Origin of the sequence: Brevibacillus parabrevis (assembly GCF_003710905.1) — a bacterium.
Lineage (GTDB): Bacteria > Bacillota > Bacilli > Brevibacillales > Brevibacillaceae > Brevibacillus > Brevibacillus parabrevis.
Genome location: NZ_RHHV01000026.1, coordinates 1 through 42106, shown reverse-complemented (window position 1 = coordinate 42106; position 42106 = coordinate 1). Strand labels below are relative to the sequence as shown.

Below are 42106 nucleotides of genomic sequence, written 5' to 3'. Positions count from 1 at the left end.
ATTCAGTTTTGAAGGAACAAGAAGAAAAGCTGTATTCCCGATTACTTTTGCGAGTAATGGAGAATGCAGCTTTTTGTATGAGAAAACCGTGTAGGTAATCTACACGGTTTTTTTGTTGTTTCTTTTTTTGTCCCAGTTCTCTCCTTTACGCTTGTAGCAGGATTGAGAGGAGGGAGAAAATGTCTGTGCATCCACTGCGGTTATTGGCTCTGTTACTGTTGGCATCATGCATGGGGATCGGTGCCTACACGATTTTGAAACCGCATGAAATAACCTTTATACAGTTGCGATCAACCGTAGAAAAAGAGAGTGGACAACTGCTGGAAGCAAAAGATGTGGAGCCGCTCACCTTGACATTGGGCGGACTTTTTCAAAAAACTTCTGATCCCATACCAGGGTTGATTCCATGGACAGAGGGCCAGCGGCTGATCGGTTTACCCTTTTCGCGCTCGGTAAAGGGCGGCCGTCCTTTGCTGCTGGGTGATTTGGAGCTGGTTGATCAGACAGGAAAGGAGGCTTCGCCGAAAGATGTAAGAACAGGGATGAGCATTCCTGTTGATAATGTGGCAGGTGTCTCGCCACACATTTCGACAGGAGAAAGAGTGCATGTCTATGCTTCTTTCGAAGACGAAGCAGGGGCGCACTCCGGTATTCTCCTGCAAAATATGCCTATTTTAGCTGTTCAGCGTGAAATGGAGGGAGATCAACCGAAGCTGCAAGCGGTCACCCTGTCTCTTGGAAGAGAGGAAGCCATTTTATTAACACACGCATTGCATTACGGCAAGATCAGGTTGGGACTGGCTGGAATCATGGACGATCAGCAGTCAGGAATAGGAGATGCAGGATTTGCAGCTGAGCTCATGCGAACAAAAAAACGATGGGCGTTGGAAAAGGGGGAACGTGAGTGAAAAGACGATTGCTGATTGTAGACGATGATCGCGAAGCAACTCGCTCTTTAATCAGTCAGCTTGCGTGCAGTCATCTGATCGAAGTATGCGGCGAAGCGTCCAGCGCAGAGGAAGCATGGGCAAAACTTCACGCGACCCGGCCAGAGCTTGTTCTACTGGGCGGAATCAAAGATACGGAAAGAGGCATATTGAGCCAACAGTTTCGTCTCGCCTTCCCGCATTTGTCTTTTATCGCGGCGTGCACAGCAAGTGAGCTGATGTGGGAACCGTTTTTTCGCAATCTCGGTATTTGGGTGATTGCAAAACCGATACAACTGGGACAAGTAGAAGCTCTAGCGATGATGGCTCAGGGCCAGATCGCAGCAACTGCCGATTCCAGGCAGCCACAACTGCAACACAATATTTTATCAGAGCATCACGATAACGTACGCGATCTGCCTGACTCCGAGCGACACTGGAAAGGTTTGGCAGGATCCGAGCAAAATCCTCGCGTAAAGCCGAAGCATCTTATTACCGTGTACGGCCCAAAAGGTGGAGTGGGAAAAACGTTTATTTCCCGCGAATTGGCTATCTTCTTTTCCACACAAAAAAGGGAAGGCCAGCCTTTGAAAGTGTTGGCAGTTGATTTCAATCTCGATCTAGGGACATTTGCGACTACACTAAACCTCCCACGAACACCGAACTTGTATACGTGGGTACAAGACCTTGACCGCCAGCTTCATGCATACGCAGAGAGCAAAGGGCTCGACACATATTCCATCAAACCAGAGGAATGGCAAGAACTTGCCTCATCATTGCCGCTATTACCACAACAGATTGAACGGTATACCGTCGTTCATTCGGAGTCTGGCCTTGATGTGCTCACTTCCCCCAGAGATATACGCCAGAGCTTTGAAATCCGCGACTATCATTTGTATCTCATTTTGGAGACACTCAAGCGCAGCAACTACGATGTCATCTTGATTGATACCGCTCCTGATACGACTGATGCTACCATTCAGGCGCTGTTTTTTGCCGAGCATGTCGTGATGGTGGGAAATCCGGTGGTAGACTCTATTGAAAATATTCAGCGCTTGTTAAAACTTCTCAGAGAAGCAGAGTATCCCGAAGAGCGCATTCAAGTGTGCATGAATCGTCTCCAGCGAAAAGAAATGTTTACGTTGGAAGAAATCAGAGCTTACTTTCAACTTCACCCAAGCAAAAAAATCTTTTCGATCCCTGACGACAGCGAAGTCAAAAAGTCCATTAACACAGGAGTGCCAGTCATGCTGCAAACAGGGCGAAGTGCAGCCAGGAATGCGATTGAAACGTTGGGGAAAGCATTGTTTCCAGTTGATGAAGTAGCCAAAACACCTGCTGCAAAAGAGAAAAAGAATGAAAAAGCGTCACTTTTTCGCTGGCTGTGGGGATAGGAGGGCGAAATGTTCGATAAACGACAGTTGCTTGGCATATCCAATCACGTACAAAAAAGCCAAGAGTCGCGGCCGATGGGGCGTGATCATTCCAGTTCATCCGCTGCCTTTTTTGAAAAGCAATTAGAAAGTCCAGCTTCCCTAGAACGTTCACAAGAGCGTTGGATTGGCAGCGAGGCAGAGACATTTATTCGTACTCAAATCGTGGAGAAACACGGCAGGCGTCTATGGGAGGACAAACATTCGTCTACCTTCAAAGAAGAGCTGACAGCTGACATCAGAATGCTGTTAGAGTCGCAAATGCCGCTGTCGTCCATTCAGTTGGAGACGGAGGTCAAACGTTTGCTGCATTCCTTGACGGGGTGGGGAGCACTTGATGAACTATTAGAGGACCAAGATATTACGGAGATTATGTTCCATCGCCATAATTACCTGGTAGTTGAGCGGAAAAGTACGGGACGATTGGAAAAAAACGAGGCAATCCTGTTTCGAAGCGAAGAAGAAATGCTGCACTTGCTGGAGCAAATGGCTGCGACAATGGGGCGCGAGTTCAATGAAACAAAAGCAGAGCTGCATACACAGCTTCCTGACGGCTCGCGGGTGGCTGCCACGCACCGATCGATTACGCCCGATGGACACACGCTGACCATTCGCAAACATCGCGAGCTGCTGAGCGAAAGCGACTATTTGCGGTACGGATCGATTTGTGAGCCGATGCTGTTGTTTTTGCAAAGAGCTGTCGGCCTGTCCAGAGCATCCGGGATTGTCAGCGGCGGAACCGGCTCAGGCAAAACGCATATGTTGAACCTTATTTCTCAGTACGTTCCTGCTCATTTAAGCATCATCACGATCGAGGATGTTTTGGAGATGAGACTCCAGCATCCGTTTGTGAGAAGGTTGCTGGCAAAGCCGGCTAACTACGAAGGAAAAGGAGGATTCTCTATCAAGGATTGTGTTCGCTTGTCATTGCGCAAACGGCCGGACGTCATTATGGTAGGCGAGACGCGTGGCGGAGAAATTGTCGACATGCTATGGGCGATGAACACCGATCACCCTGGGAGCTGGAGCACAGCTCATGCAAATTCACCACGTGCCTTGGTTGATTCTACATTGCCGATTTTGTTTGGCAAGGCTGATGAAATGTACAGTGCCCAAGAACGCAATCTGATGATTGGCTCGGCACTGGACTTGATTGTTCAGGTAAAGCGGTTTGAAGAAGATGGGAGTCGCAAAGTGGTTGCGATAACAGAAGTTGTCGGAACAGGCCAATCCCATGAAGAGTGGATCAAAAAGGTTTGCAACGTAAAACAGGTTTTGCCGGACAGAGTGTATTTGCAAGATATTTTTGTATACGAGCCGATGGGTGTACATGACGGAAAAGTCAAAGGACACTTCAAATGGACAGGTTATCGGCCGGAACGGATGATCAAGCGGTGGCTGGAAAAGGGGATGTCACGCGAAGAGATCGAGCAGGTATTTTTTACAACGCCAATATCCGTCTAGGAGGGACTGACGTTGGGAGACATCAGCCTGCCTGTCGCTACGGGAATCGGTGTAGCGATATTGTTGCTCATGATTCCGCCGAAGCTTTACACGCGGGGAAGATCGGGCAAGCATGCGATTGTGGGCGTACTTCAACAAGACAGAAAAACGGTATGGAATCGCTTAGAGGAGCGCCTGGCGAAATCACACTCGGGTTTGGGAGTGAACCAGTATGTGACCCTGTGCTTTTTCTTCGGGGCTGTGTCTTTTGTTTTTAGCAGCCAAATCTTGCAATCATGGTGGCTGGCCGCGCCTGCGTTGTTTGCTGGTATTTTGTTTACAGAGCGAGTGGTTAGTGTTGGGGGAGCAAAGCGTCGAGACAAATTTGAAGCAGGGAATATAAAAGCCATTCGCTTGATGGCAAGCTCCTTGCGGACGTCGCCATCGTATTTGCACGCTTTTGAGCAGGTGGTTGCAAGTCCTTTTTTGGAAGGGAGCATTACAACAGAGTACAAGAGAATTGTGGAGCTGCTTCGCGCACAGGTGCCGCTTGAGCATGTCATGAATGACTTTTCCCAGCGAACAGGCTCGGCTGATGTCAACTATTTGGCTACTATCGTACAAATTCAGCGAGAAATGGGGGGAGACATGGCGAAGACACTTGATTTGGCGGCTTCGGCCATCTTGCGCCGCAGACAGTCATTTCGTCGGCAAAAAGCAGCCATGGCGCAAATTGTAGCGCAAGTGAACCTTTTGAGTGTAATGCCCTTTGTCTTTATCGTGGCACTTTTTGCAAACAATCCGCATCATTTTGATTCGCTGACAGCGACACTTGGCGGCCGTTTGCTCATGTGGGTGTGCCTGGCGAGTATTTTGTTGGGGGGAGAAGCCATTCGCCACATCGCGCACAAAAGCATACACAGAGGGGGATGAAGAAGTGTGCTTCTGATTGGGCTATTGCTTGGATTGGCAGTGTTCCTCTACGGACTCCCTGCTTGCGTAAGCAAGGGAGACTCCTTTTTTTCCACCTTGTTCAGTCGAATTGAAATTGAGCAACAGGCGGAGCTTGATCAAGCTTTTGAACGGCGACAAGCTCGCTGGGCTTTGGTACGCATGCTAGAGCGAAACGTCCCACTTTTGCATCGATTATGCAGCTGGACAGGCATACAGCCTGTAAAAACGGAAGAAATCTTATTGAGGCTCCACATGCAAATGAGTTTGGCGGAGTTGGTAATCATGAGGCTGATCGGCGTATGCCTGGTCGCCTCTTCGCTTTTCAGCCTGCTATTGAAGCTGGCAGGAGGAGAGATGCTCGGAGTAAAAACGGGGTATCCATTGATCCTTAGCTTAGGGCTTTATTTGCTGCCTACATTGGCTCTTGATTGGGCAGACAAACGGGCCAAAGCCGAAATACGCGAGCAAGTGCCGATCTTTTTTGGCATTGTCCAATCGTTGGTTGAGGCAGGCATGCCATTGCAAATCGCGGTAAAACAGACAGCACGTCGTTTCAATGCCAGGCTTGGCAAGGAGCTTTCCTGGCTTGAGGTCGCAGAAAAGCGGCACGGATCGTGGAGAAAGGCGTTGGAAGAGCTGGCGTTTCGCTGGGAGGTCGATTCCTTGAGTACGATCGCTTTGGAGATGAACGAAGCAATAAGCAAAGGAGTCAGCATCTCGCACATGTTGTCTGTGCAAATTGAAGAACAGGTAAGGCAGCAGGAAGATGAGGCTGCCGCTCGCATGAATCGCTTGAATGTTCGCCTTCTCCCGCTTGTGATTGTGTTCATGGGCGTTCCTTTGCTATTTCTGGTAATCGGCCCGGCGCTTATGGGCATCGGAGAGCGTTTGTAAATATTTTTGCACCCCTGCACTGTCTTTTGGCAAAGTGAAAATACGATCTGAAAAAGGAGGGAAAGAGATGTCATTTGTCTCTGACTATTTGCGGCGCTTTTGGCGCGAGGAAGACGGTGTAACGATTGTGGAAATGGTCATCATCGTGGCGGTAATTCTCATCTTGATCATCCCGACGCTGGCTTCATTGGGGGAAGCGGAGGACGCCAAACTGAAGGAACTGCAAGAAAAGATCAGCAAATGATCCATGTGATTTTAACAGGTTTGCTGGTTACGTCGGCTTGGTATGACTGGAAGTATCGACGGATTCCTAATGCAGTCACGTTATCGGCAGTTTTGCTGGGGCTATGCTACCAGTGGCACATCGGCTCGCTATGGACAGCAACGATGGGCGTACTGGGAGCATTCGTGTTGACGGTTTTCCCTGTTGCTGCAAAGGGCATGGGGATGGGCGATCAAAAGCTGTTGATGGCTTTGGGTGCATGGACAAGCTGGATGGATGTGTACACGCTTTTTCTGCAATCGATGGGTATATGTCTGTTGAGTGTTTTATTTTTCCCGCGCAGTTGGTCCCGTCTTGCAAGGAACCTCCATGTGATGGCAGCGGGATGGAAGGCGCATCGGCAGCTCTGGCTTCCTGAAGTGGGGAGTTCAGGATTTTCGTTCCCGTATGCAGTGTTTTTGTTGTGCGCATTTTTGCTCCGCCAAGCCATGCGTATGCTGGGAGAAAGCTGATGAGAAACAAGTGCAAACAATGGTTGCGCGACGAACAAGGCAGTCAGTTGATTGAGTTTGTCTTGATCTTCCCTTTGGTTTGGTTATTGATCGTTTTTTCTTTCGATCAATTCACGATTTTGTACAATCGGCAAAAGGCTTTGGCAGCCGCGTACGAAGCAGGAAGAATCGCAGCCGTGCAACCGAATTTCGGCTTGGCCAAATACCACGCCAGAGAACGGGGAACAGCCGAGCTTGATCAAGGGATGGAGGTTGCGGACAAAGAGGTTGTGCTTGAACTGGATGAAGGCGGCTGGAAAAAAGGGAACCATTTCAAATCAGAGGCGAAAATTACTTTTCGTCTGCTTGCTACTGGAGCTTTGTATGAGTTGTCCGAAAGCTATCACATGATGATAGAAAACGCGGAGGACAAAAAATGAACGGCTTGTGGCGGCGCATTGTGACAATCACAAGAGAAGAGAACGGAGCGACAATGATCACGATGCTCTTTTTTCTTTTTTGCTTGGGCGGTTTGTTGGCTCTGCTGTTGCTCTCGGAGCAGGCTGACTATTTGGAAATGAAAGTTCAACATACTGCTGATCTGATAACAAAAGGAGCACGAGCAGCAGGGATGTGGGAGTACGCCAATTCTGACGGCGCACCAGAAAAAAGATTATATGCAACCACAGAGGAAGCCGAACAGGAAAATGCCGAGGTAATAAGGGGCGCGCGTGAAGAGGCAGCTATTTTATGGAGAATGAACCAATCAGCATTGGCAAGCAGAGCAGAAGAGATTTCAGTTGTTCATCAAAAGGGAGAGCGCTCCCACTTGTACCGCCAAGGCATTTACCATCTGAAAATGGAGGTAGACCAGAGGATTCCTGCGTTTTGGGAGCAGCTCGATGTAAAAATAGAACGAGTGTCGCAGTCGGGAGTATATGACTAAAGGCGCGTTTTATGGCGACATCCCTGTTATTTTTGTCCCAATCACCCGTGGTAATTTAGGAGTATATTCCAAAAATGGGGATTGGAGTGAGGGGACAGTGCCGTCAAAAATCGTCGATCGGTACAAACGCATTCTTAACGGAGAGCAGAAACGTTTTTCCCCGTATGAATTTGAAGATGCGCAGTACCGCAAGCAGAAGGTCCAGTTAATCGTCCGTTACGCCATAGAAAATGTGAAGAAATGGACGCCAGAACAAGCTAGACGTGAGTTGAGCCTGGAAGATATCAAACAATTGAAGCTGCATTTGATACGAGAGTATATTGAGCCGCCGATCGAAGCCAAAGCGGAGGATGTGTATTATTTTGTCGAATTTGCCTATCCTTACTTGCCGCGGCTAACCGAAAAGCAACGTGCGCTTTGGGTCTATCAGGAGGTGCTATCAGGTATCCGGCGTCATTTTCCCCCGGCGTATTTTCAAAGTGTGAAAGGCGAGGAGCGGGCCAAAATATGCGTCGATTACATGTGCCAACATCTGTTGCAGCTTTCAGATTTGCGTGAACTCCCCAGGTTGTTTAGCAAGACAGAGCGGGCTTATTCGCTCTTGAAGCAATACAAATTGAAAATTCTCGTCGATACCTTGTACTTTTCTCCGTTTGATATGGTGACAGAGATGTATCCCGAGCTAAGTCATCCCTCCTACTGGGAAGAAGAGTAAAAATATTTGCAAACGCCCTCTGTCTTTTTTTACCGTAGAGATAGTTTCATTGGCTTATAAGCACATGAAACGGCCGTACTCTACAGGTGAGAGAAGGAGGCGTTGCGCATGGCAACAGTAGAGGCTCACCACAAGTGCTCTGCATCCGTAGAGCAGCTTCTGGGGCGACAGGTACGCTATCAGAAGCACAAGCCCGGCAGGCATCTTTCACTGGAAAGACTCTCGCTGGGAAGTTTCCGAATCGAGACGGTACATCGATTTGGGGACAGAGTTGTACTCAATGACGGGCTGATTGTGATGGAGAATGCTCCGGCCGTCATGGAGCGAGGAGGTAGAATCGCACTTCTTTTCGCTACAGGTGAAGAGCTTTATCTGAACGCAGAATAGTGCGGGATATCGCCTTGCACGGTTGCGTGCAGGGCGATCCAAATATTCACAATACTGTTACAAAATGTGACAAAAAAGATTTGACGAGTGACGAGAGATATTACAAAATGTCTATTATTATAATAATTTGTAAAAAAATAGGGGGGTATTTTAACGTGATGGCAAAGAGTGCAATCGAATTGGTCAACCGCTGCTATCAGGAGACAAACGGACTGAGTTTGGTGTCATTGGAAGAACTGAAAGAAGCTTTTATTAAGTATGTCTTTGGGGATTATCAGGAAGAGTTTACGGTTCACTACGATCTCGAAGAGTTTTATGAGCATTTGAATCAACTGCAATTGACCAACTGCCGCAGAGACTTTGATAAGGCGGTAGAGGAATGGTATATCGTCGAATACGGTAGCGGTTATAGCAACGCTAACTATCACGACATTTTGTTCACCTTGGTAAAAGAAGCGGTGGTTCAGTATCAATCACAAAATCGGACAGCACTCATTCGGGACGTAACCAAGCTTTTGACCATGCCAAGCGGATTTGTCGTCAGATGGAGGAGCGGGTTGCTGAAGGAGCGCTCATTGTCTCACTACTTTAAATACTTGATGAAGCTTGGGGTTCGAACTCAAGAAGACATCGAGACATTGGTAGATATGTGGCTGCTAGAATACCCGAATGCCTTTGACAAAAAACAGCAGGAGTTGTTTGCCAATCCTCCACGCAGAGGCAGGCCCAATAACGTAGAATTGGCACTGCTTATCGAGCTGGCTGCCAAAGTTAAGCCGGAAATGACTCAGCAAGAACGTGAGCGTTTGCGAAAAATTTACTACTACCATCGCAAGTCACTCACTGTCAGGGAAATGGTAGAGAAATTCGAGAAATACATCAGGGGAAAAAATAAATCAAACGATTCCCAGGTGGGATAGTCATGTTTCACCAAGTGAGCCGTTTCGTCTCCAGGTTCCGTGATTTGGAACAGCAGGATTTTACGAATACGACTGAGGAAGAACGGCAATGGAGGCTGCTCAAAGAAAAACTGACTTTACCCGATGTACCAGAACCATTAGAGACGGTCACTCGGAAATGTATTGCGGTAACAAGTTTATATCCGCAGGCAGGCGCCAGTTTTATCGCTGGCAACGTCGCTTACGCCTGGGCCGCAAAAGGAATACCCGTTACACTCTGCGAACTGCCCAACCATACTTCTTACTTTTACTTCGCTCTTGATTACGAACGCAGGGTTCGATCATTCAAGAATTTATCTCCGACATCATTGATCCTTATGCAAAATAATCAACTTCGCATCCAGATCGAAACTCCTTCTCATGTTCATCCAGAATCTTCTCAAATCGATATAGCCAGTTGGATACTCCGACTGAACAAAGAAAGCTCGATTGTATTCATAGATGTATCTTCTAATTGGAATAAAAACGAGGCAAAACAGATTTTTGAGCTGGCCGATGAAATTTGGGTTGTTTTAGACGCGGATATTGCTCGTCTCACTCGGTTATTTTTGATCGAATCAGTTCCAGGCTGGTGGCTATCTGGAAAAAACAAAGTGAAAATCATCGCCAACAAATGGAACGCGCAACTCGCCCGGACCACTGTGTTGAAAAAAGTAGAGGGTACTCTGTCCCTCTGGGGTACAAGTTCTTCGCAAGTAGACTATCAAGTTCCGCTCATTGATCAGGAAAAGGCTGCTGCGGCACATGTAAAAGCCAATTTTTTACTAGAGCTTTTCCCGGAGGAGGAAAGTGAGTTTCAATCCCTGATGCATGTTCATAAAGGAAGGATGCTATGAAAAAGCAAACCATGATTGTGATATGCCTGATTTCATTACTCCTGGCAGGCTCGTCATTTTATGCAGCGACACAGTATATTGACGCGCTGGCGACAGAAAAACTGTTTGCGCCAGTTGTTAAAGTAGCTGCGGGAAAAGAAATTGCCCCTTTTGAGCCGATTACGGAGAATGACGTGGTGCTCGTACAAGAAGAAGTCGATGAAATTTTACCTGAATCTGCGCGTGCGTTGAGTGATGTGATTGGAAAAAAGAGCACGCAAACCATTTATCAAGGTGAACAATTGCTAACGAACAAATTGACTGATTCACAGCTTTTGCCCGGGAAAGGTGAAGCCCGTTATGAGTTTCCGCTGCTTTCTATCCAACCTCTTACAGAACTGCGTAAGGGGGACCGTGTGAAAATCTGGGTCAAATACAAGAATTTCGCCGAATTACAGGATTACCCTGAACCGGCCCAATTCAAAAAGACCAATGATACTGCAGACCTCCTTTTCGAAAGCCAATTAGCCAGCGTGAGGGATAGCAATGGTTCCGAAATCTATACTTTGAAGCCGAACTTGCTTCCCTCTCCGGATCAGATGGACGCCGTATTTCATGGAGCGGGGAAAAAGACTCAGCCTGCCAATGAAAAAAGATACTACGACTATCGCGTACAGCCTACATCACTGCCTGCTTTTCTAGGATTTAATTTGACGGATCAAGAGTACGTGATCCTGAATGAAGCAATGACATACGGCATGCTTCAGGTTGGACATATTATGGTTTCAAAGGAGCAAGCATCATGAAAATATTAGTTTGTTATCCAATGAAGTCGTTAGCCAAAACGTACATGCCAACATCAAGCGAGTTATTGGTGGCTGAATCAGCAGAGGAATTTCCTCGCCTTGTTCGTCTTTATCAGCCAGATGCAACAGTGGTTTTTTCCGAAATGTTTACGAGTCCATCCTGGGAATGGCTTCCATCCGTGAGAACCATGCTTCCTGACGATTCCCTGCTAATCATCGTTCCGTTGTACCGGGATGAAGCAATCATTGCCAAAGTCTCGGAGGAGCTTGGACTTGAAAGGGTGTATCTCCTTTCTGCTCAGCTTTCACAGGAAGAGATTCGGGATAATATCAGCATGATTTTAGGTTTTATGAATGAAAGGCAGAAAAATGAGGATCAGGCAAGGTCAGGGCAAGTATTCGCTTTAATGAGTTTTGGGGCTTCTGGGATCACTACGTTTTGCATCAATTATCCGATTTTGCTAGCCAGACAAAACCCGACGAAAAGCATTGCTGTTCTGGACATGAATACCGAGAAGCCGGACTTAACCCGCTTTTTCAAGCTTCAACAGCATCAGCTGTCCTTGTTTCGACCAGACTTAATGGATCTGCAGACAGCGAAAAGGCGTAACTGGCGCACGGCTTGCAAGCAAAGCGTTCATTTGCCCAACTTGTACTACGCTCATGCCGCCAGCAGATGGAGGAGTGCTGAGGTAAGCAACATGATTGCGGCGTTTCGTGTGCAATTCGACTACATTTACGTTGATTGGGGCTATTGCTTTCCAGAGTCGGAAGCCATGCAGCGGCTGCTTTATACGGCTGATCGGAATCTGTTATTTGTACGCGCAGACCCTTTCAGTATTGAGAACGCCAAAGAGTGGCTGAAACAATGGCGAGAAAAAGAAGTGCATTGCGAGGTTTTGTTAAGTCATCAAGAGCCTGGTCAGCCATTTCGAATCGGGGAGGATATCCCGGTCTACGGCGTAGTTCCTCACATATCTTCAAGCAGGCTGATGCAATCCCAGCGGAGCCGCAGCGTGCTCATTGAAGAGCTGTTTCCTCCGAAATCGTACGTAAGCAGCCTCAAAGAACTGGCAAAGGCTGACCACATTGAAAAAAGTGCGGTGTACAACTGATGAGCGCGATCGAATTAAACAGGGGGACGCAGAGTCTGCACAGCATAGAGGATATTAAGCAAGCAGCCCGGGATTACTTAAATCATTTTGGCAAAACTCGTGAAGAGAAGCTGGAAATGCAGCATATTCTTTCTCTGGCCGAACAAGGAGATCGTGATAGCCATAACCATATTATTTTACGATTGCAGCATTATTTTGAAGAAGTAGTCAAACGGCCGATTGTTGAAGAAATTTTGCCGCATGTCAATGGATACGAAGGTCTTGTATTTGCAACTTACGGCTGGGGAATCTTGGATGCCGTTCTGCATCTGTCTCCGTGGGTCGAAGAGGTGCGAATATCTGCCAATCGAAAAGTCGCATATCTGGAGCAGGGGATCAAAAAATTTCTTTCCTACACGCCTACCTGGAAAGAAGTTGAGATGCTCCAACAAAAATTGACGAATGCCGCGGGGCTGTCATTTAACGAGAAAAAACCTCGTTTAAGCGGGTATCTCCAAGCTTTGCAAGCACGCCTGACCATGTTTACTTTTCCTTACTCCAGAGTGCCTACCATTCTTGTAAGACGCTTTACAACTCCTTCCTTCTCACTTGAGCAGCTACGCTTGCAGTCTCAACCCACCTTTGATGAACCTGTGCAATGGCTGCTCGAACAGCAAGTACGGGGGAGGGCAAACGTTCTCGTTATTGGTCCGATGGCTGCTGGAAAAACGACCTTGATGATGTGCATGTTGAAGCTGAAAGATCCGTCTACAGAGTACATCACTATTTTCGAAAGTGAGCATGAGATGCGGTTCGCTGATATATGGCCAGGAGAAGTAATTGAACTGCAAAACGTCGAGGAGATCGGCATTGATTTGGGTAGCTGCTTTAAAGACATGTATCGGTCCACAGCCAACACGATTTTAATTGGAGAAATACGAGAGCCGATAGAAGCCTACCACTTTGTTAATGCGGGAATTAGGGGCACAGATGCGACGATTGCAGCGATGCATGAACGTTTTCCTCATAAAGCTTTGCATGACTTGACTGACCTGGTGTATCAATACGGTGGTCGCAGTATCGAGTTGACGCAAGAGCGGATTAGCAGAGCCGTTAATTTTGTAAATTCACTGACCTACCGAAATAACGGCCATCGCTTCATTGATGCTATTCACGCCACTGATTGGAACGACACTTTCAATCGTGTAGAATCAATCCCTTTGGTCAGCCGCAATGTACATACGGGTGTCTACGAATGGACAGGAAGACAACTGAACCCTCATTTGGTCGAGTACATGTGCTGCGTAGGAAAAGCGGATTTGGGAGTATTGAAGGAACTACGTCTGACAGATATGGGCAGGATGCTATGACATATTTGCTGCTTGTGCCGATGGTCGTCTGCCTGTTTGTTGGATTTATGTTTATGGGCAACTATTTTTATCACACTTGGACTACTCCCCGGGTTTTATTCCCGCGTACGGTTGCAGTCTGGAGAGAAAAATTTATGCAACACGCAACCAGGCGGTTGTTGTATGAGCGGTATGACCGCTGGTGTCAAATCGGTGGGGGAACGCCAGAGGCTCATCTTGTACTTTCCTTGATTGGCAGTGTTGCAGGCTTTATGTCGGGTATTTTGTTGGGCAATCTGATTGTCTCTTTATCTTTGTTTCTCTTGTTTCTGTTGATGCCTACGCTGTTGCTGTACGCTCGCTATACAGTGCGAATCAATAAGAAAATAAAATCCTTTTGCCGATTTGTCGAGCTTTTTGCCCGCTATTACAACAGCCGTAAAAATATTGTTCTGACATTCCGGGAGATGATCGAAGAATGCCCCAAAGAACTGTTGCCGGAGTTACTCCTGCTGAATAACAATCTCGCAGATGGGGGCGATCCCATCTTGGCGATAGAACGTTTTGCACAAAGACTGAGTCATCCGTGGGCATTTGATTTTGCTATGTATATATCCAGTGGATTAGAAGGAGAGACAGAGGATATACAAATTCCGCTCAATCGATTGACGAATGAAATGTTCGTTCAACAGGACGAGAAGCACGAGCGGGACAGTGAAATTTACTCCATATGGATTAGTTTGATCATCGTTATTGCCATTTGTATCTGCCTGATTCCATACAACCAAAGCTTGCTGAAAGATTCGTACAGGCTCTATTTTTACACGCTTGATGGACAATCTATTTTAGCGCTTGCGGTAACAGTTTGGTCGTTCTCGATCCTGCTAGCATTCATATGGGGGAGGCGATACCGATAATGCAGTTGCTTGTCATGTACACATGGTTGGGGTCAGGCTCCATTTTTATGTTCCTTGCAGCGTTTTTCGTTGGAAAGTATTTGGTGCAAGGCACAAAACCAGCGCTATTCATCTCTGCAAAGTGGTGGCGAAGGTGGGAGAGTACGGTAGCGTCCAAGGAAGACGATGACTGGGAGCAACTGTTGAATCGCGCGGGCAGGCCATTTGGCTGGGGAAAAGCAGAGTGGTTGTTTGCACAATTAGTATGCGGGAGCGCTGTCTGCATGATGGTGCTTGTATGGGTCATTGTCTGCCGCGTAGAGTCATTCCCCTTTTTATCGATTTGTATTGCTTCAGGTTGTGGCTACTTGTTCCCATATCTGGCGTTGAAAATGTGGGCGGGGAATCGCGAGGATATGCTGAGTACCGATATTGCACGATTCATCAACCGTTATGTGACGTTGCTGGAGAATCAGGTGCCTATCTACAATGCCATGGTGAAAGCCGCAAGACCTACCCGGAAGTTGAAAGAGTATATACCGACATTGTCCGAGTGGAATAAAGACCCTGATGAAGCGCTGGAAAACTTCAAACGCCGATTAGGGGTCGACGATGGAATTATACTCGTCTCAAGCATGCGCACTATTGAGCAACTAAGCGCCGGACAAGTCAGTGTGACGATGCAGCGAATGGAGTGGGCTGTTGATCAGCGCAGAATGTTTCGCCATCGCAAAAAAATCAAATCGCTCGGTATCGGCTACAGTGTTATCGTCTATCCGGCTTTTTACATGGGGCTGTTAGTCGCGATGTTTCCCTGGTACAAGCTGCTTACGGAAATTTTAAGCAAGTATTTGCTCTAGAGGGAGGCTAAATGTTTGACCAAGCTGCTGTCCATTATCATGTGCATCGTATTCACTTTGGGAATCATTGTGTCGAGCCTCTCGCAGATTAATTCAGCGGTCGTTCAAGACGGCGGATTGCGCGATCGAGCTGTCCAGTGGATCGATAAAGCGATACCTTGATCATTTCATTTCTAGAAGAGAAAAGGAGAGTGCAATTATGTCAAAAATGTTTTTTATCTTTCTTGCATGCGTGATGGTTTTGGGGATTGGCGTCAGCTCTTACGGAAACGAATTGTCGCCCGCTGCCAATGATTCTGCCGAAAGCATCAACCGTTCCATTACCTCGCTTAATTACGACACGCGAAATGAAAACATCAACTTCAAGATGCAAAACGGCACGGCATATACGTCCAACTGATGCTGCACCATCATGTCTTTCTCGTCATTATTGTCATGGTAGGGAGTCTGTGCGCGTTCATCTGGAATCTGCATCCAGAAGAGCAGCTACATGAGACACAACAGGAAAGGGTGTATCGAGCTACGACGTTTATCTTTCATTAAAAGAAAACGGTCGCCTCGGAAGAGATGGTCAAAACTAAAGTATTTCTCGTATGTATGATAACGCTGCTTTTCGTGATTTCCGGCGTGGGAGCGTATCATTTGTACGCAATGGAGAGAGCCATTGCGCGCAGTATTTATGCAGATGTGCTTGACGATATGCAGGATATCGGCTACCTCAATCAAGCGTTGGCCGACTATTATACCAATAAAATGGCCGGACTTGGCTGGGACGTTTCTACCGATGTGTTTGCGGGCAGTTGGCCGCGAGGGGAAGGAGAGCGGGCACGCAAAGAGAGAAAAGAGTCTGTCACACTCGCTATGAAAGTTACTCCGTCAAACGTGGCAAAGTGGTTGAATGCATTTGTAGAAGGAGATACAGCTTTTTCGTTTACAGGAAGCAGTCCCTCCGAATATTTTGACCCGGGGTGGTAGTCGCATGAACAAAATGATCAGTATGTTGGTGTTGCTTGTTCTCGTCTTGCCTTTGACGGTTGGGGTGCTTTTTACAGGGCCAGGCAATATCATGTCTGCTTGCCAACAGTTTTTCGGTGATCTGCTTGTGCAAGTGACGAGGTTTGGTGCGACCTGATGGGACAGTTTGTTGCGGTTATTCTCAATATCATGCTGTTATTGTTGGTGACGATTGGATTGTTACAGGCTCATGTTGTCGTGCAGACGGAAAATGAATTGATGGAAGTCAGTGCTGCGGCGGTGAAGTACATTAGCAATCATGGAGGAAGCAATGAAGGAGCGCTTCAGGAAGAAGTGCGATCGATTATATCACGGGAGCTTGCGGAAAAGCGGTTCTCCTTGTCGGAACAGGAGATGTCTGTTCGTGTCACGCGCACTCATTCGGCCGATCCTGTCTTATGGAGCCATGCAGACGAGTTTTCGCTGGTCTTGACCATTCCATATCCTGGTTTTACGTCATGGATTCCCGTGCCTACCGATACTTTACAGGTCACGCGTCAAGGGACGATTAACGTCATGGATTACGATTTGTAACGGGCTACGGCACGTAGTCCAAGTGATAATCATCCACACAAAAAAAGCTAAAGAAGTTAATGAAAAAAGAAAATAACAACGTAGGAGGATAATTGTACGGGCATCAATCTTTTATCTATATCAGCCATCCTGCTTTTTTTGCTGATGGGTACATATGTTGTCGATGCGGATTTGGCCATGCAGAAAAAAACAGAGGTCAAAATGCTTTTGGAGTTGGCGAATCACCACGCAACGTTTGCCGTTGACCCGGTACTCAAGACAGAGGGCGTAATCGATCTTGTCGAAGAAGAGGCAATGCAGCGGTTTGATCGCAGGATGAGCGAAAATGGCGGTTATGCGCGGCAGCAAAAAACATATGTTCCAGGGGAGCAAGGCGTGACGAACGCTCCGATTCATTTTGTGCGTCATTACGTTGATTTTCGTAACTGGCGGCAGGACTTGCATCTGTTGCTGCAATACAACGGAGAAAGCCTCGTGCCAGTGAGTGCAACTCCCGGGGCTGTCCGGCAGGGTGGCGGGCAACTGCTGATCACGGTCGTGACCGAACGCGGAGATCGTTTGCAAATGGCTCCGAAAACGATGATTGGACCGTCGCATATCATGGTGGCTTATGTGGATGAAAAGCCATTCTTGCCAATTCTTCCAGGGCATGCTTTTCCCGTCGTTTCTGTCGAAGAAGTGAAGTTTTAGCAAAATTAAAGTTTTATTAAACCTGAAAAATAACCTCCGATTTTCAGTCTGCGTGCATTATACGAACATATCCACCAAACAAACGAAAGATTAGTCAGACTTATTTACAAATTGCGAATTTGTCTGGTACTATGTAAGAAAGTGCTTAGCCAGCTTGCGATTGTAAGGAGGTAGCACTCCAAACGTCCCGCATGGCCGGCCCGTTAAGCATAGTAAAAGCGGGGTTTTCCACTTGTTTGATAAGGATACCATTTATATCGTAGGTGACGCGCAATCTTCGTCCAACAATCCGATTACGCAGCAGTTCAGCGCCTTCTTTATTGGGCTTGTCGTTGACACTACCAACGACAAAATCGTAGATGCGGCTTGTTCGTCTACGGTGCAGCTGACGTCTGATTTTGCCCGATCCATTTTTATCGGTCATTCCATCTTTGCGTCGGAGGCGATTGGGGAAGAAATTCGCTATCGATATTTTGGATCTTCGCAAAAGACATTGATTGCTGCCTTCAAGGATGCACAGAAGAAGTACAAACAGGCTGTTTCCACGAGAAGTAAAGCAGAAGTCACCAAGTGAATTGAATACACACAAGCTGCTTTATTTATTCGTATGCACGGCATACACGTAAGTAAAACCCAGCAAATGCCATGATAATCGCGCATTTGCTGGGTTTTTTGCTTATACGGAAAGGAAAGACATTTTCCAACCGGGATGCGAACGACAGCTTTTTGCCCATCAACCTTTTTGCCGGATTTTGATTAAAGGAGGAGATTCCTTGCTATCTTTTGTCTTCCGCAGATTCATCTCCATGATCGTTACGTTGTGGCTCATTATTACCGTTACTTTTTTTCTGATGCATGCTGTGCCCGGATCTCCTTTTGAAAAAGAGGGAAAAGCGCTGAACGAGACCGTGGCGCAAAATCTCAACGCTTACTACAACCTGGATAAGCCGCTCTTTGTCCAATACGGTCTGTATTTGCAAAAGCTGGTGCAATTTGATTTGGGGCCATCCACTGCGAACAGTGCGGATACCGTCAACAAAATGATTGCTCGCGGTTTTCCGGTTTCGTTTCAACTCGGACTGATTGCTGTTCTCTTTGCGATTATTTCAGGAGTAGGGCTGGGCGTGATTGCCGCATTGCGCCACAACCGTTTGATCGATTACGCAGCGATGATCATTGCGGTTCTCGGGATATCCATACCGAGCTTCGTAGTTGCGCCTTTGCTGATCAAGTATTTGGCGGTGGAGTGGAAGCTTCTCCCGACAGCGACCTGGGGCAGCTGGCAGCACGTAGTTATGCCGGCACTGGCGCTGGCGTTTGGCCCGATTGCGATTATTGCCCGCCTGACGCGTACGAACATGCTGGAGGTATTGACGCAGGAGTATATCGAGACGGCCAAAGCAAAAGGATTAAAGCCTGCGACAATCGTGATCAAGCATGCATTGCGCAACGCCATTTTGCCTGTCGTCACCTTGCTGGGGGCGCTGATCGCCAATGTTTTGACGGGGAGCTTTGTCATTGAAAAAATCTTTGCCATTCCCGGCATGGGCAAGTATTTCGTGGCGGGCATCATCAACCGCGACTATTCCGTGATCATGGGAACTACTGTGTTCTACAGCGCCCTCTTGATTTTCTTGATGTTCGTCGTCGATGTTTTGTACGGCATTATTGATCCGCGAATCAAGCTGCATCGAAAGGAGAGCGAAGGATGATCGTTTCTGACGACTTGTTTATTCCAATGCGCAAAGACAACCTCAATTCGGAAGCGATTGTGCGACCTCAATTGACATTTTGGCAGGGAGCCTGGCAGAGACTGAAAGGGAACAAGCTTGCGTTGATGGGACTCGTCATCATTATTGTTCTCGGGGTTATGGCAACGATCGGTCCGATGATTTCAGGACATGAATACTCCAAGCAATCAATAATCATGAAAAATAAAGCGCCGTCTGGGACGTACTGGTTTGGTACGGACGATTTCGGGCGCGATGTGTTCACCCGCGTATGGTACGGGGCGCGCATTTCCTTGTTCGTTGGTTTCATGGCAGCACTGATCGACTTTTTTATCGGTGTCTTGTATGGCGGTATCGCTGGGTATATGGGAGGCCGGGTCGATAACATCATGATGCGCTTCGTCGATATCCTGTATGGATTGCCCTATTTGTTGGTCGTTATTTTGCTGATGGTCGTTATGGGACCTGGGCTTGGCACGATTATCATCGCTTTGAGCGCGACTGGCTGGATCGGGATGGCCCGTACCGTGCGCGGTCAGGTGCTTCAGATGAAAAACTCGGAGTATGTGCTGGCGGCAAAAACGATGGGAGCGAAGCCTTTTTACATCATTCGCAAACACCTTTTGCCGAATACAATAGGCATCATTATTGTCTATGTCACTTTGTCTGTCCCATCCGCGATCTTTGGGGAAGCGTTCCTCAGCTTTCTCGGCTTGGGCGTGCAGGCTCCGATGGCGAGTTGGGGCGTGATGGCCAATGACGGACTCTCGACGATTTTGTCAGGGCATTGGTGGAGACTCTTTTTCCCGGCTTTCTTCATTTCATTGACGATGCTTGCGTTCAACGTGCTCGGTGATGGATTGCGCGATGCGTTCGATCCTAAGGCAAGGAGGTAGACGGCATGGACAAAACGGAAAAATTGCTGGAGGTAAGCGGTCTGCGTGTCACGTTCAAGACGCACGGCGGGGAAGTGAATGCGGTTCGTGATGTGAGCTTTTCCATGAACAAAGGGGAGACGCTTGCCATCGTCGGAGAGTCTGGCTGTGGCAAAAGCGTTACGGCCAAGAGCATCATGCGGCTGATACCGGAGCATATCGGAAAAATTGCTGGTGGCAGCGTCATGTTCAAAGGCAAAGATTTGGCAAAGCTGCCAGAAAAAGAAATGCGCGAGATACGCGGAAAAGAAATCTCCATGATCTTTCAGGATGCGATGACCTCGCTCAACCCGACCATTTCCATCGGCGAGCAGATCATGGAAGGAATCATTCGCCATCAAAAAGTCGGCAAGAGCGAAGCGCGGCGGCAAGCTGTCGAGATTTTGACGCTGGTGGGGATCGCCAACCCGGAAAGCCGTCTGAAGCAGTACCTGCATCAATTCAGCGGCGGGATGCGCCAGCGGATCATGATTGCCATAGCGCTTGTCTGTAGACCTTCTATTCTCATTGCGGATGAGCCTACGACCGCGCTCGACGTGACCATCCAGGCGCAAATCATTGACCTGTTCAAAAGCATTCAGCAAAAAACAGGTGTATCTATCATCATCATTACGCATGATCTGGGCGTAGTCGCCAAAATCGCGGATCGGGTCAACGTCATGTACGCGGGAAAAGTGGTCGAGTCTGGACCTGTGCAAGATATTTTCTACAATCCACAGCATCCGTACACAAAAGGACTGCTTGCTTCCATGCCGCGGCTGGACGCGGATCGCTCCATACCGCTCAGCCCAATTCCAGGAACGCCGCCCGATTTGTTTGCGCCGCCGCTCGGTTGTGCGTTTGCTGCTCGTTGCGACTATGCGCTGGAAGTTTGCCGGAATTATCAGCCAGCCGAGTCGAATGTCCACGGCAAGCACTCGGTATCCTGTTGGCTGCAAGATCCGCGAGCGAAAAAAATGCTGGCCGCCATGCAGGCTCCTACAGGAACCTAGCGGGCAAGGCTACAGGCATGGGTGCATGGGCAAAAGAGTTGGTCATCTGGTGTAAAAGAGGGTGTCGTCTATCGGCGCTATCCTTTTACGACATATAAAAAAATCATAAGGGGGAAGAAACAGTGAAAAAACTATCGACTATTTTGCTTTCCGCTTCGCTTGCTGTTTCCATGTTCGTAACCGGGTGTAGTTCGGGTCAAGCGCCAGCGAACAATGAATCGGCACCACCGGCGACCAACAACCAGCAGACTCCTGCACCGGGAGATCAGGCAGCCAAGCTTTTGCTTTTGAACAACATCAAGGAGCCTACCTCGCTCGACCCGCCAGTCGGCTTTGACGAGCCATCCTACAACATTTTGAACAACTTGATGGAAGGTTTGACGCGACTGGATGAGAACCAGAAGCCTCAGCCTGCGGCAGCTTCCGAGTGGAAAGTTTCCGAGGATGGCAAGACGTATACGTTCACCTTGCGCGATAACAAATGGAGCAACGGCGAGCCGGTAAAGGCGCAAGACTTTGAATACGCCTGGAAACGCATGCTCGACCCGGCGCTGGCATCTCCAGCTGCCTTCCTCGCTTTCATTATCGAAGGGGCCGAAGCGTACAACAGCGGAAAAGGTCCTGTAGACGGTGTGAAAGTAAAAGCGTTGGATGACAAGACACTGGAAGTTGTTTTGGCACAGCCAGCTTCCTGGACATTGCTTCTCGCTTCTAACCCGGCGTTCTTCCCGGTTCACAAGGCGACGGTGGAAAAAGATCCGAAATGGGCTGCCGAAGCGAGCACTTTTGTGGGCAACGGGCCGTTCAAGCTGACCGAGTGGAAGCATGACAGCGAATTGAAAATGATGAAAAGCGAGAACTACTGGGATGCGGCAAACGTAACGTTGCCGGGCGCTGTCTGGAAAATGATCGATGATGAAAATACCGAGTACCAAATGTTCACGAATGAAGAGCTGCACAGAACCACGACCGTTCCGGCGGATATGGCTGACCAGTTGTTCAAAGATGGCAAAGTATACGTAAAAGATGGCGCAGGCACAGAGTTCTACCGTTTCAACGTGACGAAAGAGCCGTTTGACAACGTCAACATTCGCAAAGCGTTCAGCCTGGCAATTGACCGTCAAACATTGGTAGACCTCGTGTTGATGCGCCAGCAAAAACCGGGAACCGGATTCGTTTCCTTCGGCTTGCCAGACGCCAACGGTTCGGGCGATTTCCGTCAAGTGGGCGGAGACTTGGTGAAGTTCGATGCCGCTGAAGCGAAAAAGCTGCTGGAGCAAGGCATGAAGGAAAAAGGCTATACTCAGCTGCCAGAAGTAACGCTCACTTACCGCAGCGGAACAGCCAACGAAAAAACAGCTCAAGCAGCGCAAGAAATGTGGAAGCAAAATCTGGGCGTAGATGTGAAGCTGCAAAAAGTAGAAGGAAAAGTTTTGACCGATATGCAAAAACAGCTGCAATATCAAATTGCCCGTTCCTCCTGGTTGCCTGACTTTGGAGATGCGATCAACTTCCTGGACATCTTCCAGTCGAAGAACGGCAGCAACCGCACTGGATGGGGCAATCCTGAATACGACAAGCTGATTGAAGGCGCGTACAAAGAGCCAGACGATGCCAAACGTTTGCAAATGCTGCACGACGCCGAGAAAATCTTGCTGAACGAAGCGCCAGTAGCGCCGCTGTACTTCTACAACACATCGCTGCTCACCAGCGACAAAGTCAGCGGAATCCAAAGCTCGTCGCTCAGCTATACCGATTTGCGAAAAGCAGTCGTGAAGTAAAACATGCTTGCCGGGAGAAGTCATTTCAGGCGGATGAAATGACTCTCCCCCTTTTTTGCCGAATGTTTTAATAGTGCTATAATTTAGTTTGATTCAACGAAAAAATAGATAAAGCAAGCATGCGTGCTAGAAAAGATGGAGGAAAACATGATTATTCAAGCCATCGAAGTGAAGAGAATCTCTGTACCTTTGAAAAAGCCTTTTAAAACAGCTTTGCGCACGGTGAACAGTCTGGAATCTGTCTTGGTGAAAATCACTTGCGACAACGGAATGGTAGGGTGGGGAGAGGCTTCTGCTACTGTCGTCATTACCGGCGACAGCATCGAAAGCATCGAATCTGCCATCATGAACACGATGAAGCCGCAATTGATCGGCCTGAATTTGCTTGCTTACGAACGAGTATTTCAAACTTTGCATCAATCGATGGTAGGGAATACAAGCGCGAAGGCAGCAGTTGATATTGCGCTGTACGATTTGATTTCCCAACGGGCGGGAATGCCGCTGTACCAGTTTCTCGGAGGCTATCGCGACCAGCTGGAAACGGACTATACTGTCAGCGTCAATTCGCCAAAAGAGATGGGCGAAGATGCGGCTGCTTATTTGAACCAAGGCTTTAACGTTTTGAAAATCAAGGTGGGCAAGGACAACATCGAGGATGATATTTTGCGTATCCAGGAGATTCGCAAATCCGTGGGCAATCAGGTGAAAATTCGTCTTGATGCCAACCAGGGATGGAATGTGAAAGAAGCGGTTCAATCCATTCGCAAAATGGAGGACATGGGGCTTGGCATCGAACTGATTGAACAGCCTGTAAAAGCTCACGATCTGGAAGGCTTGAAGCGGGTTACGGATTCGGTGGATACGCCGATCATGGCTGACGAAAGTGTATTTTCGCCGGCGCAGGCGTTGCAAGTTTTGCAAAACCGGGCAGCTGACATGATTAACATCAAGCTGATGAAGGCGGGCGGCATTTTCAAAGCGCAATTGATCAACCAATTGGCCGAAGAACACGGTATTCCATGCATGGTTGGCAGCATGATCGAATCGCGGTTGGCTGTTTCGGCGGCAGCGCATTTTGCAGCCAGCAAGAAAAATATTACCCGCTTTGACTTCGACGCACCGCTCATGCTTCTGCATGATGGCATCGATGGTGCTGTGACTTACGATGGCCGTGTGATGACGATGCCGGATGCGCCGGGGCTGGGCATTCGTTCGATCCGTTTGTGGGAAGGGGAAGAGTGAAAATGAAACCAGCAATCGTCTCCGTGTCCGTCGCAACTGTATGGACGAAGCCCGAATCTCCCCGTGACATCGACCAGGCGGCTCTCGCTGTTCCGGTTGATGCGCGCGGTTGGCTTGATTCGCTGACCGTTGAGGAAAAGCTCGGCTTTTATGACAACAACGCGATCCAGACGCAAGTTTTGTTCGGCACTCGCGTAGAAGTAGTGGAAGAGCAGGGCGATTGGGCGCACATTTTGATTCCTGACCAGACGACCAGCAAAAACGAAACGGGCTATCCCGGTTGGGTGCCGTCGCGCCAGCTTAGTCCGTGGTCTGCCGCCTTTGCTGTGCAGGATGGACAAAATTTGGCGATGGTTACAGCGGCGTTTACCCATTTGCATTCCACAGAGCAGGAGCCGGGGATCGAGCTTGCTTTCTTGACGAAGCTGCCGCTCGTAGAAGACGGTTCCGAGTGGGTGAAAGTAGCAGTGCCGAACGGCGAAGCTCTTTTGCCAAAAGCGGATGTCGCCATTGTGCGGGCAAACGAGCCGATCGAACTGACCGGAAATCGCGGCGAGGCCATTGTGGAGTCGGGCAAGCGCTTCCTCGATCTGCATTATTTGTGGGGCGGCATGTCGTCATATGGATATGACTGCTCCGGCTTTGCCTACAATATGCACCGCTCTGTCGGCATTCAAATTCCGCGCGATGCTTCTGATCAGGCCAGAGCCGGGGAATTGATTGAAAAAGCCGATTTGCTCCCGGGTGACCTGCTGTTTTTTGCCTATGAAGAAGGAAGAGGCAGAGTCCATCACGTCGGCATTTATATCGGCAACGGGGAAATGATCCATTCACCGGATTCGCGAAGCGCCATCGAGATCGTCAAGCTCGACAGCTACAAGCTGAAAAAGGAACATGCGATCTCCAGACGATACTGGTAAAAGGATAACGGGGAGGAGTAGCCAGATGGAAAGAAAAAAGCTGGTCCAGGTAAGAAACCTGACAAAAACCTTTGCGCTTGGCAAAGGGCTCTCACTGAAGGCGGCTGACGACGTCTCCTTTGACATTTACGAAGGGGAGACGTTTGGACTGGTAGGCGAATCTGGCTGCGGAAAATCAACGACTGGCCGTACGATTATCGGCTTGTATCAACCGACCTCCGGCGAGGTGCTGTTTGACGGGCTGAACGTACACAAAGCTTCTGCTGCCGATCGAGGCAAGATTACGAAAAACATTCAGATGATTTTTCAGGACCCGTACGCGTCGCTGAATCCGCGGATGAATATCGCCGAAATCATCGGAGAAGGTCTGCAATTGAACGGGCTTTACAAGGGGAAAGAGCGGATGAAGCGGGTAGTCGAGCTGCTGGAGATGGTGGGCCTGCAAAAGGAGCATGCGAACCGTTTTCCGCATGAGTTCAGCGGCGGGCAGCGCCAGCGGATCGGGATTGCCCGCGCACTTGCCGTCAATCCGAAGTTCGTTATCGCAGATGAGCCGATTTCGGCCCTCGATGTATCGGTTCAGGCACAGGTTGTGAATTTGATGAAAAATTTGCAGCGGGAGCAAAACTTGACGTATTTGTTTATCGCCCACGATCTTGCCATGGTTAAACATATCAGCGACAGGATCGGTGTGATGTACCTGGGCAACATGGTAGAAATGAGTACGAGCGAAAAGTTGTATGAGTCTCCCAAGCATCCGTATACGCAGGCGTTGCTGTCGGCTATTCCTGTTCCCGATCCAGACCTGGAGAAAAACCGCGAGCGGAAGATTATCGAAGGCGACGTGCCCAGTCCGATCAATCCGCCCAGCGGCTGTGTGTTCCGTACGCGTTGCCCTGTCGCGACAGAGGTTTGCGCCCAGAAAAAGCCTGTGTGGCAAGAAGTGGACACCAACCATTTTGCTGCCTGTCATCTTTATCAGTAAAGCACAGACTCCTTTTACACTATTCGACATGTTTCTTCAGCCGTCCCGCATTCAGGGATGGCTTTTTTGTCGACCAGGCTCGCCTCTATATTAAGGAAGGTTTACAAACAACGCATAAAGGGGAGAACTGTTAATATTCTGTAAACTGGCAGGAATCAAACAAGTTTTGTCGAAATACGGTTACAGTAAACAACTTCGTAAACTCGCCTAACTTCATCGTGAACTCCCATTCCAGAGAAGTGAGGGTTGCATATGACTTTGAGTACCTCCTCATTCCATTCCACTCCCAGTCGTTGGCGGGAAGTAGAAACACAGCTGGGGATCGTGGTGCCCAGATCGCTTCGGTCTGACACGTCCGCCTTGCTGTTTTTGGAAAGCGTCGCTGCAACACCCATGTTGGACAAAGAAGAAGAGTTGGCTTGCCTGGTTCGCTATCAGAAGCATGGCGACATGGAGGCACGTGAAACGATTGTTCGCGCCTATTTGCGCTACGTTGTCAGTACAGCCTTGCGCCATTTGAGAAGAGGCATGCCGTTCCTGGACCTGATTCAGGAAGGTACGATTGGTTTGTTTACCGCCATAGACAAATTTGATGTGGGACGCGGCGTACGTCTCTATCATTACTCGCACTGGTGGATTTCCCAGGCGATCACCCGCGCAATCAATGACAAAGGTGCGTTGATTCGCATTCCTGTCCACATGCATGAGCAAATTCGCCAGTATCAAAAGCAAGTGTTGCATCTGATTCACGCGTTGAACCGGACGCCGGATCGACACGAAATTGCCGGACTGCTCGACATTCCACTGGAAAAGGTCGATGCAATCGAGCAGGCGTTGATGATGAAAATGGAGTCGATTGATGCCGAACTGGACAGCGAAAAATGGCTGGCGGAGCATGAGGACGAGTGTCTGAGCTACGCTGAAATCATGGACGATGGACTGTCCTCGCTGGATGACTGGATTGAAAAGGTGGACTTGCGCTCCCAGATGCATGCAGCGCTGGAGCGGCTTAGCCCGCGGGCACAAGAGATTATCTCCATGCGCTACGGTCTGTATGATGACCATGTGTACACGCTGGAGGAAGTAGGCAAAATGTTTGGCCTGACCCGCGAACGAATCCGCCAGATTGAAGCGACGACGATTGACCGATTGCGAACGCAAAAAGCGTCGAAAGTTCTGAAAGACTATCTGACTTGATGTCATTACCGACCCCTTCTACTACTGGAAGGGGTTTTGCTTTTGCGATCGTCTGCAAGTGTTCGTTTAGTCAGTGGAAAGCGCGTACGTCTGGCTTCTTGTGGTAAACTGATAAAGACCATTTGAACATTGGATGCAAGAAGGAGGATCGCCAGATGAGCGATTATTTGATAAGAGCAACCGGATTTGACGGACACGTACGTGCTTTTGCTGCACGGACGACAGATATTGTGGAAGAAGTGCGCCGCCGCCACGATATGTGGAACACGGCAACGGCAGCGACAGGACGTACTTTGACCGTCTCTCTGATGATGGGAGCCATGTTAAAAGGAAACGAGAGCCTCTCTGTCAAAATAAAAGGGGGAGGTCCGATTGGGCAGATCGTCGCTGAGGCCAATGCCGATGGCGAAGGGATTGCCTACGCTACCAACCCGCAAGTGCACTTCGAGCTGAATGAAAAAGGCAAGCTGGATGTAGCGCGTGCCGTTGGAACGGAAGGCTTTGTGTACGTGACAAAAGATTTGGGACTGAAAGAGCCTTATCAAGGCAGCTCGCCGATTGTCTCAGGTGAAATCGGGGAAGATCTCACTTACTATTTTGTCGTGTCCGAGCAAACGCCGTCAGCGGTAGGCGTAGGTGTGCTGGTAAACCCGGATGACCGCTCCGTCTTGGCGGCTGGCGGCTTTATTCTTCAGCTTTTGCCGAACACGCCTGAAGAGGTCGTGGCAAAAATCGAAGAACGCTTGGGACAGCTGCCGCAAGTTTCCCGCATGATTGGCGAGGGCTTGTCGCCGGAGGAAATTTTGGCGCGCGTATTGGATGAGCCTAAGTATCTGAGCCGCACAGACATTGTATTCCACTGCAAGTGCAACGAGGACAAGGTGGTTCAGGCTCTGATCAGCATGGGACGCGAAGAGATGGAGAGTCTTCTTGAAGAGCAGGGCGAAGCGGAAGTTCACTGTCATTTTTGCAATGAACGTTATCACTATGACAGAGCCGCGTTAGAGAACATCATGAAAGACATGTAAGGACAATCGCGCGGCGTCAACTAAGGGAGAGGATGGCATGACCAATGTAAAAGGGTTGTGGGCATTCATTGGGGCGCTCGTGTTGCTGTTGCTTGCCGTGACCTGGGCCTGGTTCCAGTCGTCAGGCAAGCTGCAGCCTGCGGCTATCGTCGGAGAGGTGAAAATCAGTGAAGCCGAGTATGTATCGGCGCTCAAACAGAAGTTCGGGGAGCAGGTTCTGAACGATCTCATCAATCGGGAGGTCGTTTTTCAGGAGGCGAAGCGCTTGGGTGTCAGCGCCGATCCGAAACAGGTTGAGCAGGAACTGGAACAAATTCGCGACAGCTATGGCAGCCGTACGGACAGCGAGTTTCAGCAAGCGCTGCAAAAGCAGGCTGGAACGAGCCTTGATGCGGTGAAGCGGGAGATTACTTATCAAATTTTGCTGCAAACATTGGCTACCAAAGATATCTCGGTTAGTGACGACGAAGTGATGAAAGTATATGAAAGCCGGGCAGATCGGTATACGCGCCCGATGCAGGTGCGACTGTATCAAATTGCCGTTGCATCCCAAAAAGAAGCAGAGCAGGTAGCGGCCGAATTAAAGCAGGGGGCCAATTTCCAGACTCTCGCCAAGGAACGCTCGATCGACCAAAAAACGGCGACCACAGGCGGAGATTTGGGGTGGGTATCCCTGCGCGACCCGAAGCTGCCTGATGAAGCGTGGAACGAAATAGAAAGCTTGAAGGCAAAAGACAATAGCCGAGCAGTCAAAACCGGGGATCAATACGTCATCTATCACCTGGAGCAGAAGCGGGATGCGACACAGAGAACTTTTGCCGAGGTAAAAGAGGAATTGCGCCGGGAAATTGCCTTTGCGCAAGTGGAATCTCTCGATGTGGTTTTGGAGCGGATGCGCGAGTCCGTAGGCGTTCAGATTTCTGGGCAAATGCCTCATTGACCAAATGGGCGACCGTTGATATAATTATGACAATAAATCCTAGCGTTTTACTCGGCTTATTAATATAAGGGGGCAGGACATATGCGCGTGGCTAATTCCATTACTGATTTGATTGGATTTACTCCGCTTGTGAAGCTGAATCGTGTTGTCACCGAAGATATCGCAGATGTTTACTTGAAGCTTGAGTTTTTCAACCCGGGAAGCAGCGTGAAAGATCGGATCGCGCTTGCGATGATTGAGGCAGCCGAAGCGGATGGCAGCCTGAAGCCAGGGGATACGATCATTGAACCGACGAGCGGAAATACAGGAATCGGCCTGGCGATGGTCGCTGCTGCAAAAGGCTATCGCGCCATTCTGGTCATGCCGGAGACGATGAGTATCGAGCGCCGCAACTTGCTGCGCGCGTATGGTGCGGAACTGGTGCTCACTCCAGGTGCCGAAGGAATGGGCGGAGCGATTCGCAAAGCGGAAGAGCTTGCAAAAGAAGACAGCACCTACTTTATTCCGCAACAATTCAAAAACAAAGCCAACCCTGCTGTGCACCGCGATACGACAGCGCGTGAGCTGTTGGAGCAGGCAAAGGAAATTGGCGGCGTTGATGCTTTTATTTCCGGGATCGGAACAGGCGGAACGATCACAGGTGTCGGTCAAGTCTTGCGCGAGCACTACCCAGACGTGCGGATCGTTGCCGTAGAGCCGGCAGCATCCCCAGTATTGTCCGGCGGCAAGCCAGGACCGCACAAAATTCAAGGAATCGGAGCAGGCTTTGTTCCGGAAATTCTTGATACGCAAATTTACGACGAAATCATCAAGGTAGAGAACGAGGAAGCTTTTGAAACAGCTCGCCAAGTAGCTCGCAAGGAAGGCATTCTCGGCGGCATTTCTTCGGGGGCAGCGATCCATGCGGCTTTGCAAGTAGCTGCCAAGCTGGGCAAAGGCAAAAAAGTCATCGCCATCATCCCATCCAACGGCGAACGCTACCTGTCTACTCCTCTGTACCAATTCGAGGATTGATTGGCAAAAAATACGGGAGGCCACGGTATGCCATTTTGGCTGCGTGGTCTTTTCTTTTTGCCTGGGACGACTATATAATGAACGGATAAATAGTGAAAAAACCGGAGCGTGAAGCGAAATTGATGTTCCCTACCTTTGCCCAGTGCCAGTCGTACGCATTGACATATCCTTTTGTTCCTCTTGCTCTTCGCGGTAAATGGTCTTCCGAAATCGATCCTTGGCAGGTGCTGACTGCCTTGCAGCCGTCCATGCAGGATGCTGTTCTTTTGGAAAGCGGCCGAGTGGGAAGGTACACGTTTTTGGCTTATCAGCCTGTAGCTACCTTGCGCAGTCAGCGAGGGGAAACGATCGCTGTCTACCCCGATGGTCAGGTAGAAAATGTGGAAGCGGACCAACCGCTTGATGCATTGCGAAAATTGCTTGCCCGCTATCGCACGCCAGTCGTTCCAGATATGCCTGATTTTTCCGGTGGGGCAGTGGGGTATCTCAGCTATGATATGAACCGCTTTTTTGAGCCTACGCTTCCCGAGATCGCAACGGACGACTTACAGTTGCCAGACCTGTATGTTATGATAATGCAAGACCTTGTTGTCTTTGATCATCAGACGCGAGAGATCGTCTGTCTGACTCATTTGTCTGCAAAAGAGTTGAGCGAAGAGACTTATCGCCGAGCGGAGGAACGCCTTGCAAAAAGGCTGAATTCACTGGAAAATCTTGTGGCGAAGACGGATACCGAAGACTGGGAGCAATTGCGCAAAAGACCGCTGGTTCATGAGACGCCAGCAGCGGTGTCTTTTGCCAAAGATCAGTTCGAGGATGCCGTCCGTCGGGTTCAGGAGTATATCGCCCAAGGCGACGTTTTCCAGGTGAACCTGTCTGTGCGGCAAAGCAAACCAATGCAGGTGACGGCGCCGGATGTGTATCAGGTGCTGCGCAAGCTGAATCCGTCTCCTTACATGGGCTACCTCAGCTTCCCGGAGTTTCAGCTGGTCAGCGCTTCCCCTGAGCTGTTGGTGAAGGTCAAGGGCGGGGAAGTTCATACACGCCCGATCGCAGGGACGCGTCCGCGCGGGCAAACCGATGAGCAGGATGAGGCATTGGCGCGTGAGCTGATCGACAACGAAAAGGAGCGCGCAGAGCACGTGATGCTGGTCGATTTGGAACGCAATGACCTGGGCCGCGTCTGTCGTTTTGGCAGCGTGGAGGTCAGCGAGTTCATGGTCGTGGAGAAATACTCGCACGTGATGCATATCGTCTCCCATGTAAAAGGAGAGCTGGCCCAGGGCAAAGATGCTTTCGATGCGGTAGCGGCCACTTTTCCGGGCGGAACGATTACCGGAGCGCCAAAAGTTCGGACGATGGAAATCATCGAGGAGCTGGAGCCGGTCAAACGTGGCGTGTACACAGGATCAATCGGCTGGTTTGGCTTTAACGGCGATGTAGAGGTCAATATTGCCATCCGGACGATGGTCGTCAAGGATGGAATGGCTCATGTGCAGGCAGGAGCAGGCATTGTGATCGACTCTGTCCCCGAGGCGGAGTACGCCGAGTCTTTGAAAAAGGCAGAAGCGTTGTGGAAGGCCCTAGAGATTAGCGAGCAGAGAACGATGAGTTGAGAGGAGATGAGAGTAAGATGATTTTAATGATCGATAACTATGATTCCTTTACGTACAACCTGGTGCAGTATGTAGGTGAGCTTGGCGAAGAGCTGCAAGTGTACCGCAACGACAAAATCACGCTGGAAGAAATCGAGCGGCTGGCTCCCGATTACTTGATGATCTCGCCTGGCCCGTGCACGCCAAACGAAGCGGGGATCAGCATGGAGGCCATTCGCCACTTTGCGGGGAAAATCCCGATTTTGGGAGTGTGCCTGGGACACCAGTCGATTGGACAAGTGTTTGGAGCAAAAGTCATTCGCGCCGAACGGTTGATGCACGGCAAAACGTCTGAGGTCATTCACGACGGGAAGACGATTTTTCAGGGCATTCCTTCCCCTTTTACAGCGGCACGTTATCACTCCTTGATTGTGGAGGAAGCGTCCATCCCGAGTGAGCTGGAAATTACGGCGCGAACCGCTGAAGGCGAGATCATGGCATTGCGCCATCGGGAATATCCGATTGAGGGCGTGCAGTTCCACCCCGAATCGATTATTACCGAGCACGGCAAACAGCTACTGCAAAACTTCCTCACCACCTACGCCCGACATACGACAGGATCATGAATGCATACACGACAAAAATCGCCTATTTCAGGCGGTTTTTTCATTTACAGACTCTTTATACAGCGTTTACTCTCTCTCGACATTCGGCTTGTACAATGAAGCGAAAGATGGCGAAAAAGGAGAGAGTGAAATGGATGTAAATCGTCGACAGTTTTTGACTTATCTAGGAGCAGGTACAGCAGCACTGGCATCGATGGCAACCGGAATCCCTGCCTTGGCAGCAGGCAGTACCTTGTCTAGAAAAACAGCCGATCATCTGTTTGGCCTCGAAACAAAAAACCACCATTTCAACCCGAAGTTCAAGGAAATCCATCCGACAACGAAAGACGACGTCGTCCTGCCAGAGGGATTCAAGTACGATGTGATCGCTTCCTATGGAGACAAGATCAACGCGGCTGGCGACACTTTTGGCTTCAACAATGACTTCACCTGTTTTCTGCCCATCGAGGGCAAATCAGACCATGGACTGCTTTGGGTAAATCACGAATATTTAGGTGAGTTGGAATATTACGTGAACGGATACGATTACTTGAAAGCGGACGCAGAAGACAACAAGCGCACTCCCGAGCAAATCAAAAAGTATTTGTACGCGCTGGGCGGCTCTGTCATCGAAATCAAAAAGGAACAAGGCAAGTGGAAGCTGGTTGCGGACTCCAAGTACGGCCGTCGTGTCAGCGGGCTGACCAAACACGTACTGACAGGGCCGGCAGCTTCGATCGCCAAAGAAGTAACCGGGACGTTTGCCAACTGCTCTGGCGGCGTGACACTGTGGAATACAGTTCTTTCCTGTGAGGAAAACTACATGGACGTCGTAGGCGATTGCAAGCTGCCTGAGGCAAACCATTATGGCTGGGTTATTGAAGTAGATCCGTTTGATCCGAAGTCGACTCCGAAAAAGCATACAGCGCTCGGCCGCTTCTCCCACGAGAATACTGCCATGGTGCTGGCGCCATCAGGTCAACTGGTCGTATACATGGGCGATGATGCCAAAGACCAGTACGTGTACAAATACGTTTCCAAAGCGAAGTTTGATCCGAAGGCGGGGAAAGGCAATTCCCGGCTGCTGGAGGAAGGGACGCTTTATGTCGCCAACTTTGGCAAAGGCAAATGGGTCGCGCTGGATTTGGCCACCAATGACGCTTTGAAAAAAGCTGTGAATGCGGAAGGCAAGCCGCTGTTTGCTTCCCAGGCTGACGTTTTGGTCAATTGCCGCGAAGCTTCCAAAGCGGTTGGGGCTACTCCGATGGATCGCCCTGAAGATCTGGAAGTCCATCCGATTGACGGTTCCGTGTTCATCGCCCTGACGAACAACGACAAGCATGGCAACTTCTACGGGCAAATCGTGCGTTTGTTCGAAAAAGACAACAACCATGCAGGCGGCGAGTTCACGTTTGAGATTTTTGCCGCAGGCGGTCCGCAAAGCGGTTTTGCTGCGCCGGACAACATGGCGTTTGACAGCGCAGGCAACCTGTGGGTCGTTACGGACATCTCTTCTTCCTCCATGAACAGCGGGATTTACAAATCGTTTGGGAACAACGGGGTATTTTTCATTCCGACTACGGGCAACAACAAAGGACAGGCTGCACAGTTTGCCTCTGCTCCGGTAGGCGCGGAAATGACAGGGCCTTGGTTTACGCCTGATGAAACAACGCTGTTTTTGTCGGTACAGCATCCGGGCGAAAACCTCAAGGACTACAGCCAGCCAACCAGCCATTGGCCAAAAGGCGGAAATGCAGCAGCTTTGCCGAGCGTGATTGCCATTACTGGTTTCTAGGACAAGGAGTGTAGCGCACCATGCTATCGAGCATCGGGATTCCTGGACTGATCTTGATTTTGATCATCGCACTGATCGTTTTCGGGCCGAGCAAGCTGCCGGAGATCGGTCGCGCTTTTGGTCGTACGCTGACGGAGTTTAAAACGGCTGCCAGAGATTTGACCAAGGACGACGATGAAGGCAAAGACAAAGACAAAGGCGCGGTCGGAGAAGAAGCGGTAAAACGAAGCAACTAATTCCGGCGTGGGAAAAGGCGGTGCGTTCATTTGGCGCACTGCCTTTTTGCAGCGCAGCGTGTAAGGAGGAGAGCTTGTGAATCAGGAGATGCCTGTTTTGGAGCATCTGAGTGATCTGCGCCGCAGACTGCTGATCGTGGCTGCGACACTGGTCATCGGCATGATCATCTGTTTTTTGTTTGTCGATCACATTTACCTGGCGTTGTCGAATCATTCCGGCGAAAAACTGGCTATCCTCGGCCCGGGTGATATTTTGTCAATCTATGTAAAGTTGTCTGCGGTTGGCGCGGTAGCTGTCACAATTCCTGTGGCTGCCTATCAGACGTGGCGATTCGTCGTTCCGGCATTGGAGGAGCGGGAGAGAAAAGTGGCGCTGATGTACATCCCGGCGCTGTTTCTGTTGTTCTTGTTCGGGCTGTCTTTTGCCTACTTTGTCTTGTTTCCGATGATGTATCAATTCGTGCTGGGGCTGTCAAACGGGAATTTTGAGCTGGTGATTACGGCAAATGACTACTTTAGCTTTATGTTGAATTTGTGCCTGCCGTTTGGACTTTTGTTTGAGCTGCCTGTGGTCGTGCTGTTTTTGAGCCATCTGGGCATTTTGAATCCGCATCGATTGGCCAAAATGCGCAAGCCTGCCTACCTGGTGCTGGCGATCATTTCGATTACGATTACTCCGCCCGACTTTTTGTCCGATATTATGGTGATTGTTCCATTGATCGTTTTGTACGAAATCTCGATCACAATCTCGCGCTTTGTTCATGGCAAGCGTGCTTCCGAATCTGCGCTCTCCCCGGAAAATATGGTATGATGCTCTCGACAATAGTATCGGGAGAGTGCGCAGATGCACATTTATGCAAACGGGACAATTTGTCCGGCTCATGAGGCGAGTGTATCGATTTTGGATCACGGTTTTTTGTATGGCATCGGTCTGTTTGAAACGTTGCGCGTATACGATGGCAAACTGTTTCTGTGGGACGACCATTTTGCCCGGCTGAGTTCCGGGCTTTTGGCGTTGCAAATCAAGCTTGTCTGGTCAAAAGAAGAGCTGGCGGATGCCATCAGGCAAACCGTCGAAGCGAACGGACTGAGGGACGCGTATGTACGTCTCAGCGTCACGGCGGGGCCGGAAGGGGTAGGCTTGGTAGCTGGCGGCTACGAGCGCCCATCTTTGTTTGTATTTGCCAAGCCGGTTGCCGCGCTTGAGGTGCCGCCCAAGCCGAAGCGTCTCCAGACGTTGGCATTGCCGCGCCAGACGGCGGAGGGGCACCAGCGGTTTAAATCGCACAACTACCTCAACAACGCATTGGCTCGCCAGGAGCTGGGGGCGCGCACGGATACGGAAGGGCTGTTTTTGACGCACGACGGTTTTCTCGCGGAAGGCATCGTCAGCAATCTTTTCTGGGTCAGGGACGGGCATCTGTTCACCCCTTCTCTGGATACGGGCATTCTCGATGGGGTGACTCGCCGCCATGTTTTGCGCTTGGCCGAGCAATTGGCGATCCCGACAGCAGAAGGACGGTATCGGCTGGAAGACCTGCTTGCGGCGGATGAAGTATTTACGACCAACTCTGTGCAGGAAATCGTGCCTGTGCTGGAGGTGGACGGGACTTTCGTTCCAGCGGTCTACGGGAAATACACGAACGAACTGCACCTCGCCTACCGTCAGTCTGTAGCGACCTTCATGTAAATTATGGTATGCTACTAATCAACATGCGAAGACGGAAAAAGGGAGTAGGTCCATGAAGTACAGTCCATTTCGAATCCATGCGGCAACCGTCGACGAAATGATTGCGGAGCTTGCCGATCGGGGCGTTTTTGGCCATTTGGCTGAACAGTTGGCTGAGTGGCGAGCAGGTTTGATGATCCATGTGGAAAACATGAGCAGCGAGCTTGCCGAACAAGTGCGGCAGAACATGCTCGCGACCGGGGCCGAGGCGGTTGTGTCTGGGCAACCGGGTACGATTGAGCGAAAACGGATGCTTTTGCTCGCGGGCCACAAGCAGTTGGAGCAGGCTCTGCAACAACTGGAAAAAAGCGCTGGCGAGTCTGGCGCGGTGGCGGCAGAGGTACGGGAGATTTTGGCGCTGCCGTCTCGCCTTCGAGCCAGACGAAAGCTGGACTGCGGGCAGTACACACTTCCGCTTGGCGAGCGCACATTGGTGATGGGGATTTTGAATGTAACGCCCGACTCCTTTTCCGACGGCGGCCGTTTTGTGGATGTGGAGCAAGCTTTGTCGCAGGCGCGCGCCATGGTGGAGGCAGGAGCGGATGTCATTGACATCGGCGGCGAATCGACACGCCCGGGAGCGATGCCTGTAGATGAGGCTGAGGAGCTGGATCGGGTGCTGCCTGTCATTCGGCTTTTGACAAAGGAGCTGTCGGTTCCTCTTTCGATTGATACATACAAGGCGGCGGTGGCGGAGCGCGCACTGGACGCTGGGGCGCATATCATCAACGACGTTTGGGGAGCAAAGCGCGATCCGCGCATGGCCGAAGTAGCTGCGAAGAGCGGCGTGCCAATCATTTTGATGCACAACCGCCCTGACACCGACTACCAGCACTTTTTCTCCGATTATGTCAGAGATATGCGAGAATCCGTACAGATTGCCTTGCGCGCGGGTGTGCGTGAGGAACAGATTATTCTCGATCCGGGGATCGGCTTTGTCAAAACGGTCGAGCAAAACCTTGAAACCATGCGCAGACTCGATGATCTGGTTGCTCTCGGTTATCCGGTTCTGCTCGCGACCTCGCGCAAGCGGATGATCGGACATGTCCTCGACTTGCCAGTAGAGGAACGGGTAGAGGGCACGGCAGCGACTGTTGCCCTGGGCGTAGCCAAAGGCTGCCATATGGTTCGGGTGCACGATGTAAAAGAGATGAAACGGGTCACCAAGATGATGGATGCGATGATGAAGGGGGGCATTTAACGATGGACAAAATTTATTTTAATGGCATGTCGTTTTATGGCTATCATGGTGTCTTTGGCGCAGAAGCCGAGCTGGGTCAGCGTTTTTATGTCGATTTGGAGCTTCTTGTCGACTTGTCGCAGGCAGGGGCAAGCGATGATCTGCAGCATACCGTCAATTACGCCGATATTTTTACTTGTGTGCAAAAAATTGTCGAGGGCGAACGGTTCAATCTGGTTGAAAAGCTGACTGCTGTAATTGCCGAGCAACTTTTGACGACTTTTCCGTTGCAAGAAGCCAAAGTAAAGGTGACCAAGCCCAATCCTCCGATCAACGGCCACTATGAGTCGGTTGCCATTGAAATGACGCGCAGAAGAGAGGATTTTGCTTCATGAGTGTGGTAGCGTATCTGGGGCTTGGATCAAACCAGGGCCATCGTGCGGAAAATTTGCGTCAGGCGATCCAGAAGCTGAACGAGCAGCCGGGAATCCGGGTTTTGCGCGCATCAGCCGTTTATGAGACAGAGCCGTTCGGCTACGTCGAGCAAGAGGCGTTTTTGAATATGGCTGTGGCGATAGAGACAGCCCTTTCTCCCGAGCAGCTATTGGATGCGGCTTTGTCGGTAGAGCGCGTTCTGGGTCGCGTTCGAACCATTCGTTGGGGGCCGCGTACGATTGATATTGACCTCCTTTTGTATGGCACCTCCAGTGTGTCGCTGGAGCATCTGGTTATCCCGCACCCTGGTTTGAGCGAGCGCGCTTTTGTGCTGGTTCCGTTGCGAGACATTTGGGAGGGCGATGCTTTGCCTGGTTACAGCCAGACCATTGACCATTATCTTTCCTTATTGGCAGAAGATCACAAGGGGGTACGAGAGTGGGGAGCAATCAACTGGGAAATCGGATCAGATCCTTTCGGAAGTTAAAAGGGTATACACAGCAGTCCCTTTCGGAAAAGCTGGGAGTGTCGCTGTCGTTCGTCGGATCGCTGGAGCGGGGGACTCGCACGCCGACAGAACCTGTACTGCGCAAGATCGCCAGCACTTTACAGGTCGACTATGAAGAATTATGTGCTATAAAATAAAGGATAGGCAGTTTGGATGAGTCTCACCTCTCCAAGACCCCGCATATCGGGAATAAGGAGGTCGAAATAGATGAAAATCGGAAATATTGAACTGAAAAATAACGTGGTTCTCGCCCCGATGGCAGGTGTTTGCAACCCTGCTTTTCGTTTGATTGCGAAAGAATTTGGGACGGGGCTTGTCTGTGCGGAGATGGTCAGCGACAAAGGCATCGTGCACGGCAATAAAAAGACCATCGACATGCTATATGTCGACGAACGCGAGAAACCGCTGAGCCTGCAGATTTTTGGCGGTGACAAGGAAACGCTCGTTCCAGCGGCGAAGTATGTAGATCAACATACGAACGCAGACATTATCGACATCAACATGGGGTGTCCTGTTCCGAAAATCACGAGCTGTGATGCAGGTGCTCGCCTGTTGCTCGACCCGGACAAAATTTACGAGGTAGTATCGGCTGTTGTCGATGCTGTCGAAAAGCCGGTTACGGTCAAAATGCGACTGGGCTGGGATGAAGAGCACTTGTATGTCCTGGAAAACGCCAAGGCGGTTGAGCGTGCAGGCGGCAAAGCCATCGCCGTCCACGGTCGGACTCGCGTGCAAATGTACAAGGGTCAGGCGGACTGGAGCTGGATCGGACGAGTGAAGGAAGCTGTTTCCATCCCGGTTATCGGCAACGGTGATGTGGCGACACCAGAGGACGCTCGCCGCATGCTCGATACGACGGGTTGCGACGGCGTCATGATCGGACGCGCTGCACTCGGCAATCCGTGGATGCTGTACCGAACCATCCAGTACCTGACGACAGGAGAACTGGTTGCGGAGCCGTCCGTGCGTGAAAAAATCGACATCTGTTTGTTGCACGCGGAGCGTTTGATTGCATTGAAGGGGCCGCGAGTAGGTGTGCTGGAAATGCGCAAACACGCAGCATGGTATTTGAAGGGGCTGCGCGGTTCGACCCATACGAAAAACCTGGTAAACTCTGTGGAGACGGAAGAAGAGCTTCGTCGGGTTTTGACTGACTATGTCGACTGGGTGGAGAACTATGATGGAGACCTTGAAGAGCCTTTGGAATCGACTCGTGACGAGGCGGTCAGTTACTAAACTGGTTGTTTATTCCAGACATTGACAAGGGTTCCTTCATATCCTATAATACTCCGTAATATTGGGAGCCAAGCTGCCAGTCAACTCTGGCAGCTTTACCTTTGAACCCTCAAAGTTGGTTGTGTTCTGCTGTATATTGTATAGAACAACTACATATAATCCTTTGTACTTTACCCAGTACAAATGGAATCATTTTTTAATAACGGGGGAATTGAACCATGTCTGAAAAAGAAGTTTTCCTGACACCAGAAGGTTTAACAAAGCTGGAGCAAGAGCTTGAAGATTTGAAAACGGTTAAACGAAAAGAAGTAGCAGCAAGGATTAAAGAAGCGATCAGCTTTGGAGATATCAGTGAGAACTCTGAATACGAAGAAGCAAAGAATGAGCAGGCGTTCATTGAGGGCCGCATTCTGACGCTGGAAAAAATGCTGCGCAAGGCTACGATCATCACGAATGATGACGTGGACACAGGCGTAGTAAGCGTAGGTTCCAGAGTAAAGCTGAAAGACCTGGAGTTTGGCGACATCGTCGACTACACGATTGTAGGTTCGGCTGAATCCGACCCGATGAACAACAAGATTTCCAACGAATCTCCTGTAGGTCAAGCGCTTTTGGGCAAATCCAAAGGTGCTGTGGTAGACGTGAACGTACCAGCAGGCGTGATCCAGTACGAGATTCTCGATATTAACCTGTAAGCAGTTTATCCATGGCGTACCTTATGTGAGGTACGCCGTATCACTATTTTAGTGCCCTGTACAATATTGTTAAATCAGGCATTTTTTAGAGGAGTGAACAAAAATGGCAAACGAGCAAGACCTACAGCAGGAAGATCAGCAACAGGAAGGGCTGCACGAGCTTCTTCAAGTGCGCCACGACAAAATGAATCAAATTCGCGAGTGGGGCTTCGATCCATTTGGGAAAAAGTTCGAGCAAACCCACCACGCTGCTGATATTGTGAAGGCATTTGGCGACAAGACCAAGGAAGAACTGGAAGCCGAAGAAAACGTCGTTACAATCGCCGGTCGCCTGATGGCAAAACGCGCGATGGGTAAGGCGAGCTTCGCCCAGCTTTTGGACCGTTCCGGCCAAATTCAAATCTACGTGCGCCAGGACACGATTGGCGATGAAGCGCACAAAGTGTTCGACATCAGCGATATTGGCGATTTGATCGGAATCCGTGGTGTTGTTTTCAAAACAAAAACAGGCGAGCTTAGTGTGAAAGCCAAAGATTTCACGTACCTGTCCAAGTCGCTTCGTCCACTCCCTGAGAAATACCATGGTTTAAAAGATATCGAGACGCGCTACCGCAAGCGCTATGTCGACTTGATCGTAAATCCGGAAGTGCGCGATACGTTTATTACGCGCAGCCGCATTTTGACTTCCATGCGCCGTTATTTGGACAGCCTTGGCTATCTGGAAGTGGAGACGCCAACTCTTCACGCGATTGCCGGCGGTGCTTCTGCGCGTCCGTTCATTACGCACCACAATGCGTTGGACATGCAGTTGTACATGCGTATTGCGATTGAGTTGCATTTGAAACGACTGATCGTGGGCGGACTGGAAAAAGTGTATGAAATCGGCCGCGTATACCGTAACGAGGGTATTTCTACACGACACAACCCAGAGTTCACCATGATTGAATTGTACGAGGCGTATGCCGACTACCAGGATATCATGACCCTGACAGAAGAGCTGATCGCGCACATTGCGCAAGAAGTATTGGGCACGACCAAAATTGAATACCAAGGCAACGAGATTGATCTGACGCCAAAATGGCGCCGTGTGCACATGGTTGATCTGATCAAGGAAAATCTCGGCGTAGATTTCTGGAAGGAAATGAGCGACGACGAAGCGCGTGCACTGGCAAAAGAGCACGGAGTAGCTGTCGAGCCGCATCATACTTTTGGACACGTTGTGAATGAGTTCTTCGAGCAGAAGCTGGAGCATACGCTAATTCAGCCTACGTTTGTGTATGGTCACCCTGTAGCGATTTCCCCATTGGCGAAAAAGAACGATGAGGACCCTCGCTTTACAGACCGTTTTGAGCTGTTTATCGTCGCGCGTGAGCATGCCAATGCGTTTACAGAGTTGAATGATCCGATCGATCAGCGCGAGCGTTTTGAAGCTCAGCTTCTGGAAAAAGCGGCAGGCAACGACGAAGCGCATGAAATGGATGACGATTTCATCGAAGCGCTGGAGTACGGCATGCCGCCAACAGGTGGTTTGGGTATCGGAATCGACCGTTTGGTTATGCTTTTGACCAATTCTCCTTCTATTCGCGATGTATTGCTGTTCCCGCATATGCGTGCGCGTGATTAATCGAGAATCGAGAGTAGTACAAAGCCGTTTGAATTTTGTTCAAACGGCTTTTATTTTTTACTTGCATTTAAAAAAGTATAGTGGTAAAGTAGTCAATGTTCTTCTTTTTCCTACATAATCGATTACGACCTGAACAAAAAAAGTACTTGCTTTTGTTACGAGGTATGTGGTAGATTAGTGAAGTCGCCGTTAAACAACTTTAAAAAAGTGGTTGACACGACTTGGACAACCTGATAAGATGAAATAGTTGTTGCAAAAATGCTCTTTGAAAACTG

General features: G+C 49.7%; 49 protein-coding genes. All 49 read left to right on the top strand.

What is annotated here, in order from left to right; translation table 11 throughout:
* Positions 1–179 precede the first annotated feature (179 nt).
* The 49 genes from cpaB to lysS all read left to right on the top strand — a co-directional run bounded on the left by cpaB (position 180) and on the right by lysS (position 41831).
* Entirely contained in the window at positions 180–908 is a 729-nt protein-coding gene (gene cpaB, locus EDM60_RS27215; protein WP_122966761.1) for a Flp pilus assembly protein CpaB, read from the top strand.
* Positions 905–2320, top strand: coding sequence for an AAA family ATPase (locus tag EDM60_RS27210; RefSeq protein ID WP_122966760.1), 1416 nt, complete (start codon positions 905–907; stop codon positions 2318–2320). The genes cpaB and EDM60_RS27210 overlap by 4 nt, the downstream gene beginning before the upstream one ends.
* A 9-nt stretch (positions 2321–2329) precedes the next feature.
* Positions 2330–3823, top strand: a complete 1494-nt coding sequence (locus EDM60_RS27205; protein WP_122966759.1) for a TadA family conjugal transfer-associated ATPase — start codon at positions 2330–2332, stop codon at positions 3821–3823.
* A gap of 12 nt (positions 3824–3835) precedes the next feature.
* The gene (locus EDM60_RS27200; protein WP_122966758.1) at positions 3836–4735 is read left to right on the top strand and encodes a type II secretion system F family protein; all 900 of its coding nucleotides are present in this window, start codon (positions 3836–3838) and stop codon (positions 4733–4735) included.
* A 273-nt stretch (positions 4736–5008) separates the two neighbouring features.
* On the top strand, positions 5009–5650 hold the full coding sequence (locus tag EDM60_RS27195) for a type II secretion system F family protein (RefSeq protein ID WP_229049790.1): 642 nt from the start codon (positions 5009–5011) through the stop codon (positions 5648–5650).
* Between the two features lie 67 nt (positions 5651–5717).
* A complete protein-coding gene (locus EDM60_RS27190; protein WP_063227516.1) occupies positions 5718–5894 on the top strand; it encodes a Flp family type IVb pilin in 177 nt (58 codons plus the stop codon).
* On the top strand, positions 5891–6385 hold the full coding sequence (locus EDM60_RS27185) for an A24 family peptidase (RefSeq protein WP_122966756.1): 495 nt from the start codon (positions 5891–5893) through the stop codon (positions 6383–6385). The genes EDM60_RS27190 and EDM60_RS27185 overlap by 4 nt, the downstream gene beginning before the upstream one ends.
* Positions 6385–6804, top strand: coding sequence for a TadE/TadG family type IV pilus assembly protein (locus EDM60_RS27180; RefSeq protein WP_122966755.1), 420 nt, complete (start codon positions 6385–6387; stop codon positions 6802–6804). The genes EDM60_RS27185 and EDM60_RS27180 overlap by 1 nt, the downstream gene beginning before the upstream one ends.
* Positions 6801–7310, top strand: coding sequence for a hypothetical protein (locus EDM60_RS27175; protein ID WP_122966754.1), 510 nt, complete (start codon positions 6801–6803; stop codon positions 7308–7310). The genes EDM60_RS27180 and EDM60_RS27175 overlap by 4 nt, the downstream gene beginning before the upstream one ends.
* 97 nt (positions 7311–7407) lie before the next feature.
* Positions 7408–8025, top strand: a complete 618-nt coding sequence (locus tag EDM60_RS27170; RefSeq protein ID WP_122966753.1) for a DUF4046 domain-containing protein — start codon at positions 7408–7410, stop codon at positions 8023–8025.
* A 108-nt stretch (positions 8026–8133) separates the two neighbouring features.
* The gene (locus tag EDM60_RS27165) at positions 8134–8412 is read left to right on the top strand and encodes a hypothetical protein (protein ID WP_122966752.1); all 279 of its coding nucleotides are present in this window, start codon (positions 8134–8136) and stop codon (positions 8410–8412) included.
* Positions 8413–8570: 158 nt separating this feature from the next.
* The gene (locus tag EDM60_RS27160) at positions 8571–9332 is read left to right on the top strand and encodes a hypothetical protein (protein WP_233454195.1); all 762 of its coding nucleotides are present in this window, start codon (positions 8571–8573) and stop codon (positions 9330–9332) included.
* 2 nt (positions 9333–9334) lie between these two features.
* On the top strand, positions 9335–10207 hold the full coding sequence (locus EDM60_RS27155) for a CpaE/TadZ family protein (protein WP_122966751.1): 873 nt from the start codon (positions 9335–9337) through the stop codon (positions 10205–10207).
* The gene (locus EDM60_RS27150) at positions 10204–10992 is read left to right on the top strand and encodes an SAF domain-containing protein (RefSeq protein WP_122966750.1); all 789 of its coding nucleotides are present in this window, start codon (positions 10204–10206) and stop codon (positions 10990–10992) included. Before EDM60_RS27155 ends, EDM60_RS27150 begins: the two co-directional genes overlap by 4 nt.
* The gene (locus tag EDM60_RS27145; protein ID WP_122966749.1) at positions 10989–12107 is read left to right on the top strand and encodes a CpaE/TadZ family protein; all 1119 of its coding nucleotides are present in this window, start codon (positions 10989–10991) and stop codon (positions 12105–12107) included. Before EDM60_RS27150 ends, EDM60_RS27145 begins: the two co-directional genes overlap by 4 nt.
* Positions 12107–13456 (top strand): ATPase, T2SS/T4P/T4SS family, encoded by a 1350-nt coding sequence (locus EDM60_RS27140; protein WP_122966748.1) that lies wholly within the window; start codon positions 12107–12109, stop codon positions 13454–13456. Before EDM60_RS27145 ends, EDM60_RS27140 begins: the two co-directional genes overlap by 1 nt.
* Positions 13453–14352, top strand: coding sequence for a hypothetical protein (locus EDM60_RS27135; RefSeq protein WP_122966747.1), 900 nt, complete (start codon positions 13453–13455; stop codon positions 14350–14352). The genes EDM60_RS27140 and EDM60_RS27135 overlap by 4 nt, the downstream gene beginning before the upstream one ends.
* Positions 14352–15191 carry a hypothetical protein gene (locus tag EDM60_RS27130; RefSeq protein WP_122966746.1) on the top strand — a complete coding sequence of 280 codons (840 nt, stop codon included), beginning with the start codon at positions 14352–14354 and terminating at the stop codon, positions 15189–15191. Before EDM60_RS27135 ends, EDM60_RS27130 begins: the two co-directional genes overlap by 1 nt.
* 15 nt (positions 15192–15206) lie before the next feature.
* On the top strand, positions 15207–15353 hold the full coding sequence (locus tag EDM60_RS28885; protein WP_167470396.1) for a hypothetical protein: 147 nt from the start codon (positions 15207–15209) through the stop codon (positions 15351–15353).
* Positions 15354–15390: 37 nt separating this feature from the next.
* Entirely contained in the window at positions 15391–15591 is a 201-nt protein-coding gene (locus tag EDM60_RS27125; RefSeq protein ID WP_005831465.1) for a hypothetical protein, read from the top strand.
* 251 nt (positions 15592–15842) lie between these two features.
* Positions 15843–16166 (top strand): hypothetical protein, encoded by a 324-nt coding sequence (locus tag EDM60_RS27120; RefSeq protein WP_229049925.1) that lies wholly within the window; start codon positions 15843–15845, stop codon positions 16164–16166.
* A 4-nt stretch (positions 16167–16170) separates the two neighbouring features.
* On the top strand, positions 16171–16323 hold the full coding sequence (locus EDM60_RS28880; RefSeq protein WP_167470395.1) for a hypothetical protein: 153 nt from the start codon (positions 16171–16173) through the stop codon (positions 16321–16323).
* Positions 16323–16739, top strand: a complete 417-nt coding sequence (locus EDM60_RS27115; RefSeq protein WP_122966744.1) for a hypothetical protein — start codon at positions 16323–16325, stop codon at positions 16737–16739. Before EDM60_RS28880 ends, EDM60_RS27115 begins: the two co-directional genes overlap by 1 nt.
* Before the next feature lie 177 nt (positions 16740–16916).
* Positions 16917–17429 carry a hypothetical protein gene (locus EDM60_RS27110; protein ID WP_233454196.1) on the top strand — a complete coding sequence of 171 codons (513 nt, stop codon included), beginning with the start codon at positions 16917–16919 and terminating at the stop codon, positions 17427–17429.
* 232 nt (positions 17430–17661) lie between these two features.
* Complete coding sequence (locus EDM60_RS27105) at positions 17662–18003, top strand: DUF3870 domain-containing protein (RefSeq protein WP_063227500.1); 342 nt, start codon at positions 17662–17664, stop codon at positions 18001–18003.
* Positions 18004–18202: 199 nt separating this feature from the next.
* Entirely contained in the window at positions 18203–19141 is a 939-nt protein-coding gene (locus EDM60_RS27100) for an ABC transporter permease (protein WP_063227499.1), read from the top strand.
* A gap of 26 nt (positions 19142–19167) precedes the next feature.
* Complete coding sequence (locus EDM60_RS27095; protein WP_370641100.1) at positions 19168–20055, top strand: ABC transporter permease; 888 nt, start codon at positions 19168–19170, stop codon at positions 20053–20055.
* Between the two features lie 5 nt (positions 20056–20060).
* Positions 20061–21086, top strand: coding sequence for an ABC transporter ATP-binding protein (locus tag EDM60_RS27090; protein WP_122966741.1), 1026 nt, complete (start codon positions 20061–20063; stop codon positions 21084–21086).
* A 122-nt stretch (positions 21087–21208) separates the two neighbouring features.
* A complete protein-coding gene (locus EDM60_RS27085; RefSeq protein WP_122966740.1) occupies positions 21209–22867 on the top strand; it encodes a peptide ABC transporter substrate-binding protein in 1659 nt (552 codons plus the stop codon).
* A 147-nt stretch (positions 22868–23014) separates the two neighbouring features.
* Complete coding sequence (locus tag EDM60_RS27080) at positions 23015–24109, top strand: dipeptide epimerase (protein ID WP_122966739.1); 1095 nt, start codon at positions 23015–23017, stop codon at positions 24107–24109.
* A gap of 2 nt (positions 24110–24111) precedes the next feature.
* Positions 24112–25029: a C40 family peptidase gene (locus tag EDM60_RS27075; RefSeq protein ID WP_122966738.1), complete on the top strand. Its 918-nt coding sequence runs from the start codon at positions 24112–24114 to the stop codon at positions 25027–25029.
* Between the two features lie 25 nt (positions 25030–25054).
* The gene (locus EDM60_RS27070) at positions 25055–26014 is read left to right on the top strand and encodes an ABC transporter ATP-binding protein (RefSeq protein ID WP_122966737.1); all 960 of its coding nucleotides are present in this window, start codon (positions 25055–25057) and stop codon (positions 26012–26014) included.
* Between the two features lie 252 nt (positions 26015–26266).
* Complete coding sequence (locus EDM60_RS27065; protein ID WP_122966736.1) at positions 26267–27211, top strand: sigma-70 family RNA polymerase sigma factor; 945 nt, start codon at positions 26267–26269, stop codon at positions 27209–27211.
* A gap of 155 nt (positions 27212–27366) precedes the next feature.
* Positions 27367–28239: an Hsp33 family molecular chaperone HslO gene (hslO, locus tag EDM60_RS27060; protein ID WP_122966735.1), complete on the top strand. Its 873-nt coding sequence runs from the start codon at positions 27367–27369 to the stop codon at positions 28237–28239.
* Between the two features lie 37 nt (positions 28240–28276).
* Positions 28277–29179 (top strand): peptidyl-prolyl cis-trans isomerase, encoded by a 903-nt coding sequence (locus tag EDM60_RS27055; RefSeq protein ID WP_122966734.1) that lies wholly within the window; start codon positions 28277–28279, stop codon positions 29177–29179.
* A gap of 81 nt (positions 29180–29260) precedes the next feature.
* Positions 29261–30193, top strand: a complete 933-nt coding sequence (cysK, locus tag EDM60_RS27050) for a cysteine synthase A (RefSeq protein ID WP_122966733.1) — start codon at positions 29261–29263, stop codon at positions 30191–30193.
* Positions 30194–30315: 122 nt separating this feature from the next.
* Positions 30316–31809, top strand: coding sequence for an anthranilate synthase component I family protein (locus EDM60_RS27045; RefSeq protein ID WP_122966763.1), 1494 nt, complete (start codon positions 30316–30318; stop codon positions 31807–31809).
* A 17-nt stretch (positions 31810–31826) separates the two neighbouring features.
* Positions 31827–32414, top strand: coding sequence for an aminodeoxychorismate/anthranilate synthase component II (gene pabA / locus EDM60_RS27040; protein ID WP_122966732.1), 588 nt, complete (start codon positions 31827–31829; stop codon positions 32412–32414).
* 130 nt (positions 32415–32544) lie between these two features.
* Complete coding sequence (locus EDM60_RS27035) at positions 32545–34188, top strand: PhoX family protein (RefSeq protein ID WP_122966731.1); 1644 nt, start codon at positions 32545–32547, stop codon at positions 34186–34188.
* A 20-nt stretch (positions 34189–34208) separates the two neighbouring features.
* Complete coding sequence (gene tatA / locus EDM60_RS27030; protein WP_122966730.1) at positions 34209–34424, top strand: twin-arginine translocase TatA/TatE family subunit; 216 nt, start codon at positions 34209–34211, stop codon at positions 34422–34424.
* Between the two features lie 76 nt (positions 34425–34500).
* Complete coding sequence (gene tatC / locus EDM60_RS27025) at positions 34501–35235, top strand: twin-arginine translocase subunit TatC (protein ID WP_122966729.1); 735 nt, start codon at positions 34501–34503, stop codon at positions 35233–35235.
* A 33-nt stretch (positions 35236–35268) separates the two neighbouring features.
* Positions 35269–36114, top strand: coding sequence for an aminodeoxychorismate lyase (gene pabC / locus EDM60_RS27020; protein WP_122966728.1), 846 nt, complete (start codon positions 35269–35271; stop codon positions 36112–36114).
* Positions 36115–36166: 52 nt separating this feature from the next.
* On the top strand, positions 36167–37354 hold the full coding sequence (gene folP, locus EDM60_RS27015) for a dihydropteroate synthase (RefSeq protein WP_174769223.1): 1188 nt from the start codon (positions 36167–36169) through the stop codon (positions 37352–37354).
* A 2-nt stretch (positions 37355–37356) separates the two neighbouring features.
* Positions 37357–37728, top strand: a complete 372-nt coding sequence (gene folB, locus EDM60_RS27010; protein ID WP_063227483.1) for a dihydroneopterin aldolase — start codon at positions 37357–37359, stop codon at positions 37726–37728.
* Positions 37725–38255, top strand: coding sequence for a 2-amino-4-hydroxy-6-hydroxymethyldihydropteridine diphosphokinase (gene folK, locus EDM60_RS27005; RefSeq protein ID WP_122966727.1), 531 nt, complete (start codon positions 37725–37727; stop codon positions 38253–38255). Before folB ends, folK begins: the two co-directional genes overlap by 4 nt.
* Complete coding sequence (locus EDM60_RS27000) at positions 38207–38413, top strand: helix-turn-helix domain-containing protein (protein WP_083955635.1); 207 nt, start codon at positions 38207–38209, stop codon at positions 38411–38413. Before folK ends, EDM60_RS27000 begins: the two co-directional genes overlap by 49 nt.
* A 70-nt stretch (positions 38414–38483) precedes the next feature.
* Positions 38484–39512, top strand: coding sequence for a tRNA dihydrouridine synthase DusB (gene dusB / locus EDM60_RS26995; protein WP_122966726.1), 1029 nt, complete (start codon positions 38484–38486; stop codon positions 39510–39512).
* 218 nt (positions 39513–39730) lie between these two features.
* Positions 39731–40207 (top strand): transcription elongation factor GreA, encoded by a 477-nt coding sequence (gene greA, locus EDM60_RS26990; protein ID WP_063227480.1) that lies wholly within the window; start codon positions 39731–39733, stop codon positions 40205–40207.
* A 103-nt stretch (positions 40208–40310) separates the two neighbouring features.
* On the top strand, positions 40311–41831 hold the full coding sequence (gene lysS, locus EDM60_RS26985; RefSeq protein ID WP_122966725.1) for a lysine--tRNA ligase: 1521 nt from the start codon (positions 40311–40313) through the stop codon (positions 41829–41831).
* The last annotated feature ends 275 nt before the right edge of the window (positions 41832–42106 follow it).

Coding starts and splice junctions, on each gene's coding strand:
- cpaB (WP_122966761.1), top strand. CDS start 180: ATGTCTGTGCATCCACTGCGGTTATTGGCTCTGTTACTGTTGGCATCA.
- EDM60_RS27205 (WP_122966759.1), top strand. CDS start 2,330: ATGTTCGATAAACGACAGTTGCTTGGCATATCCAATCACGTACAAAAA.
- EDM60_RS27195 (WP_229049790.1), top strand. CDS start 5,009: ATGCAAATGAGTTTGGCGGAGTTGGTAATCATGAGGCTGATCGGCGTA.
- EDM60_RS27190 (WP_063227516.1), top strand. CDS start 5,718: ATGTCATTTGTCTCTGACTATTTGCGGCGCTTTTGGCGCGAGGAAGAC.
- EDM60_RS27185 (WP_122966756.1), top strand. CDS start 5,891: ATGATCCATGTGATTTTAACAGGTTTGCTGGTTACGTCGGCTTGGTAT.
- EDM60_RS27180 (WP_122966755.1), top strand. CDS start 6,385: ATGAGAAACAAGTGCAAACAATGGTTGCGCGACGAACAAGGCAGTCAG.
- EDM60_RS27175 (WP_122966754.1), top strand. CDS start 6,801: ATGAACGGCTTGTGGCGGCGCATTGTGACAATCACAAGAGAAGAGAAC.
- EDM60_RS27165 (WP_122966752.1), top strand. CDS start 8,134: ATGGCAACAGTAGAGGCTCACCACAAGTGCTCTGCATCCGTAGAGCAG.
- EDM60_RS27160 (WP_233454195.1), top strand. CDS start 8,571: ATGGCAAAGAGTGCAATCGAATTGGTCAACCGCTGCTATCAGGAGACA.
- EDM60_RS27155 (WP_122966751.1), top strand. CDS start 9,335: ATGTTTCACCAAGTGAGCCGTTTCGTCTCCAGGTTCCGTGATTTGGAA.
- EDM60_RS27150 (WP_122966750.1), top strand. CDS start 10,204: ATGAAAAAGCAAACCATGATTGTGATATGCCTGATTTCATTACTCCTG.
- EDM60_RS27145 (WP_122966749.1), top strand. CDS start 10,989: ATGAAAATATTAGTTTGTTATCCAATGAAGTCGTTAGCCAAAACGTAC.
- EDM60_RS27140 (WP_122966748.1), top strand. CDS start 12,107: ATGAGCGCGATCGAATTAAACAGGGGGACGCAGAGTCTGCACAGCATA.
- EDM60_RS27135 (WP_122966747.1), top strand. CDS start 13,453: ATGACATATTTGCTGCTTGTGCCGATGGTCGTCTGCCTGTTTGTTGGA.
- EDM60_RS27130 (WP_122966746.1), top strand. CDS start 14,352: ATGCAGTTGCTTGTCATGTACACATGGTTGGGGTCAGGCTCCATTTTT.
- EDM60_RS27125 (WP_005831465.1), top strand. CDS start 15,391: ATGTCAAAAATGTTTTTTATCTTTCTTGCATGCGTGATGGTTTTGGGG.
- EDM60_RS27120 (WP_229049925.1), top strand. CDS start 15,843: ATGGAGAGAGCCATTGCGCGCAGTATTTATGCAGATGTGCTTGACGAT.
- EDM60_RS28880 (WP_167470395.1), top strand. CDS start 16,171: ATGAACAAAATGATCAGTATGTTGGTGTTGCTTGTTCTCGTCTTGCCT.
- EDM60_RS27115 (WP_122966744.1), top strand. CDS start 16,323: ATGGGACAGTTTGTTGCGGTTATTCTCAATATCATGCTGTTATTGTTG.
- EDM60_RS27110 (WP_233454196.1), top strand. CDS start 16,917: ATGCAGAAAAAAACAGAGGTCAAAATGCTTTTGGAGTTGGCGAATCAC.
- EDM60_RS27095 (WP_370641100.1), top strand. CDS start 19,168: ATGCGCAAAGACAACCTCAATTCGGAAGCGATTGTGCGACCTCAATTG.
- EDM60_RS27090 (WP_122966741.1), top strand. CDS start 20,061: ATGGACAAAACGGAAAAATTGCTGGAGGTAAGCGGTCTGCGTGTCACG.
- EDM60_RS27080 (WP_122966739.1), top strand. CDS start 23,015: ATGATTATTCAAGCCATCGAAGTGAAGAGAATCTCTGTACCTTTGAAA.
- EDM60_RS27075 (WP_122966738.1), top strand. CDS start 24,112: ATGAAACCAGCAATCGTCTCCGTGTCCGTCGCAACTGTATGGACGAAG.
- EDM60_RS27070 (WP_122966737.1), top strand. CDS start 25,055: ATGGAAAGAAAAAAGCTGGTCCAGGTAAGAAACCTGACAAAAACCTTT.
- EDM60_RS27065 (WP_122966736.1), top strand. CDS start 26,267: ATGACTTTGAGTACCTCCTCATTCCATTCCACTCCCAGTCGTTGGCGG.
- hslO (WP_122966735.1), top strand. CDS start 27,367: ATGAGCGATTATTTGATAAGAGCAACCGGATTTGACGGACACGTACGT.
- EDM60_RS27055 (WP_122966734.1), top strand. CDS start 28,277: ATGACCAATGTAAAAGGGTTGTGGGCATTCATTGGGGCGCTCGTGTTG.
- cysK (WP_122966733.1), top strand. CDS start 29,261: ATGCGCGTGGCTAATTCCATTACTGATTTGATTGGATTTACTCCGCTT.
- EDM60_RS27045 (WP_122966763.1), top strand. CDS start 30,316: ATGTTCCCTACCTTTGCCCAGTGCCAGTCGTACGCATTGACATATCCT.
- pabA (WP_122966732.1), top strand. CDS start 31,827: ATGATTTTAATGATCGATAACTATGATTCCTTTACGTACAACCTGGTG.
- EDM60_RS27035 (WP_122966731.1), top strand. CDS start 32,545: ATGGATGTAAATCGTCGACAGTTTTTGACTTATCTAGGAGCAGGTACA.
- tatA (WP_122966730.1), top strand. CDS start 34,209: ATGCTATCGAGCATCGGGATTCCTGGACTGATCTTGATTTTGATCATC.
- pabC (WP_122966728.1), top strand. CDS start 35,269: ATGCACATTTATGCAAACGGGACAATTTGTCCGGCTCATGAGGCGAGT.
- folP (WP_174769223.1), top strand. CDS start 36,167: ATGAAGTACAGTCCATTTCGAATCCATGCGGCAACCGTCGACGAAATG.
- folB (WP_063227483.1), top strand. CDS start 37,357: ATGGACAAAATTTATTTTAATGGCATGTCGTTTTATGGCTATCATGGT.
- folK (WP_122966727.1), top strand. CDS start 37,725: ATGAGTGTGGTAGCGTATCTGGGGCTTGGATCAAACCAGGGCCATCGT.
- dusB (WP_122966726.1), top strand. CDS start 38,484: ATGAAAATCGGAAATATTGAACTGAAAAATAACGTGGTTCTCGCCCCG.
- greA (WP_063227480.1), top strand. CDS start 39,731: ATGTCTGAAAAAGAAGTTTTCCTGACACCAGAAGGTTTAACAAAGCTG.
- lysS (WP_122966725.1), top strand. CDS start 40,311: ATGGCAAACGAGCAAGACCTACAGCAGGAAGATCAGCAACAGGAAGGG.